Origin of the sequence: Streptomyces sp. NPDC007164 (genome assembly GCF_040634135.1) — a bacterium.
GTDB classification, from domain to species: Bacteria; Actinomycetota; Actinomycetes; order Streptomycetales; family Streptomycetaceae; genus Streptomyces; species Streptomyces sanglieri.
The window spans coordinates 114,160-170,500 of the sequence record NZ_JBEYFB010000013.1; the positions used below are offsets into that span (position 1 = coordinate 114,160).

At 71.5% G+C, this 56,341-nt stretch carries 47 protein-coding genes and 1 tRNA gene (2 of these 48 running past the window's edge); 23 read left to right on the plus strand and 25 right to left on the minus strand.

The genetic code is table 11. The features are described from left to right. On the minus strand, positions 1 to 2,648 hold the 5' portion of the coding sequence (locus tag ABZ622_RS18840) for an ABC transporter ATP-binding protein (RefSeq protein ID WP_360544458.1). 1,108 nt of this gene lie to the left of the window's left edge; 2,648 of the gene's 3,756 nt are visible here — the first part of the coding sequence; the start codon lies at positions 2,646 to 2,648; its stop codon lies beyond the left edge, outside the window. Between the two features lie 193 nt (positions 2,649 to 2,841). After that, positions 2,842 to 3,813: a serine hydrolase gene (locus tag ABZ622_RS18845; RefSeq protein ID WP_360544460.1), complete on the minus strand. Its 972-nt coding sequence runs from the start codon at positions 3,811 to 3,813 to the stop codon at positions 2,842 to 2,844. A gap of 168 nt (positions 3,814 to 3,981) precedes the next feature. Here ABZ622_RS18845 and ABZ622_RS18850 point away from each other — a divergent pair, with 168 nt between their 5' ends. Beyond that, entirely contained in the window at positions 3,982 to 4,356 is a 375-nt protein-coding gene (locus tag ABZ622_RS18850; protein WP_360544462.1) for a hypothetical protein, read from the plus strand. An 82-nt stretch (positions 4,357 to 4,438) separates the two neighbouring features. Here the strand turns inward: ABZ622_RS18850 and ABZ622_RS18855 are convergent, their stop codons facing one another. Continuing rightward, positions 4,439 to 6,124: a thiamine pyrophosphate-binding protein gene (locus ABZ622_RS18855; protein ID WP_360544464.1), complete on the minus strand. Its 1,686-nt coding sequence runs from the start codon at positions 6,122 to 6,124 to the stop codon at positions 4,439 to 4,441. Beyond that, the gene (speB, locus tag ABZ622_RS18860) at positions 6,121 to 7,089 is read right to left on the minus strand and encodes an agmatinase (protein ID WP_360544466.1); all 969 of its coding nucleotides are present in this window, start codon (positions 7,087 to 7,089) and stop codon (positions 6,121 to 6,123) included. The genes ABZ622_RS18855 and speB overlap by 4 nt, the downstream gene beginning before the upstream one ends. A gap of 151 nt (positions 7,090 to 7,240) precedes the next feature. Here speB and ABZ622_RS18865 point away from each other — a divergent pair, with 151 nt between their 5' ends. Beyond that, a complete protein-coding gene (locus tag ABZ622_RS18865) occupies positions 7,241 to 8,734 on the plus strand; it encodes a PucR family transcriptional regulator (RefSeq protein ID WP_360544468.1) in 1,494 nt (497 codons plus the stop codon). A gap of 218 nt (positions 8,735 to 8,952) precedes the next feature. Here the strand turns inward: ABZ622_RS18865 and ABZ622_RS18870 are convergent, their stop codons facing one another. The 4 genes from ABZ622_RS18870 to ABZ622_RS18885 all read right to left on the minus strand — a co-directional run bounded on the left by ABZ622_RS18870 (position 8,953) and on the right by ABZ622_RS18885 (position 14,182). Further along, the gene (locus ABZ622_RS18870; RefSeq protein WP_360544470.1) at positions 8,953 to 10,140 is read right to left on the minus strand and encodes a lanthionine synthetase LanC family protein; all 1,188 of its coding nucleotides are present in this window, start codon (positions 10,138 to 10,140) and stop codon (positions 8,953 to 8,955) included. Between the two features lie 96 nt (positions 10,141 to 10,236). Next, entirely contained in the window at positions 10,237 to 10,380 is a 144-nt protein-coding gene (locus ABZ622_RS18875; protein WP_360544472.1) for a hypothetical protein, read from the minus strand. Positions 10,381 to 10,398: 18 nt separating this feature from the next. After that, a complete protein-coding gene (locus ABZ622_RS18880) occupies positions 10,399 to 13,332 on the minus strand; it encodes a lantibiotic dehydratase (protein ID WP_360544474.1) in 2,934 nt (977 codons plus the stop codon). Position 13,333: 1 nt separating this feature from the next. Further along, the gene (locus tag ABZ622_RS18885) at positions 13,334 to 14,182 is read right to left on the minus strand and encodes a thiopeptide-type bacteriocin biosynthesis protein (protein WP_360544476.1); all 849 of its coding nucleotides are present in this window, start codon (positions 14,180 to 14,182) and stop codon (positions 13,334 to 13,336) included. A gap of 517 nt (positions 14,183 to 14,699) precedes the next feature. Between ABZ622_RS18885 and ABZ622_RS18890 the strand changes: the two genes are divergently transcribed. The 4 genes from ABZ622_RS18890 to ABZ622_RS18905 all read left to right on the plus strand — a co-directional run bounded on the left by ABZ622_RS18890 (position 14,700) and on the right by ABZ622_RS18905 (position 18,458). Beyond that, a complete protein-coding gene (locus ABZ622_RS18890; protein ID WP_360544478.1) occupies positions 14,700 to 15,137 on the plus strand; it encodes a peptidase inhibitor family I36 protein in 438 nt (145 codons plus the stop codon). A gap of 203 nt (positions 15,138 to 15,340) precedes the next feature. Beyond that, a complete protein-coding gene (locus ABZ622_RS18895; RefSeq protein WP_360544480.1) occupies positions 15,341 to 16,498 on the plus strand; it encodes an acyl-CoA dehydrogenase family protein in 1,158 nt (385 codons plus the stop codon). 19 nt (positions 16,499 to 16,517) lie between these two features. Further along, positions 16,518 to 17,393, plus strand: coding sequence for an acyl-CoA thioesterase II (locus tag ABZ622_RS18900; RefSeq protein ID WP_360544482.1), 876 nt, complete (start codon positions 16,518 to 16,520; stop codon positions 17,391 to 17,393). 84 nt (positions 17,394 to 17,477) lie between these two features. Then, positions 17,478 to 18,458 (plus strand): cation diffusion facilitator family transporter, encoded by a 981-nt coding sequence (locus ABZ622_RS18905; protein ID WP_360544484.1) that lies wholly within the window; start codon positions 17,478 to 17,480, stop codon positions 18,456 to 18,458. Positions 18,459 to 18,464: 6 nt separating this feature from the next. Here the strand turns inward: ABZ622_RS18905 and ABZ622_RS18910 are convergent, their stop codons facing one another. The 6 genes from ABZ622_RS18910 to ABZ622_RS18935 form a co-directional block, all read right to left on the minus strand. Beyond that, positions 18,465 to 20,093, minus strand: coding sequence for an NACHT domain-containing protein (locus ABZ622_RS18910; RefSeq protein ID WP_360544486.1), 1,629 nt, complete (start codon positions 20,091 to 20,093; stop codon positions 18,465 to 18,467). A gap of 118 nt (positions 20,094 to 20,211) precedes the next feature. Next, the gene (locus tag ABZ622_RS18915; RefSeq protein ID WP_360544488.1) at positions 20,212 to 20,997 is read right to left on the minus strand and encodes a phosphatase; all 786 of its coding nucleotides are present in this window, start codon (positions 20,995 to 20,997) and stop codon (positions 20,212 to 20,214) included. Positions 20,998 to 21,072: 75 nt separating this feature from the next. Further along, positions 21,073 to 22,575 carry a DUF6056 family protein gene (locus tag ABZ622_RS18920; protein WP_360544490.1) on the minus strand — a complete coding sequence of 501 codons (1,503 nt, stop codon included), beginning with the start codon at positions 22,573 to 22,575 and terminating at the stop codon, positions 21,073 to 21,075. Between the two features lie 74 nt (positions 22,576 to 22,649). Continuing rightward, entirely contained in the window at positions 22,650 to 24,119 is a 1,470-nt protein-coding gene (locus ABZ622_RS18925) for a glycosyltransferase (RefSeq protein ID WP_360544492.1), read from the minus strand. Between the two features lie 196 nt (positions 24,120 to 24,315). Next, complete coding sequence (locus tag ABZ622_RS18930; protein WP_266915701.1) at positions 24,316 to 24,921, minus strand: TetR/AcrR family transcriptional regulator; 606 nt, start codon at positions 24,919 to 24,921, stop codon at positions 24,316 to 24,318. A 33-nt stretch (positions 24,922 to 24,954) separates the two neighbouring features. Further along, positions 24,955 to 26,181 (minus strand): DUF418 domain-containing protein, encoded by a 1,227-nt coding sequence (locus tag ABZ622_RS18935; protein ID WP_360544494.1) that lies wholly within the window; start codon positions 26,179 to 26,181, stop codon positions 24,955 to 24,957. Between the two features lie 436 nt (positions 26,182 to 26,617). Between ABZ622_RS18935 and ABZ622_RS18940 the strand changes: the two genes are divergently transcribed. Genes ABZ622_RS18940 through ABZ622_RS18955 form a run of 4 tightly spaced genes read left to right on the plus strand, consistent with a single transcriptional unit; the run spans position 26,618 to position 32,472 of the window. Continuing rightward, a complete protein-coding gene (locus ABZ622_RS18940) occupies positions 26,618 to 28,225 on the plus strand; it encodes a carboxyl transferase domain-containing protein (protein WP_072489144.1) in 1,608 nt (535 codons plus the stop codon). 13 nt (positions 28,226 to 28,238) lie between these two features. Further along, on the plus strand, positions 28,239 to 30,338 hold the full coding sequence (locus ABZ622_RS18945; RefSeq protein WP_360544496.1) for an acetyl/propionyl/methylcrotonyl-CoA carboxylase subunit alpha: 2,100 nt from the start codon (positions 28,239 to 28,241) through the stop codon (positions 30,336 to 30,338). Continuing rightward, a complete protein-coding gene (locus ABZ622_RS18950) occupies positions 30,335 to 31,276 on the plus strand; it encodes a hydroxymethylglutaryl-CoA lyase (RefSeq protein WP_360544498.1) in 942 nt (313 codons plus the stop codon). Before ABZ622_RS18945 ends, ABZ622_RS18950 begins: the two co-directional genes overlap by 4 nt. 29 nt (positions 31,277 to 31,305) lie before the next feature. Then, positions 31,306 to 32,472: an acyl-CoA dehydrogenase family protein gene (locus tag ABZ622_RS18955; RefSeq protein WP_360544500.1), complete on the plus strand. Its 1,167-nt coding sequence runs from the start codon at positions 31,306 to 31,308 to the stop codon at positions 32,470 to 32,472. Here ABZ622_RS18955 and ABZ622_RS18960 read toward each other — a convergent pair. Continuing rightward, entirely contained in the window at positions 32,354 to 33,226 is an 873-nt protein-coding gene (locus tag ABZ622_RS18960; RefSeq protein WP_360544502.1) for a GntR family transcriptional regulator, read from the minus strand. The two genes, ABZ622_RS18955 and ABZ622_RS18960, sit on opposite strands and share 119 nt — an antisense overlap. 55 nt (positions 33,227 to 33,281) lie before the next feature. Here ABZ622_RS18960 and ABZ622_RS18965 point away from each other — a divergent pair, with 55 nt between their 5' ends. Continuing rightward, on the plus strand, positions 33,282 to 33,695 hold the full coding sequence (locus tag ABZ622_RS18965; protein WP_360544504.1) for an NUDIX domain-containing protein: 414 nt from the start codon (positions 33,282 to 33,284) through the stop codon (positions 33,693 to 33,695). A gap of 100 nt (positions 33,696 to 33,795) precedes the next feature. Next, the gene (locus ABZ622_RS18970) at positions 33,796 to 34,413 is read left to right on the plus strand and encodes a YdcF family protein (RefSeq protein ID WP_360544507.1); all 618 of its coding nucleotides are present in this window, start codon (positions 33,796 to 33,798) and stop codon (positions 34,411 to 34,413) included. On the opposite strand, the gene ABZ622_RS18975 is transcribed toward ABZ622_RS18970, so the two are convergent. Beyond that, complete coding sequence (locus tag ABZ622_RS18975; protein WP_360544509.1) at positions 34,407 to 35,165, minus strand: hypothetical protein; 759 nt, start codon at positions 35,163 to 35,165, stop codon at positions 34,407 to 34,409. The genes ABZ622_RS18970 and ABZ622_RS18975 overlap by 7 nt on opposite strands. 232 nt (positions 35,166 to 35,397) lie before the next feature. After that, positions 35,398 to 36,846 carry an MFS transporter gene (locus tag ABZ622_RS18980; protein ID WP_360544512.1) on the minus strand — a complete coding sequence of 483 codons (1,449 nt, stop codon included), beginning with the start codon at positions 36,844 to 36,846 and terminating at the stop codon, positions 35,398 to 35,400. Positions 36,847 to 37,006: 160 nt separating this feature from the next. Here ABZ622_RS18980 and ABZ622_RS18985 point away from each other — a divergent pair, with 160 nt between their 5' ends. The 3 genes from ABZ622_RS18985 to ABZ622_RS18995 all read left to right on the plus strand — a co-directional run bounded on the left by ABZ622_RS18985 (position 37,007) and on the right by ABZ622_RS18995 (position 38,553). Then, on the plus strand, positions 37,007 to 37,462 hold the full coding sequence (locus ABZ622_RS18985; protein WP_342281500.1) for a MarR family transcriptional regulator: 456 nt from the start codon (positions 37,007 to 37,009) through the stop codon (positions 37,460 to 37,462). 93 nt (positions 37,463 to 37,555) lie between these two features. Further along, the gene (locus ABZ622_RS18990) at positions 37,556 to 38,197 is read left to right on the plus strand and encodes a GNAT family protein (protein ID WP_360544515.1); all 642 of its coding nucleotides are present in this window, start codon (positions 37,556 to 37,558) and stop codon (positions 38,195 to 38,197) included. Beyond that, entirely contained in the window at positions 38,194 to 38,553 is a 360-nt protein-coding gene (locus ABZ622_RS18995) for a hypothetical protein (RefSeq protein WP_360544517.1), read from the plus strand. The genes ABZ622_RS18990 and ABZ622_RS18995 overlap by 4 nt, the downstream gene beginning before the upstream one ends. 103 nt (positions 38,554 to 38,656) lie before the next feature. Here ABZ622_RS18995 and ABZ622_RS19000 read toward each other — a convergent pair whose 3' ends face one another. Beyond that, positions 38,657 to 40,285 (minus strand): beta-N-acetylhexosaminidase, encoded by a 1,629-nt coding sequence (locus ABZ622_RS19000; RefSeq protein WP_360544519.1) that lies wholly within the window; start codon positions 40,283 to 40,285, stop codon positions 38,657 to 38,659. Between the two features lie 137 nt (positions 40,286 to 40,422). Here ABZ622_RS19000 and ABZ622_RS19005 point away from each other — a divergent pair, with 137 nt between their 5' ends. The 3 genes from ABZ622_RS19005 (at position 40,423) to glmS (ending at position 43,678) form a co-directional block, all read left to right on the plus strand. Beyond that, entirely contained in the window at positions 40,423 to 41,382 is a 960-nt protein-coding gene (locus ABZ622_RS19005; RefSeq protein WP_360544521.1) for a DUF4429 domain-containing protein, read from the plus strand. Between the two features lie 147 nt (positions 41,383 to 41,529). Continuing rightward, positions 41,530 to 41,805, plus strand: a complete 276-nt coding sequence (locus tag ABZ622_RS19010; RefSeq protein WP_072489218.1) for a hypothetical protein — start codon at positions 41,530 to 41,532, stop codon at positions 41,803 to 41,805. 43 nt (positions 41,806 to 41,848) lie between these two features. Continuing rightward, positions 41,849 to 43,678: a glutamine--fructose-6-phosphate transaminase (isomerizing) gene (glmS, locus tag ABZ622_RS19015; RefSeq protein WP_360544523.1), complete on the plus strand. Its 1,830-nt coding sequence runs from the start codon at positions 41,849 to 41,851 to the stop codon at positions 43,676 to 43,678. Positions 43,679 to 44,054: 376 nt separating this feature from the next. On the opposite strand, the gene ABZ622_RS19020 is transcribed toward glmS, so the two are convergent. Then, positions 44,055 to 44,576: a universal stress protein gene (locus tag ABZ622_RS19020; RefSeq protein WP_093548508.1), complete on the minus strand. Its 522-nt coding sequence runs from the start codon at positions 44,574 to 44,576 to the stop codon at positions 44,055 to 44,057. Between the two features lie 951 nt (positions 44,577 to 45,527). Here ABZ622_RS19020 and ABZ622_RS19025 point away from each other — a divergent pair. The 5 genes from ABZ622_RS19025 (at position 45,528) to ABZ622_RS19045 (ending at position 49,426) form a co-directional block, all read left to right on the plus strand. Then, positions 45,528 to 46,763, plus strand: a complete 1,236-nt coding sequence (locus ABZ622_RS19025) for a helix-turn-helix domain-containing protein (protein WP_360544525.1) — start codon at positions 45,528 to 45,530, stop codon at positions 46,761 to 46,763. A gap of 9 nt (positions 46,764 to 46,772) precedes the next feature. Beyond that, on the plus strand, positions 46,773 to 47,375 hold the full coding sequence (gene orn / locus ABZ622_RS19030) for an oligoribonuclease (RefSeq protein ID WP_360544527.1): 603 nt from the start codon (positions 46,773 to 46,775) through the stop codon (positions 47,373 to 47,375). A 127-nt stretch (positions 47,376 to 47,502) separates the two neighbouring features. Beyond that, positions 47,503 to 47,575, plus strand: a tRNA-His gene (locus tag ABZ622_RS19035). A gap of 644 nt (positions 47,576 to 48,219) precedes the next feature. Further along, complete coding sequence (locus ABZ622_RS19040; protein ID WP_360544529.1) at positions 48,220 to 48,939, plus strand: hypothetical protein; 720 nt, start codon at positions 48,220 to 48,222, stop codon at positions 48,937 to 48,939. A 112-nt stretch (positions 48,940 to 49,051) separates the two neighbouring features. Beyond that, positions 49,052 to 49,426 (plus strand): hypothetical protein, encoded by a 375-nt coding sequence (locus ABZ622_RS19045; RefSeq protein ID WP_360544531.1) that lies wholly within the window; start codon positions 49,052 to 49,054, stop codon positions 49,424 to 49,426. A gap of 30 nt (positions 49,427 to 49,456) precedes the next feature. Here the strand turns inward: ABZ622_RS19045 and ABZ622_RS19050 are convergent, their stop codons facing one another. From ABZ622_RS19050 to ABZ622_RS19075, 6 genes are all read right to left on the minus strand, one after another. After that, the gene (locus tag ABZ622_RS19050; protein ID WP_360544533.1) at positions 49,457 to 50,488 is read right to left on the minus strand and encodes a LacI family DNA-binding transcriptional regulator; all 1,032 of its coding nucleotides are present in this window, start codon (positions 50,486 to 50,488) and stop codon (positions 49,457 to 49,459) included. Between the two features lie 104 nt (positions 50,489 to 50,592). Further along, positions 50,593 to 52,056, minus strand: a complete 1,464-nt coding sequence (locus ABZ622_RS19055; RefSeq protein ID WP_360544535.1) for a GH1 family beta-glucosidase — start codon at positions 52,054 to 52,056, stop codon at positions 50,593 to 50,595. Positions 52,057 to 52,109: 53 nt separating this feature from the next. Continuing rightward, entirely contained in the window at positions 52,110 to 53,033 is a 924-nt protein-coding gene (locus tag ABZ622_RS19060; RefSeq protein ID WP_360544537.1) for a carbohydrate ABC transporter permease, read from the minus strand. 15 nt (positions 53,034 to 53,048) lie between these two features. Further along, a complete protein-coding gene (locus tag ABZ622_RS19065; protein ID WP_360544539.1) occupies positions 53,049 to 54,047 on the minus strand; it encodes a sugar ABC transporter permease in 999 nt (332 codons plus the stop codon). A 204-nt stretch (positions 54,048 to 54,251) separates the two neighbouring features. Beyond that, the gene (locus tag ABZ622_RS19070) at positions 54,252 to 55,580 is read right to left on the minus strand and encodes an extracellular solute-binding protein (RefSeq protein WP_360544541.1); all 1,329 of its coding nucleotides are present in this window, start codon (positions 55,578 to 55,580) and stop codon (positions 54,252 to 54,254) included. 635 nt (positions 55,581 to 56,215) lie between these two features. After that, positions 56,216 to 56,341 carry the end of an FCD domain-containing protein gene (locus ABZ622_RS19075; protein ID WP_360544543.1) on the minus strand. The gene runs 567 nt beyond the window's last position, so 126 of the gene's 693 nt are visible here — the last part of the coding sequence; its start codon lies beyond the right edge, outside the window; it ends in the stop codon at positions 56,216 to 56,218.

Here is a 56,341-nt window from a genome sequence, read left to right on the forward strand (position 1 = left end):
TCGCGGCGGAACGCCTGCACGATCCGCAGTCCGGAGACGGACTCCTGGAGGTCGGCGTTGACGGCGCTGATGCGCTCGCGGGCCAGCTCGTACGCCTTGACGCTCTTGCGGCGGAAGAAGAACGTACCGACGACCAGCACCGGCAGCGTCGCGAAGACCACGAGGGCCAGCTGCACGTCGAGGACCAGCAGCGCGACCATGATGCCGAAGAAGGTGACGACGGAGACGAAGGCGGTGACCAGACCGGTCTGCAGGAACGTCGACAGCGCGTCCACGTCCGTCGTCATCCGGGTCATGATGCGGCCGGTCAGCTCGCGCTCGTAGTAGTCCAGGCCGAGCCGCTGGAGCTGCGCGAAGATCTTCAGCCGCAGTGAGTACAGCACCCGCTCGCCGGTGCGGCCGGTCATCCGGGTCTCGCCGATCTGGGCGGCCCACTGCACGAGGACCACCACCAGGGCCAGCGCGGACGCCGCCCAGACCGCGCCGAGCGCGAGCTGCGAGACGCCCTGGTCGATGCCGTGCCGGATCAGCACCGGCAGCAGCAGACCGGCGCCCGCGTCGACCGCGACCAGCGCCAGGCTCACCAGCAGCGGCAGCCCGAAGCCGCGCAGCAGCCTGCGCAGCCCGTACGCATCCTCGGCGCGGACGGCCCGCGCCTCGTCGATGTCGGGGGTGTCGGTGGCGGGCGCCAGCGCCTCGACCTGGGCGAGCAGCTCGGGGGTGGCGGGCATGCCGGCCGCGTCGGTGTCGCGCCGCTCCTCCTTGCGTATCCACAGGTGGGGGCTGATGCCGCGCTCGGCGTCGAACTCGGCGTCCAGCTCCTCCTGGAGCGCGCGGTCGTCCTCGGGGGTGGTGTCGGCCGGGGCGGCCGCCGGCCGGTGTCCGGGCGAGGTGCCGCCCAGCTCGTCCGGGTCGGTGAGCAGCCGCCGGTAGAGCGGGGAGCGGCGCTCCAGCTCCTCGTGGGTGCCGATGTCGGCGAGCCGGCCGTGTTCCAGGACGGCGATCCGGTCGGCGAGGCCGAGGGTGGAGCGGCGGTGGGCGATCAGCAGGGTGGTGCGGCCTGCCATCACCTGGCGCAGCGCCTCGTGGATCTCGTGCTCGACCCGGGCGTCGACGGCGGAGGTGGCGTCGTCGAGGAGGAGCAGCCGGGGGTCGGCGAGGATGGCGCGGGCGAGCGCGACGCGCTGGCGCTGGCCGCCGGAGAGGGTGAGCCCGTGCTCGCCGACCTTGGTGTCGTAGCCCTCGGGCAGTTCCGCGATGAACCGGTCGGCCTGGGCGGCGCGGGCCGCCTCCTCGATCTGTTCCCGGGTGGCGTCGGGGAATCCGTAGGCGATGTTGGCGCGGACGGTGTCGGAGAACAGGAAGCTGTCCTCCGGTACGAGGCCGATGGCGGCGCGCAGCGATGCGTGGGTCAGTTCGCGGACGTCGTGGCCGCCGACCAGGACGGCGCCGTGCGTCACGTCGTAGAAGCGGGGCAGCAGCAGCGAGACGGTGGACTTCCCGCTGCCGGACGCGCCGACGACGGCGACGGTCTCGCCGGGCTCGATGGTCAGCGAGAACCCGTCGAGGACGGGGCGGTCCTCGTCGTAGCCGAACCGTACGTCGTCGAACTCGACGCTCGCGGGGGCGTCCGCCGGGAGGTCCTTGGTGCCGTCCTTCATGGTCGGCTCGGTGTCGATCAGCTCCAGTACGCGTTCGACGCCGGCCCGGGCCTGCTGGCCGACGGTGAGGACCATGGCGAGCATCCGGACCGGCCCGACGAGCTGGGCGAGATAGGCGGAGAACGCCACGAACGTACCGAGGGTGATCTCGCCCCGGGTGGCGAGCCAGCCACCGAGCGCCAGCATCGCGACCTGGCCGAGCGCGGGGACGGCCTGGAGGGCGGGGGTGTAGCGGGAGTTCAGCCGGATGGTCCGCAGCCGTCCGGCGAACAGCTTCCGCCCCACCTCGCGCAGCTTGCCGGTCTCCTGCTCCTCCTGCCCGAACCCCTTGACGACCCGGACCCCGGAGACTGCCCCGTCGACCACTCCGGCGACGGCGGCGGCCTGCCCCTGGGCGTACCAGGTGGCGGGGAAGAGCCGGGCGCGGGAGCGGCGGGCGATGAACCAGAGGGCGGGGGCGACGGCGATCGCGACCAGGGTGAGCAGCGGCGAGAGCCACGCCATGATCACCAGGGATATGAGGAAGAGCAGTACGTTCCCGATGGTCATCGGGAGCATGAACAGCAGCCCCTGGATCAGCTGGAGGTCGCTGGTGGCGCGCCCGACGACCTGGCCGGTGGACAGCTCGTCCTGCCGCTTCCCGTCGAGCCGGGTGATCGTCCCGTACATCTCGGTACGGAGGTCGTGCTGCACGTCGAGGGCGAGCCGGCCGCCGTAGTACCGGCGGATGTACGTGGCTATGTACACGAGCCCGGCGGCGGCTATGAGGAGCCCGGTCCAGACGGCGAGGGACCGGGTGTGGCCGACCACGACGTCGTCGATGATCACCTTGGTGATCAGCGGGACGAGCGCCATCACCGCCATACCGGCGAGCGACGAGCCGAGCGCCAGCAGCACATTGCGCCGGTAGCGCCATGCGTACCCGCACAGCCGCCGGGCCCATCCCGGGGCCTGCGCCGCGCCCTGTACGTCCTCTGCGTCCGTCACCGGTGCCTCCCCGTCCGACCTGCTCTACCGGAAGACACCAACGCGGTGGGCAGCGGTTTTCATCCCGCTGTCACAAAGACGGGCCGTTCGCAGTAGCGGGGGTCCGCCGAAGGCCCTACGCCCGCCGACCGCCCCGGCCACCGGACGGGCATGTCCGGTCCGGTGGCAGGGGCGGCTTCGGGCGGGCGGGGCGCTACGGCCGCGGCGTCGCGGTGAGCATCCGTACGGCCGGGGCCTCCGGCACCGCGGGCACCGCCTCCTGCGGGGCGGCGGGCGGCGCGATGGTCGAGGTCGTCTTCGCGGCGACGGCCGGGTTGAGGTCCTTGTGGACGGCGCGGGCGACGGCCTGGATGGTGTTGATGCCGTCGTTCATCGTCTTGTTGTCCTGGGTGAGCACGGTGATCCCGTAGTCGTGCCCCTTGCCGGTGAACGCGCCGATGCTGTGCACCCGCCAGCCGTGGGTGGCGCGCGGCAGCCAGCCGTTCTTGACCTGGACGGTCGTCCCGGACGGCGCCCCGGCGGGGGTGCCCCAGCGCTGCGAGGAGACGACCTTGCGCATCAGGCCCAGCTCGTAGGCGCGCGCGTTGTCGCTCAGTACGGAGTTCTTGGCGGTCAGCAGGGTCAGCAGCCGCAGCTCGTCCTGGGCGGTGATCTGGGTCAGTCCCCAGTAGCCGCCGGAGCCGGGCACGGTGTGCGTCATCCCGGCGGCCTTGAGGAACGCCTTGACCTTGGTCACCCCGAGCTGCTTCCACAGGCTGGTGGTCGCGTTGTTGTCGGACTTGGTGATCATGGCGGTGGCGAGGTTGATCTCGCGCTGGGTGAGGTAGCGGTTGTGCTTCTTGTTGTCCCAGAGCAGCGTCGCCAGCACGGTCGCCTTCACGACGCTGGCGGAGTCGTACTTCGTCGTCGCCCGCAGGGTGCAGTTGGTCTTGGTCCTGCGGTCATAGAGCGCCACGGCCGTCGTGGACTTCCGGCCCTTGAGCGCGGCGGTGATGTCCTTCGTCAGCTTCGCGGCGAGCCCGGCCTTGCCGGACGTGCAGCTCACCGTCGGCGTCGCCGCCGCGGCGGGCGCGGCGCCGAGCGCCACGGGTGCGAGCACGCCCGCGGCGAGCGCGACGGAGAGCGCGGCCTTGGCGCGACGGGATATGCAGGGCTGTTCTTTCATACGGCTGGTCCCCCATGAGTGGATCGGTACGGTGCGCTCCCGGCGCACCCGGGAGTAACGACACACGGATGCGCCGGAAAGTTGCGCTTTGCGGGCTGTGTGATTCGCCGCTCGCCGCGCGGGTATCGGTCACCGGGTGCGACCCGGCACATCGACCGAGGGGGAACCTTGACGAGCGCTCAGCCGGTCCGGCACGCCGAGGCATACCGCTGCGGCCGGCTCTTCGCGGCGGTCGCGGCCCTGCAGAGGCTCGCGCAGAACGAACACCATGGGCTGGGACAGTCGGGAGTCGCGGAGAAGGCCGCCGCACGGCCGGAACCCCATCTGCGGGAGCCCCTGCGGGAGATCGTCCACTACCTGTTGCAGGCCCGGACCCGCGGTCATGGGGTGGCGGCGGACCCGGTCTTCCGGTCGCTGACCGATTTCCTGCCACCGGCGAAGACCGTGCCCACCAGCCTCAGTCCCGACGAGCGGCCGGACTTCCACCGGGGCAGGGAGGAGCAGATGGCGCTCATCGCGAAGGAGTACCCGCCCCTCGGATGAGCCCGCCGAACCCGCCCGCGCGCCCGGAACCGGGTACGCGGGCGGGCGGCGGGCCGACGCCTGCGGGCAAGCGGGCCGACGCCTACAGGTGCGTCGGCTCGAACATCCTCAGCAGGGCCGGGAGCACGACCACCGAGGGGCCGGGCGCCGCGAGGGACGCGGCCAGGTCGGCGGCGAGTGTTTCCGGGGTGGTGCGGGTCGCCGGGACGCCGAAGGACTCGGCGAGGGCCACGAAGTCGGGGCGGGCCAGCTCCGTCGCCGTGGCCTCGCCGAAGGCGCCCGTCATGTATTCGCGCAGGATGCCGTAGCCGCCGTCGTCGACGATCAGCCAGGTGACCGGGAGGCCGTACTGGCGGGCCGTGGCCAGTTCCGCGATCGAGTACATCGCGCCGCCGTCGCCGGAGACCGCGAGGACCGGCCGCGTACGGTCGGCCGCCGCCGCGCCGAGGGCGGCCGGGAAGCCGTAGCCGAGTCCGCCCGCGCCCTGGGCCGAGTGCATCGTGTTGGGGTGGCGGGCGTCGAAGGCGGACCAGGCCCAGTAGGCGAGGATCGTCATGTCCCAGAAGCTGGGGGACGTGTCGGGCAGCGCCTCGCGGACCGAGGCGATCAGCCGCTGTTCCAGGGTGAGTCCCTGGGCGGCGATCCGCTCCCGTACCGCGTCGAGGACCGTACGGACCCGGTCCGGCGCCGACGGGTCCTCGCGGCGGCCGACCGCTTCGAGGAGGTCGGACAGTGCCTCGCGGGCGTCGGCGTGGATGCCGAGCGCGGGGTGGTTGGACTCCAGCTTCCCGGCGTCCGCCTCGATCTGGATCACCCGGCCGCGCGGGGCGAACGTGTGGTAGTTCGAGGAGAGTTCGCCGAGTCCGGAGCCGACGACCAGCAGCACGTCGGCGGACTCCAGGAAGTCCGTGGTGTGTCGGTCCTCCAGCCAGGACTGGAGAGACAGCGGGTGCTCCCACGGGAAGGCGCCCTTGCCGCCGAAGGTGGTGACGACGGGGGCGTCGAGCTTCTCCGCGAGTGCCCGCAGCTTGCCGGACGCGTCGGACCGTACGACTCCGCCGCCCGCGATGATCGCCGGGCGCTCGGCCTTGGACAGCAGGTCGGCCGCCACGGCGGTCAGTTCGGGGCGGGCGTGCAGCTCGCGCGGGGTGGCGTCCATCGCCGTGACGGCCGGGAGCGTGGTCTCGGCCAGGAGCACGTCCTGCGGGATCTCGATCCAGACCGGGCCGTGCGGGGCGGTCAGCGCGGACTCCCAGGCGGCGGCGATCGCCGACGGGATCTGGGAGGCGGTGCGGACGGTGTGGACGGACTTCACGACGTCGCGGAACGACGCCTTCTGGTCGCGCAGTTCGTGCAGGTAGCCGTGGCGTCCGCCGCCCAGGCCCGCCACCGGGATCTGGCTGGAGATGGCCAGCACGGGGGCGGAGGCGGCCGCCGCCTCCTGGAGCGCGGCGAGGGAGGTGAGGGCGCCCGGCCCGGTGGAGAGCAGCAGGGGCGCCACTTCCCCGGTGATCCGGCCGTACGCGTCCGCGGCGAAGCCCGCGTTGTTCTCGACGCGCAGCCCGATGTACGTCAGACAGGAACGGCGCAGCGCGTCGAACATGCCGAGCGCGTGCTGGCCGGGCAGGCCGAAGACGGTGGTCGCGCCGAGGCCCTGGAGGGTCTCGACGACGAGGTCGCCGCCGTTGCGGCCGGCCGGGGGGTTCAGGGCGGCCGCGATCTGCTCGGGGGTGAGCCGCGGCCGCTCGTCGTGGTGGTCGTGGCTCACTTCGTACGGGCCTCTGCGATCTGGCGGGCCATGATCGTGGTCAGCTCGTACGCCGTGTGGGAGGCGGCGACGGAGGTGATCTCGGCGTGGTCGTACGCGGGGGCGACCTCGACCAGGTCGGCGGAGACCAGGTTGCAGGAGGACAGCCCGCGGACGATCTCCAGGAGCTCGCGGGAGGTCAGGCCGCCGGCCTCGGGGGTGCCGGTACCGGGGGCGTGCGCCGGGTCCAGCACGTCGATGTCGATGGAGATGTACAGCGGCCGGTCGCCGATGCGTTGGCGCAGCTGGTCGGCGACCTCGTCGACGCCGCGCCGCATCACGTCGGCGGAGGTGACGATGCCGAAGCCCATCTTCGCGTCGTCGTCCAGGTCCTGCTTGCCGTAGAGCGGGCCGCGGGTGCCGACGTGGGAGAGCGCGGAGGTGTCGAGGATGCCTTCCTCGACGGCGCGGCGGAACGGGGTGCCGTGGGTGTACTCGGCGCCGAAGTAGGTGTCCCAGGTGTCGAGGTGCGCGTCGAAGTGGAGCAGCGCGACCGGACCGTGCTTCTTTGCGACGGAGCGCAGCAGCGGCAGCGCGATGGTGTGGTCGCCGCCGAGCGTCATCAGGCGGGCGCCGGTGCCGAGCAGGTCGTCCGCGGCGGCCTCGATCGTCTCGACGGCCTCGTTGATGTCGAACGGGTTCGCGGCGATGTCACCGGCGTCGGCGACCTGTGCGAGTGCGAACGGCGAGGCGTCCTGCGCCGGGTTGTACGGGCGCAGCAGGCGCGAGGCCTCACGGATCGCGTTGCCGCCGAAACGGGCGCCGGGCCGGTAGGAGACACCGGTGTCGAAGGGCACGCCGACGACGGCGACATCGGCCGTGCCGACCTCGTCGAGGCGGGGCAGCCGGGCGAACGTCGCGGGTCCGGCGTACCGCGGGACGCGGGAGGAGTCGACGGGGCCGCGCGGCGTTTCGTTGCTGCTCATGTGAAGTGCCTTCCTTCGGGTTGCGTGCGTTGTCCAGTGTGCGGGGCGGGGCGGGAGGGACGGGGAGGTGAAGAAGACGGTAGGTGGCCCGCAAGCGGCGCTGAAGAGTACGTTTCATCCATAGTCGATGTCTCTGATGGATGGACCGTCCATGCCGGAAGCCTCGGCCGGGCCGACCCCGACGCCCACTCCCCCGCCCACACCGCCCCCCACGCCTCCGCCCACCCCTCCGATCCCGCTCGCCGAACTGCTCGCCCACGAGGAGCTCGGACTGCGCCGGATCGCGGGGCCGGCGCAGGCGGATCTGCTGTGGGTGCACACCTCGGAGATGGCCGACCCGTACCCGTATCTGCTCGGCGGTGAGCTGCTGCTGAGCGCGGGGGTGCAGCTGAAGGACCCGGACGCGTTCGTGGGCCGGCTGGTCGAGGCGGGGGCGGCGGCGCTCGGTTTCGGGGTGACGCCGGTGTTCGACACCGTGCCGCAGGCGTTGATCGAGGCGTGCGACCGGCACGGTCTGCCACTGCTGGAGGTGCCGCCCGGGACCCCGTTCACGGCGATCGCCCGGACGGTGTGGCGGCTGATGGCCGAGGCCCGCCACCGCGAGCTGCGCCGGGTGACGCGCGCCCAGCAGGCCCTGGCCACGGCGGCGGCCCGGTCGGACCCGGTCCCGGCGGTGCTGCACCAGCTGGCGGCCCAGCTGGAGGGCCGGGCGGCGCTGCTCGCCGCGGACGGCGAGGAACTGCACGCGTCGGGCCGACGCCCGGCCCCCGACATCGGGGCGGCGCTGGCCAGGCTCACCCGGGTGGTCAGCGCCGGGTCACGCCCCGCCCCGGCGTCCGCCACCGACACGCTGCGGAACACCCATCTGTCGGCGTACGCGCTGGGCGGCGGCCAGGGACTGGTCCTGGCGTTGGCGACGGACCGGCGCGAGGCGGGCGACCACACCATCGCCGGGATCGCGGTGGTCCTGCTCTCCCTGCTGGCCGCCCCGCACCAGGGCGCCGACGCCGCGGGCCGTTCGGCCGCACTGGTACGGATGCTGCTGGGCGCGGACCCGCAGGACGTCGCGCCGTTGCTCGGGGGCGCCGAGCAGTGGACGGTGGTGCACGCGCGCCGCAGCGGCGAGGGCCCGGTCGACCCGCTCACCACCGGCGCACTGGGCGCCGCCCTCGGTTCGGCCCTGGTCGACGCGGGCCGGGGCGGCGACGCCGTACGGGTGCTGATCCCCGGCGGCGACCGGATCACCCCGCAGCCCGGCTGGACCCTCGGCGCGTCCGCCCCCGCCGCCATCACCGCCCTCGACCTCGCGGACGACCAGGCCGCCAGGGCCCTGGGCCGCGCCGTCGCCACCCGCACCCCGCTGGCCCACCACCACAACGGCGGGTCCGGCCTGTCCGCCCTGATCCCGCCCGACCGCGCCGAGGCGCACGCCCGCGCCCTCCTCGCCCCGCTCACCGAGCCGCTGACCGAGACCCTGCGCTGCTGGCTGAGCCTCCACGGCAGCTGGGACCGTACGGCCACGGCCCTGCGGATCCACCGCAACACGGTCCGCCAGCGCATCGCCCGCTGCGCGGCCCTGCTGGACGCGGACCTGGACGACATGGACGTACGGACGGAGCTGTGGTTCGCGCTGCGGGTGCGGTGAGCGGGGCGCCGGGCGGTCGGTGCTCCCGTGCCCGGTCCCATCGCGACGACAGCGGCCGATGCCCAGGCATCCACCTCTGTGCAGCGATCCACTCAGTCGAGGGCGGGACCGTCCCCGGCTGAACGTCTCACCAACACCTCGACCGACTGGGACCCGGTCCTCGACCCGGCTGCCGGGCCAGTCGTACACCTTGGCGTACGGCCCGTGAGCGGCGTCCGCTACCGCAGCCCGAGGCAGGGCAGCCAGTCGCGCGAGGTGTCGTCGGTGGCGGTGAGCAGGGCGCTGAGTGCGCCCGGGGCTCCGGTGAGCAGTGAGGTGCGCGGCCGGTCCGGGGCGAGGGCGGCCGGCAGCCGGGTGGTCAGGTGCTCGGCCAGCCGGGCGCCGAGCACGGCGGCGGACGACAGCCGGGCCCAGCGGTGGAAGGCGTCCGCGACGGCCAGCACGCCCGCCGCGCCGTGGCACAGCGCGAGCCGGTCGGTCAGCGGGTCGCCGAAGAGGTGGAAGTCCTCGTCGTACCGCTCCGCGAGGGTGGCGAAGGCGGCCGCCGCCCAGTCGGCCGCCGCCCGGTCGCCCAGCACGTCGGCCGCGTCCCAGAGTGCCCAGGTGATGCCGGGGGTGCCGTAGCACCAGGCCTGCCGGGCCCGTGCCCCGGCGGGCGGCGGGCCGTCGCGTCCGGCGCCGTCCCAGCTCCGGATACCCCGGTCGTCCTCGAAGGACTGCTGCGCCAGCCAGTGGGTGGCGCGGCGCAGGGCGTCCGTCAGCCGAGGGCGTGGTCCGGTGCGGCGGACCGTGGCGGTGAGCCCGGCGACGAGTCCCGCCACACCGTGGCCCATTCCGGTGTTCACCCGGCCCTGGAGCCAGCCCAGCCGGGGATCCCCGGCGTGCCGGCCGATGTGCAGTCGGCGCAGGTCGTCGCTGTCGCACAGTGCCGCCAAGTGGGCGGCGAACGGCAGGAGTCGGCGTACGGACGGCTGTGGTTCCTGGGCGCAGAGCGCGAGCAGGGTGCCGGCCGGTCCGCCGATGAGGTCGTAGTCGGGCAGAGCGACGTCCGTCGTCCGCCAGGGGTGCGACGAGGCGCTGCTCAGCAGGTGGTCGCGCAGCCGGTCGGCGGCGCGGTGCAGCGGGGGGTGGATCCGGGCGGCCCGGCGCAGGCCGACGTAGGTTCCGGCCAGGCCGCCGTCGAGCAGCCCGCCGTGGGACAGTCCGCGGCCTACGGTCCGGGACCAGGCGGCGACCGCGCGCCGGGCGCTCGCAGCCGCGGCGGGGTCGCCCGCCCGGGCGACCAACGAGGCCAGTACCGGGACGCCGGGGTCGGAGGTGGTGTTCTCGAACTCCGGGTATCCGTCCAGGAATTGCCGGGCGAGTTCGAGTGCCGAAGGGTGCGGTCCGGGGCCGTACGGTGGCATCGGGCCTCCTCGTCGGGGAGCCACCCGGACCGGTCCGGGTAGCTCCGTTCAACTCAGTGATGGACGCGTCGCGTCCGGTCGGACATGGTCGGCGCCTCAGCTGCAGATGACCGAGTCGCAGCCGATGATCGTGCACAGGGTGCTGTAGCCGTCCGTCAGCGCGGGCAGCTCGGTGCCGGTGATGCGCTCGTCCAGCTCGTCGATGAGGGTGTCGAGGTCGGTGATCTCCATGGTGGACATGGTGTTTCCTCCTGTTTCCTACTGTTTCCCTGGTGGGTTGCCGCCCCGGCATCCGCCCGCACCGGGTGCGGACGGGCCGGGGACGTTCCGGGTGAGGGCGGCGGCGGCAGGCGCGGCCAGTTCCTCGGCGGTCCGGTCGAAGGGCAGCCTGAGCATCAGCTCGGCGGCGACCGGTGCGCCCTTGTGCAGTGCGTCGGACAGCGTCGGCCCGTGCGGTCCGGCCACCGGGCCGGGCAGCATCTCCTCGATGACCAGCTCGTCGCCGGGCAGCGCGGCGCAGGCTCGCTCGATGGCGTTCAGCGCGGTCAGCGCTTCGAGGTCGACCGGCACCGGCTTGGTCTCGAAGGCCGGCCGTACGAAGACGAACCGCGGCATCGCGGCGGACCGTACGAGCATGGCCAGCGTCCGTACCCGGTCGAGCTCACCGTCGCCCGGCCGCCACAGCCGGGCTCTGGGCACCCGCCAGACGGCCGGGGAGACGACCAGGTCGCCGCCGATCGTCACCCTGGGCGTACGGGTGACGTCCGGGTGCGCGGGGAAGGCCGCGGCGAGACCGTCGAGCCGGAGCACCGTGGCCGCCCAGGGGTGCCCGGCCGACAGCAGCAGCCGGAACAGCACGTCGTACGGGGGCATCGGGCTACGGGTGGCGTGGTGGACGGGCACCACACGCTCCCCGTCCGCCTCGGCGACGATCCGGCCGCCGGAGCGGCGCAGGGTGATGCGGTCGAGGGGAAGGTAGCGCGGGCCGGGGGCGCCGGGGCTGCTGGGGCTGCCCGAGCTGCTGGGGTCATCGGGTTCACCGGGGCCGCCGACGCCACCGGGACCTCCCGGACGCCCAGGGCCTCCGGAGCCTCCGGAGCCGAAGTACGCGGCCGGGTTGGGGTCGCCCGTCCACCAGCCGGTGGTGACGGGCCGTCGGACGGCGTTGGCCGCGCGCTCCGACACCGGCGGTACGAGCAGCTCGACGAACCTCACCCCGGCTCGCCGCTCCACCGCGGCCAGGAAGTCGCGGTAGGCGCCGACGGACCCGTAGCCGCCGTACAGGTCCTGGAGCGCCTCGGCGAACCGGGCGTCGATGATTCCGGCGGGCGAGGCGGTCTCCAGCACCGCGACGGGCCCCGGGCCGGGCAGCGGGCGCACCAGACAGTCCAACGGCCAGGGCGGCACCGCCACTTCGGCCGGCGGCGCTCCGAGCGCGTCCAGGAGGTCGTCGTCGATGTCCACCTGCGCCGCGTCGCGGTGGGCGGCGAGATGGGCGAGGAGCCGGGCGTATCCGGATTCCGGTCCGTGGGCCGGATGCCATCCCCCGTAGCGGCGCGGGTTCGGCCCGGGGGACGGCCGCTCGCCCGACGACAGCAGCGCGGCCAGGATCTCGCCGACCGGACGCGGTCGCTCGTCCAACTGCTCGGTACCCGGCGTGGGGGCCGGTGCGCCGGAGCCCGCGTCCCGGTCGGCCCGGCGCAGGGCGGCCACCCGGTGGGCGGTCCACAGGGCACGCTGGACGCGGGCGGCGGCCCGGTCGGGCACCCGGGCGTCCAGACCCCGGTAGGAGTCGAGGAACCAGCCGTCGTCCGGCCCGGATTCTCCGGATCGGCTGCCCGGCCGGGGCAGCTGCCCGGATCCGGCCACCCGGGCGGCCGGGGACCAGGCGATGCGGCGATGGCGCGGGGCCGCGCAGATCTGGAGCACGCCCAGCCCCGTCAGGTGGGTGAGGAATCCGCGCAGTACCAGGGGGTCGGCGACCGGCAGCGCGCACTCCAGTTCCGCAAGGGTGCGCGGCCCTTCGGCGAACAGGGTGAGCAGCAGGTCCAGCAGCGCGGTACGCCGCACCGCGACCTGCCTCAGCCGCCCCGGATCGCCCGGGTCGATCGCGTAACAGCGCAGCGTTTCCCCCGCCCCGGCCTCGTCGCCGCCGATGTCGGTGAGTGACAGCGGGGCGGGCGCGAGCGCGGTGGCCGGGCCGGCGCCCCGCAGGTCCTGCGCACCGGCGAGGGTGCGTACGAGGTGAACGTTCTCCACGGCGGCGGCGGCCAGCCCGGCCAGCTCGGCACCGGGGGTGAGCAGCCGGAACCCGGAGCCGGTGACCGCATCCGGGAAGCCGGAACCCGATCCGGAGCCGATGACCGCATCCGGGAAGCCGGAACCCGCCCCGGCACCGGCAACCACACCCGGAAAGCCAGAACTCGCCCCGGCACCGGCAACCACACCCGAAAGGCCGGACCCCGCCCCCTCCCCCTCGCCGGCGACCGCTCCCCGCAATCCGCAGCCGCCGACCGGGACCGGAGCGACCTGTCCCACCCACCCCCGTGGCGTGGTCTTCGCCGCCGCCCGGCCCACGGCCCGCCACAGATACGCGGAACGCTTGCGCAGCCGCTTCCCACTCCACGTCTCGCCGTCGGCCAGGCGTGCGGCAACGTCCTGCACCAGCCCGGGGCTCGCTCCGTCGACGAACTCCCGCAGGACCGGGCCGGCGGACACCAGCGACAGGGCCAGCGCTCCCACCCGCTCGCGCTCGTCGCCGAGCGCGCGCTCCAGTTCCGCCCGGGTCGCGAGGGCCGACGCGGCGGCGCGGCAGAGCGCTCCGGCCTCCCGTACGAGCCACTCGGGTACGGCGGTCACCGTCTCCAGGAACCGGCAGTCCGCCGGGCCCGGCGGACTGCCGGCGTGCAGGCGTCGTCGCAGGGCCAGCACGGCACGGCGTTCGGTGTCCGTCAGACGCTGGTCGGGGACGACGCCGCTCAACGCCTCGGCGAGGCGCCGGGCCTGCGCGGTCTGCCGCTCGACGGCGTCGGCGTGCTCGACGACCCGGCCGAACAGCCCGGAACCGCCTGCGGCCGTCCACATCGAGAGGGGGACGCCGGAGGCGCGCACCAGGGCGGTGGCGCCGAGCAGCCGGCCGCCGGTCGTGCCGGGGCGGGCAGGTACCGGCGAGGACACGTGGAGTCCGGTCATGTCAGTCCACCGCCCCGTCGTCCGCCCCGTCGTCGAACAGCGCCTCGGCGATCAGGCTCTGGCGGGCGTGCGAGAGCCGTGCCCGGTTCCAGTGGAAGATCACGGCGTGGGCGGCGGCGCGGCGCGGGCCGCGTTGCGCGTAGCCGGACTCGAAGTAGCCGGTGCGCCAGCGGGCCGCGGCCAGGTGCACCGCCTCGCAGTGCCGCTCCTGGCCCGCGCGCCAGGTCTCGGGCAGACCGGTGAGGAGCTGGGCGCGAGGCTGTTCCCAGTAGGCGCGGATGCCCTGCGCCGCCCGGCGGAGCGCGGCGTCCCGCAGGCCCTCGGGAAGCCTGCGTCCGGTGTCCGTGCGCACCGCGTCCCAGACGCCCCGGTGTTCCCAGCCGACGATGCCCAGGCCGTCGAACATCTCGCGGAGCAGGGCGAGCGAGAGCCGCCAGTCGGCCGCGGCGTGCCCGCCGCCGTCACCGGGCCGCCGGGTGTGGTGGTCGAGCCAGGCCAGGGAGTCCGCGGTGAACACGTCGTGCACCCACGGCATGGAGCCGGGGCCGCCGAAGAGGTAGGACTCCGGCTCGTACACCGCACACACCGGCGGCCCGGCCAGCCCGCCGAACTCCTTGATCCGGCCGAGGAGTTCGGCCTGCAAGAGAACGGTGCCGGCCGGCCTCGACGCCTGGAAGCGCACCCGCAGACCGGGGGCCTTGTGCATGAAGAAGAAGGCGCGCGCGGTGTGTTCGTCGAGAAGGTCGTGCGCGGTACCGGCGAGCCATTCGTACAGGCGCGGCCATGAGCGCGGCTGCGGGGCCAGATTCACCTGAACCCAGCTCGCCTCCGGGTGCTCCACCCCCAGCATGGGACCTCCGTGTGTCGTGTTTTCGGCATGACGGTGCATCTCGGGGATCGCCGGATGTGTCCGCGGAGTGGGCGCCGCGGTCTCGCTCGGGAATCGTGAGAAGCCCTGCTCGGTGCTGTGTGTCGTCTACGGATTCGCGGACGCACGGGACGCTTCGGAACGCCCTGGCCGCTTGCCGGCCGGACCGGATGCGCCCCGGGCCGGCCGGCCGGAACCGGAGGCCCTGCCTGTCTGCGCCGGACCGGTCAGGTCCGTCAACAGGTCAATTCCCTCGTCAACACCGACTGAAAGAAATATGGCAATTAGTCAGATTATGGACGGGTGTGCGCTTGGCGTGACCCGTGAGCCAGGAGCGCAGAAACCCACGCCGTCGCACGATCCACGGCAACGACGGACGCGAACCGTTTCCGGGCTTCGAGCGCCCCCATTTCCGCCTGTCTGCGCAGTTCACGGCCGTGCCACGCTGACGATGACCAGGGGCGGAACCCCGGTCACCGTCTGGAAAGAGGTCTCTGTCATGAACCGCTTCAGCGCACTCGCCCTCACCTCTCTCGCCCTGGCCCTGGGGCTGGCCACCGGGCCCGCCGCGACCGCGGCCACCGGCCCCGCCACCGCGACCGCGACCGCGACCACCGCGACCGCGACCACCGGGAACGCCGCTCCCGGGAGCGCCAGGGCTTCCTTCAGCTGCAGCCCCGGTTACTTCTGTATCTACAGCGATTGGAACGGGGGTGGCACCCGCTGCCAGTGGTCCGACAAGCAGCGGGCGAATACCGCCGACGACTGCTCGTTCATCCAGCGGGGCCAGAACGTCCGCTCGGTGTGGAACGCGACCGGGCACCGCGTGCAGTACTACACCCAGACCAACTACAACTCCCGGGTCGGCTCCACCCCCGCCGGCAACGGCGGCAACCTCCAGGGGAACTACCAGATCCGTTCCTTCAAGCCTCAGTAGGCGGCGGATCGCACACGCGAAGGTCCTCCCCGGCCGATGGCCGGGGAGGACCTTCGCGTGTCCGCGGCCGTGCGCCCGCGTGGGCGTGCTGCGCATCACCCTGGACAGCGCCGGTGACCCCCGGGTAACTTTTGAACATATCTGAGCAAGCGCTTAGCCAGTCCGGCCGAGAACTCGCCCGAAGCTGACCAAGGAGGCACCCCGTGCGCCGTACGGTATTCAACGAGGACCACGAGGCGTTCCGGGAGACCATCCGCGCCTTCATCGAGGCCGAGGTCGCCCCCGTCTACGACGAGTGGTTCGCGGCCGGCCAGGTGCCCCGCGACTTCTACTACAAGCTCGCCGAGCTGGGCATATTCGGCATCGAGGTGCCGGAGGAGTTCGGCGGCGCCGGGGTCGAGTCCTTCAAGTTCGAGGCGATCATCTCCGAGGAGTGCGCCCGCGCGGCCGTCAACTTCGGCGGCTCCGGCGTCCATGTGCTGCTCTGCCTGCCGTACATCAAGGCGTACGCCACCGAGGAGCAGAAGAAGCGCTGGCTGCCGGACTTCGTCACCGGCAAGTCGATGTACGCCATCGCCATGACCGAGCCGGGCACCGGTTCCGACCTGGCCGGCATGAAGACCACCGCCAAGCTCTCCGAGGACGGCACGCACTACGTCCTCAACGGTGCCAAGACCTTCATCACCGGTGGCGTCCACGCCGACCGGGTCATCGTCTGCGCCCGCACCGACGCGCCCCGGGCGGACGACCGCCGGCACGGCATCTCGCTGCTCGTCGTCGACACCAAGGCCGAGGGCTACTCGGTCGGCCGCAAGCTCGACAAGCTGGGCCTGCGCACCTCCGACACCGCCGAGCTGGCCTTCGTCGACGTCAAGGTGCCGGTCGAGGACCTCCTCGGCGAGGAGAACAAGGGCTTCTCCTACCTCGGCCAGAACCTCCCGCAGGAGCGCCTCGGTATCGCCGTCGGCGCGTACGCCCAGGCCAAGGCGGCCGTCCGGTTCGCCCAGCAGTACGTGAGCGAGCGCACCGTCTTCGGCCAGACCGTCGCGTCGTTCCAGAACACCAAGTTCGAGCTGGCCGCCTGCCAGGCCGAGGTGGACGCCGCCGAGGCCGTCTGCGACCGCGCCATCGAGGCCCACGACGCCGGTGAGCTGACCGCCGCCGAGGCCGCCTCCGCGAAGCTGTTCTGCACCGAGGTCGCGCACCGCGTCATCGACCGCTGCCTCCAGCTGCACGGCGGCTACGGCTACATGAACGAGTACCCGATCGCCCGCCTGTACGCGGACAACCGGGTCAACCGCATCTACGGCGGCACCAGCGAGGTCATGAAGTCGATCATCGCCAAGTCCATGGGGCTGTGAGAGCGGCTACGTTCCTCCCATGAGCGCAGCACTCGACTCCCTGCTCGATCTGCTCGACCTGGAGCAGATCGAGCGGGACATCTTCCGGGGTACGAGCCGTTCGGCGGTCGTCCCCCGTGTCTTCGGCGGCCAGGTCGCGGCCCAGGCCCTGGTCGCCGCGGGCCGGACCGTCCCCGCCGACCGGACCGCCCACTCCCTGCACTCCTACTTCCTCCGGATGGGCGACCCGGGCGCGCCGATCGTCTACAGCGTCGACCGCATCCGCGACGGCCGCTCCTTCACCACCCGCCGGGTCGTCGCCGTCCAGCACGGCCAGCCGGTCTTCCACCTCTCGGCCTCGTTCCAGACGTACGAGGAGGGCCTGGAGCACCAGGCGGCCATGCCGTCCGCCCCGGACCCGGAGACGCTGCCCACGGCCGCGCAGATGCTGCCCCGGTACGCGGACCGCTTCAGCGAGCCCGGGGTCGTGGACCGGCTGATCGAGGCACGGGCCGCGGTCGACCTGCGGTACGTGGACGCGCCGCCCTTCGGCACCGTGGGCGAGCCTCGCGAGCCCCGCTCCCAGGTGTGGTTCCGCACCAACGGAAAGCTCGCGGACGATCCGCTGCTCCATGTCTGCATGGCGACGTACGTCTCCGACATGACGCTGCTCGACTCGGTGCTCCTCGCCCACGGGCGCGGCGGCTGGGCGGTCGGCGACGTGGTCGGCGCGAGCCTGGACCACGCGATGTGGTTCCACCGGCCGTTCCGGGCCGACGAGTGGCTGCTGTACGACCAGGAGTCGCCGTCCGCGTCCGGCGGGCGCGGACTCGGCCAGGCCCGGATCTACACCCAGGACGGCCGGCTGGCGATCACCGTCATCCAGGAGGGCGTGGTCCGCGTCCCCCGGACCTGACACGCTCCGGGACTGACCCGCCCCAGGACTGACCCGCCCCGCGTCGGCGGGCCGCGGAGGACCGATTCGGACATACTCCCCACCATGAGCGACGAGACCACGAGTGGCGCGAAGGCCGGTGGCGGGGAGTCCGTCTTCACGGTCGTCGTCGCGGCGTCGGCCAATCTCGGCATCGCCGTGGCGAAGGCGGTCGCGGGGCTGATCAGCGGATCGAGCGCGATGCTCTCCGAGGCGGCGCACTCGGTCGCCGACACGGTCACCGAGCTGATGCTGCTCACCGCGCTGAAGCGCAGCGAGAAGCCCGCGGACGAGGAACACCCGCTGGGCTACGGCCCGGAGCGCTACATCTGGGCGATGCTCGCCTCCGTGGCCACGTTCGTCGGCGGTGCGGTCTTCTCCATCTACGACGGCGTCCACACCCTCGCGGCGGGCGAGCAGCTCGGCAATCCGCTCGTCTCGTACATCGTGCTCGGCGTGGCCTTCCTGCTGGAGGGCTACTCGCTGCGCACCGGGGTCCGGCAGGTCCGCGGCGAGGCCGCGCGGCTGCGGGCGCCCGTCGGGCACTACTTCCGCCACACCCCCGACACCGCGGTCAAGGCCGTGGTGATGGAGGACTCGGCGGCGCTGGTGGGTCTGCTGCTCGCCGCGGGCGGCCTGCTCGGCGGCCAGCTGACCGGTTCCGGGGTCTGGGACGGCATCGCGTCGGTCCTGATCGGTCTGCTGCTGGTGTACGTCGCCTGGGTGCTGGGCCGGTCCAACGCCCAGTTGCTGATCGGCCGCCCGGTCCCGAAGACGATGCGGGCCGGTATCCGCGAGGAACTGCTCTCCGTCCCGCACATCATCGACGTACTGGAACTCACCACGCTCATCCAGGGCCCGACCGAGATCCTGATCGCCGCGAAGGTCGACTTCCGGGACGCCTCGACCGCCGACCAGATCGAGTGGGCGTGCGAGGAGGCGGAGGAACAGCTGCGGGAGCGCTATCCGTCGGTGCGCCGGGTGTACCTGGACCCGACGCCGGGCCTGCGGCAGCGGCGGCGCCGGGCGGGCGGGGCCGGCGCCTGACCGGGCCTACGAGCGGGCCAGGTTCCGCAGTTCCTGGGCGGACATGCTCCCGGCGCGGGCCGCGAGGTGGTCCTGGACGGTCTTGTGCAGGAAGGCGTAGCCGTCCCCCGCGCGGCGCATGATCGCCCGGTCGGTCGCGTAGTGGAGGAACCCCCGCTGGAGGTGGTTCATCACCGGCGACCCCAGGAGCGGGAAGGGCGCCTGGTAGACGAAGACCATGCCCCGGTAGAACCGGTTCGGCCGGCTGGCGGGGTTCCCGGCCTCGTACCCGCTCATCCACCGCATGCCCCGGAACATCCAGTACATCCCCGGCGGCAGGAGCCGCCTGGCCACGTCGTCCGGCGCCTGGAGGGCGATGTGCAAGGGATCGTCCGGGTAGTACACCGTCGCGTGGACCTCGCTCAGGCTCTGGGCGAGCCGCAGCAGATCGGCCTGCACCTGGCCGGCGGGGCGTTCCGGCGTGTTCGGCCGGCCGCGCAGGCTCCGGTCGCGGTGGATCATGCGCTCGATGTAGGCGTCGAAGATGCGCCCCCGGCGCTCCCCCACGTCGCCGGAGGCCGCGACCTCGTTCTCGTCCGTGCCCTCGTAGGCGAGCACGGCGACGCCCAGCATGAGCGGTGTGGTCAGCAGCCGGGACAGCACCGGATCGGCCGCCGCCGCTGCCGCCAGGCCGCGCAGCCGTCCGCCCGCGCTGTTGAGCAGGGCATGCACGGCAGTGACCTCAAGGGGCTGTACGCAGACCGCGCCGTTGACGGTCAGCCGTTCCGCCAGATCGTCGTAGTCGGTCGAACGGCACGAGACGGCGATCGGGCAGTGCGGGTACTGCTCGGCCGAGAGCAGTTCGTTGACCGCCCGGACGCAGTCGGCGCGCAGGTCCGGCGCGACTTCGTCGAGCCCGTCCAGGACCAGGGTGATGCCGTTGTCCCGCAGCAGCGCGAGGCCGGTCGCCCGGGACACCCGGTACCGGCTGTGCAGTTCGTCGAGGATCCATCGCGCGAGCGGTTCGCCGTGCCAGTCCGTCAGCAGCAGGAAGGCCGGTACGGGCGCGGCCCCGTCGCGCTCGGCCGCCTCGATCAGCCTCTCGGTCAGTTCGAGCATCCGCGAGGTCTTGCCCGCGCCGGGGGCGCCCAGCACGAGGAGCTGGCCGCGGTGGCGGTCGAAGACCTCGTCGATCCGGGTCCCCGCGGGCAGCGGCACCCCGCTCTCCCGCCCGCCGGTGACGAGCCGGGGCGCGCCCCAGGGGTCGTGCACGGCCGCCTGCTGCTCGGCGAGGCCCAGCTCGATCCGTACCGACCGCTCCCAGCTCCGGTCCGCACCGTCCGTCCAGCTCCGGCGCACGGCGTGCAGCAGGGCGGCGCGCGCCCTGGCCCGTTCGTCGGCGTCCAGTTCGGGGGCCGCGGCCTCCGGCACCAGGCTGCGCAGATGCACGATGTAGAGGAGCAGGCCCACCAGTACGAAGGCGACGCTCGCGCCCACGACGAGCGTCCGGCGGTCCTCGCCCGCGAAGCCCTTGTAGATGTCGGGCAGCAGCCCGGCGGCGAGCTCCTGGAGGAGGAAGAGGGCGAGCAGGATGAGCAGCCCGGCCAGAACCGACGTCGGCCCGCTCCTGCGGGGCCGCTGCCCCGGTGTAAACATGCGCCCCCCACACAACGCCGGACATTCGTGGCGCAGAGTAGCAACTATGCGGGCAGGCCGTGGAGTTACGCCCCCGGGGCCGGGCGAGCGCGGAGGGAACTCCCGGATCAGCCCCGCGTCAGCCCCTCGTCAGCCCCGCCGCGTCCAGCAGGTACTCCGTCATCGGGTCGTAGAACCGCGGGTCCAGCACGTGGTCGTCCAGCGGAACGGCCACCTGGAGCGTCCCTTCCGCCTCGCCGAGGAAGAGTGCCGGGTCATTGCAGTCCGCGTACCCCACCGCGTCCAGGCCGCGCTGCGCGGCGCACCCGGCCCAGCCGTGGTCGGCGACCACCAGATCCGGCAGCGGGCGGCCCTCGCGCTCCAGGCCGTCCAGGATGGCGGCCATCGGGGCGGGCGAGTGGGTGTGCCAGAGGGTCGCGCCGCGCTCCTGCACCGCGACGTCCGCGAACTGGAACACCATGCCCTCGTCGGCGATCAGCCCCGAGGGGATCGTCACGATCTCGCATCCGGCGGCCCGCAGCGCGTCCGCCGTCTGCCGGTGCACGTCGAGGAGCCCGCCCGGGTGGCCGGTCGCGAACAGCACCCGCTCCGACCCCGCCGCCGCCTTCCGCAGCCGCGCCGCCATCCGCTCCAGGGCGTCGACGGTCAGCTCCGGATCGATGGTGTCCTGCCCGAACCGGTGCTCCGGGTCGTCGCTGACCCCGCAGCGCTCGGCCATCACCGCCAGCACGTCCTGCTCGTCGCGCCACCGGTCACCGAGCTCCAGGCCCAGCCAGTAGTGGCGCTCGCCGTTGGCAAGCTTGCGGTAGTGGGAGAGGTTGTTGTCGCGGGGTGTGGCGACGTCTCCGGCGATACGCGTACGGACGAGATGTTCGACGAGGGCGGCACGGCTGGGTATCGGCATGCACCCATTGTGCCGTCAGGTGTGCGCAGTGTGCCGGGTGTCTTGCACGACGCGCGGATCGAACCCGGCCGCCGCTCAGGGCAGCCGGGTCGAATGCGTGATCTTCTCCAGGTGGTAGTACTGGGCGACGCACTTCGCCGGCCACGCCCGCCGGCCGTGATCGCCGAACGGCTCCAGCATCCCGCTGACCGACACCGGCGTGTACGGGAGCACCCGGGCGCCGCGCGCCGCCGCCTCCCTCAGCGAGCGGTCCTGCCGGTCCCACCGTTGGGCACGCACGTCCATCTGCCGTTCCAGCCGGAGCAGCGGGACGGCGAGGCCGGCGCAGGCCGCGGCGCACACCACTCCGGCAACCACCGCCGTCGCCGCGCGGATTCCCCGCCTGCCGGCCCGCAACGCCCGTCCCAGCAGGGCGCCGGTGCCGACCAGGAACAGCACGAACAACAGGAGGAAGTCGCCCCAGATGCGCGACGCGGTCCCCGCGCTCGCCCCGAAGGCGGGGTAGGCGATGACGACGCAGAGGTAGCCGGAGACCAGGAAGGCGAGGAATCCGACGAGAACCAGGAGGAGGGGCCTTCGCCGCAAGGACCCGTCCGGCCCGTGCGTTCCTCGCTCGCCTCCGCGCACCAGCAGGCCCAGCAGCACGCCGACGGCGACCGCTCCCAGGTACTGCCAGGTCGTGAAGACCGTCACCAGGACGTGGACGAACGCCCGCAGCGCCGCGGTCAGCGCCTCCGGGCCGAACATGGAGGTGCTGTCGGCGCCGAACCGTCCGCGCCGGAAGCGTGCGCCGGGCGACAGGTACAGGATGGCCTCCCCGACAGCGACCCCGGCGAAGGCGACCAGGCACCAGACGCGCGTACGGGTCCGGCCTGCCCCGGGAAGGGCCCACCGGCTCAACAACAGGACGGCGGCGAGCACGACGACCGCGACGATCGCCGTCTCCTCCGACAGGGTGCCGATGAACATCCCCGCCAGGTACGCGACGCAAAGCGCAAAGTCGCGTCCCCGCCGTGTCCGTGCGCGCAGCAACGGGATCACGGCGGCGCAGGCCAGCACCGGCGCGACGGTGTGCGAGACGGAGTTGGCGGGCCAGTAGAACGCCTTGTACGGGTTGGGCGTCGCGAGGAAGAGGAGCGCCGCCGTCGTCGCGCCCACCAGCAGCGCCAGCCCGCGTGGCGCGGTCAGCCCGGCCCTCTTGAGCGCGGAGGCGATCAGCGCCCAGAGGATGCCCAGCATGAGCACCCCGCTGACCAGGGCGAACCATTGGTGGCCCGGGACGCCGAAGGCTCCGTACGCGATGACGAGCAGCGCGTTGGCGATGCGTCCGTTGTCGTGGAGGAAGAACTTCCCGATCATCCCGGAGGCGCCCCCGTCCCGTACGACCGGGAGGAAGCACCAGTCGTCCCCTCCCGGGCGGACCAGCCGGCCGATCCAGAAGGCCGCGCCGAGCAGGGCGAGCGGCAGCAGGGCAAGGCCCGAGGTCCCGATCGCCGCCCACCGCCGCGCGGGGCCCGGACGAGGCTCCGGCCGGGAGGCTTCCTCGCCCTCCGCCTGTGTGCCGGCGGATTTCGACATGTCCGTGGTCATGTGCACTGGTGCCCTTCGTACGTTGCTCGCGTCCTGCACGCCGGGAGGTCGAGGCGGTGGGTTCACGGTGTGGTGTGTCCGGTACTGCTCCCGGCCGGGCCGCCGCCCTGCCTGGCGATGGCGGCACCCGAGTCGATGGCCCAGCGGGCGAGCAGGAATGAGAAGGGGGTGGCGAGGACCCCCGCGGCGACGGCCGCGATGTTCTTGTCCATTCCCAGCCTGCTCACGCCGAGGTAGAGCAGAATTCCGGTGAGTACGAGATTGACGATGCTCGACAGCGGATACCGGACGAAGGCGTGCCAGGTCGGCTTCGTACGGCAGGTGATGCAGGAGTTGAGCAGGAATGATCCCACGACACTGACCGTGTATCCGATGACGTGTGCCGCCAGGTAGGGAATCCAGGCATTCAGCGAGGCGTATACCGCCAGATATACCGCCGTATTGATGATTCCGATCAACCCGAATTCGATGAACTGGCGTACGGTGCGCCTCTTCGATGCCCCGAGCGCAGTCGCCCCGGTGCGTCCCGCCGACGGTCTCCCGCTGCCGGGGGCGGACGGGCCCGAACGCACTCCCGCCGGAATATCGACCGGGAGGACGTGCGGGGATTCGTTGGTCTCCCGCACCAGGTAGTGCGGGCGGCGTTTCGACTCGGAGTAGATGCGTCCCACGTACTCGCCGATGACGCCGAGTGTGGCGAGCTGGATTCCGCCGAGCGCCACGACGGCGGTCAGCAGGGTGGTGTAGCCGGGTACGACGACACCGTGGAGCACGACGCCGACGATGGTCCACACGGCGTATCCCAGTGCCGCCAGCGCGAGCGCGAGGCCGATGTGGATGGCCAGGCGCAGCGGATGGCTGTTGAAGGAGATCAGCCCGTCGATCCCGTAGTTGAGCAGGCGTCTGCTGCCCCACTTCGAACGTCCCGCCGCGCGCTGGATGTTCCGGTAGGTGAAACCGACGGTGTCGAAGCCGATCCAGGAGAAGATCCCTTTGGAGAACCGGTTGGTCTCGGGCAGCGCGAGCACGGCGTCCACGGCGGTGCGCGACAGCAGCCTGAAATCGCCCTCGCCGTCGACGACCTCGACGTCCATGCACCGGCCCATGGCCCGGTAGTAGAAAGCGCTGAGAAACGTACGCAGGGCGCCTTCTCCCGCGCGGTCGCGCCGCGCGACGACCTGGTCGTAGCCGCGCTGCCGCAGCTCCAGCATGCGGGGCAGCAGTTCGGGCGGGTGCTGGAGGTCGGCGTCCATGAGGACGACGGCGTCGCCGCGGGACATGCGCAGTCCCGCGAGCATGGCGGCCTCCTTGCCGAAATTGCGGCTGAAGGAGGTGTAGCGGACCCGTCGGTCCGCAGTGGCGAGCGAACCGATCCGAAGCCTGGTCCGGTCGCTGCTGCCGTCATCGACATAACAGATCTCGAAGGTCCGCCGCGTCGGTTCGAGGGCGGAGATCAACGCACGGTGGAATACCTCGATGACCTCGTCCTCGTTGAAACAGGGGACAATGATCGAAACCTGACATGTTTTCATTCACATTCCCCATCAGGCGTGGGCGGTTCAGCTCGAACCATATTCCTGAGGGCCTCGCGATACTGCGACCGACGGAGCTCGTCGAGTAAAAGGAAAGGGAATTTTGAGGAGACACCTCATCCCTTTCACATCAATTCATATATTCAAGGCCGGGCGGAAATCGCGGACATACCCGCCGGACCCCCGCCGACCCGCCCTACGCGCGGGCCGCCGCCTCGAACGCCCCGCGCGCCAGCCGGTGCAGCAGGGCCGCCGTGTCCGCGCGGTCCGGGAGCGCGCCGGGCCGGCCCAGGTGCGGGGTCGAGTTCAGCAGGCCGAAGACGGCGTGGACGGCGGCGCGGGCCTCGTGCTCGGGCAGGTCCGGGTACATCTCGCGGACCACCTCCACCCACACCTCGACGTACTGCCGCTGGAGCTGGCGGACCCGCTTGCGGTCAGCGTCCCGGAGACGGTCCAGCTCGCGGTCGTGGAGGGTGATCAGGGGGCGGTCGTCGAGGGCGAAGTCGATATGGCCCTCGATGAGCGCGTCGAGCAGGGCCTGCGGCGAGCCGTCCCTGGAGGCCGCGTCCTGCGAAACCCGCAGCTGCCCGCCCGCCAGCAGCCGCTCACTGATGCCGACCAGCAGCTCGGCGAGCATCGCGTCCTTGCCGGGGAAGTGGCGGTAGAGCCCGGGTCCGCTGATGCCGACGGCAGCGCCTATCTCGTCGACACCGACGCCATGGAAGCCGCGCTCGGCGAAGAGGCGGGCGGCCTCCTTGAGGATCTGCTCGCGGCGGGTGGGGGCGTCCGTCCTCGTGGTCATGGATTCGATTCTAGACAGCCGGGTTAGCGAACGTTAACCGACGCCGGGCCGCGCCCACAGCGTCACCGTGCGCAGCAGCCACTCCACCGGCCCGAGCCGGTACCGGCGCATCAGCCATCCGCTCAGCGCGACCTGGCCGGCGTACAGCACGATCCCCCCGCCGACCGCCGCCGCGGCGCCCGTACGGCCGTACAGCCCGAGCCCGTACCCGGAGAAGACGAGGGCCATGACGAGGGACTGGGTCAGGTAGTTGGTCAGCGCCATCCGCCCGGCGGGCGCGAGGACCCGGGCCGTCGCGGCGCCGCTTGGTGTGGCGAACCACAGCAGCAGCCCGGTGGCATACGCGGCCGAGAGCGCCGGGGCTGCGGCCATGCCGACCGCCAGGCCCAGCAGCACCCAGCGCTCCGACAGCGGCCCCACGATCGCCGCGGCGGAGAAGACCGCCCCGGGGATGCCGACGGCGAGCCCGGTCAGGAGGATGCGGCGCAGCCGCGCCCGGTCGGCGAGGGCGGCCGGGCCGAGCCACTGCCGCCGCCCGGCCACGAACCCCATGAGAAAGGCGGCGGCGACGAACCCGCCCATCAGTACGACGGCCGCCGCCGCCTCGGGCAGCGCCCGGAGGTTGGCGCCGACGACCTCGGCGAATCCGCCCCGGTAGGCGGCCGTCAGCTCGGCGTTCGCCGTGGCGTTCGCGCCCGCCTCGGCCGGGTCGAGCAGCGCGACCCCGAGACCGATCAGGAGCAGGAAGCCACCGGCCCCACCGAACACCCAGAGCGCCGCCCGCCGGACCGCGTCGGGCCCGGCGTTCCTGACGGCCAGCAGGAGCAGCCCGAACAGGGCGTAGATCATCAGGATGTCGCCGGCGTACAGCAGCACCGCGTGGGCGAACCCGAGCACGAAGAGGGCGGCCAGCCGCCGTGACATCCGGGGCAAGAAGCGCGCCCCGGCGCGGGCGGCCGAGTCCATCTGGAGGGTGAAGCTGTATCCGAACAGGAAGGAGAAGAGCAGATAGAACTTCGACTGCGCGAGGAGCACGACCAGCCACTGCACCGCTCCGTCCGCCGCGTGCACCTCCGCGAGGAGGTCCCTGGCGCCCGGAGGCCCGGCGGTCGTCATGAGGTTCACGGCCAGGATCCCGGCGAGCGCGAACCCGCGCAGGGCGTCCACTTCGAGGATGCGTACCCTCCCGCCCACTCCCCCGGCCGCCCCCGCGCCCGCATCCGCGCCCACGTCCCGCATCGTCCGCGACTGCTGTGTCATCCGCTCTTTTCCCCCACCCTGAAGGCCATCACCGACCCACGGCCGGCTCCGCCCCGGGTCAGGGAGCGGCAGGGGCCATTATCCCGACCGGCCCGCACGGCCCAACCGGCCCGCACGGCCCAACCGGCCCGCACCGTCCAACCGGTCCGCACAGGCCACGCAGTCCACACAGGCCACACAGGCCACACAGTCGGACCGGTCCGCACAGACCGACCGGTCCGCGCAGCCCACGCAGTCCAACCGGTCCGCACGGTCCGAGCGGGCCGCCGGCCCCGGGTCGCTCATGTCCGATACGGCCCGACGTCCACCGGAATCGGCGCAGACGCGGACCGGGTGCGGACCGAGTGCCCTGGACAAGGCTGTTAGCGCTCGTTAACCTGAAGTCGGACGTTAACGGTCACTAACTACTGCGGTACGGGCAAGGGGGCTCGACACGATGCAGCAGGCACCGGTGCTGGCGAGCGCGGCCGATCCCGCCTCCGAGGCCTGGAAGGCCAACGAGGCGGCGCATCACGCGCTCGCCGACGAGCTGCGTGAGCGGCTCGCCACGGCCAGGCTCGGCGGGGGTGAGAGGGCCCGCGCCCGGCATGTGGCGCGCGGCAAGCTGCTGCCCAGGGACCGGGTGGACACCCTGCTCGACCCGGGTTCCCCGTTCTTGGAGCTGGCCCCGCTGGCGGCCGAGGGGCTGTACGGGGGCGCCGCCCCGGCGGCGGGCGTGATCGCCGGAATCGGCCGGGTCAGTGGCCGGGAGTGCGTGATCGTCGCCAATGACGCGACCGTCAAGGGCGGCACGTACTACCCGATGACGGTGAAGAAGCACCTCCGCGCCCAGGAAGTGGCGCTGGAGAACCGTCTCCCCTGCCTCTATCTCGTCGACTCGGGCGGCGCGTTCCTGCCGATGCAGGACGAGGTCTTCCCGGACCGCGAGCACTTCGGGCGGATCTTCTACAACCAGGCGCGGATGTCGGGGGCGGGCATCCCGCAGATCGCCGCCGTGCTGGGTTCGTGCACGGCGGGCGGGGCGTACGTCCCCGCGATGAGCGACGAGGCCGTGATCGTCCGTAACCAGGGCACGATCTTCCTGGGCGGTCCCCCGCTGGTGAAGGCCGCGACCGGCGAGGTCGTGACGGCCGAGGAGCTGGGCGGCGGCGAAGTGCACTCCCGTACGTCGGGGGTGACCGACCATCTCGCCGAGGACGACGCGCACGCGCTGCGGATCGTGCGGAACATCGTCGCCACGCTGCCGGACCGGGGCGCGCTGCCGTGGTCCGTGCGCCCCGTCGACGAGCCGAAGGTCGATCCGGCGGGTCTCTACGGCGCGGTCCCGGTCGACTCCCGCACCCCGTACGACGTGCGCGAGGTGATCGCCCGGGTCGTCGACGGCTCCCGGTTCGCCGAGTTCAAGGCCGAGTACGGCACGACGCTGATCACCGGCTTCGCGCACATCCACGGCCATCCGGTGGGCATCGTCGCCAACAACGGCATCCTGTTCTCCGAGTCCGCCCAGAAGGGCGCGCACTTCATCGAGCTGTGCGACCAGCGCGGCATCCCGCTGGTCTTCCTGCAGAACATCTCCGGCTTCATGGTCGGCCGCGACTACGAGGCCGGCGGCATCGCCAAGCACGGCGCCAAGATGGTGACGGCGGTCGCCTGCACCCGCGTCCCGAAGCTGACGGTGGTCGTCGGCGGTTCGTACGGCGCGGGCAACTACTCCATGTGCGGCCGGGCCTACTCCCCCCGCTTCCTGTGGATGTGGCCCAACGCGAAGATCTCCGTCATGGGCGGCGAGCAGGCCGCGTCCGTCCTCGCGACGGTCAAGCGCGACCAGCTGGGCGACGACTGGAGCGCGGCCGACGAGGAGGCCTTCAAGGCCCCGATCCGCGAGCAGTACGAGACCCAGGGCAACGCGTACTACGCCACGGCCCGGCTCTGGGACGACGGTGTGATCGACCCGCTGGAGACCCGGCAGGTGCTGGGACTCGCCCTGACCGCGTGCGCCAACGCCCCGCTGGGTGAACCCGGCTTCGGCGTCTTCCGGATGTGAGGAACAGATGACGATGTTCGACACGGTTCTGGTCGCAAACCGCGGCGAGATCGCGGTACGTGTCATCCGCACGCTGCGGGAGCTGGGCGTCCGCTCGGTCGCCGTCTTCAGCGACGCGGACGCGGACGCCCGGCACGTCCGGGAGGCCGACACGGCGGTACGGATCGGGCCCGCCCCCGCCGCCCAGAGCTATCTGAGCGTGCCCGCGCTGCTGGACGCCGCCCGCCGCTCCGGCGCGCAGGCCGTCCACCCGGGATACGGATTCCTCGCCGAGAACGCGGGCTTCGCGCGGGCGTGCGCCGAGGCGGGACTGGTCTTCATCGGCCCGCCCGCCGCCGCGATCACGCTGATGGGCGACAAGATCCGGGCCAAGGAGACGGTCGCGGCGGCCGGGGTCCCCGTGGTGCCCGGCTCGTCCGGGAGCGGGCTCACCGATGCCCAACTGGTCGACGCGGCCCGCGCGATCGGGATGCCGGTGCTGCTGAAGCCCTCGGCGGGCGGCGGCGGCAAGGGCATGCGGCTGGTGCGCGACGAGGCGCTGCTCGGGGACGAGATCGCGGCCGCCCGGCGTGAGGCCCGGTCCTCGTTCGGCGACGACACCCTGCTGGTGGAGCGGTGGATCGACCGGCCCCGGCACATCGAGATCCAGGTGCTGGCCGACGCCCACGGCAACGTGGTCCACCTCGGCGAGCGCGAGTGCTCGCTCCAGCGCCGCCACCAGAAGATCATCGAGGAGGCGCCCTCGGTCCTGCTCGACGAGGAGACCCGCGCCGCGATGGGCGAGGCGGCCGTCCAGGCGGCCCGCTCCTGCGGCTACGTCGGCGCGGGCACGGTGGAGTTCATCGTCCCGGGCAACGACCCCGCCTCGTACTACTTCATGGAGATGAACACCCGCCTCCAGGTCGAGCACCCGGTCACCGAACTGATCACCGGCCTGGACCTGGTGGAGTGGCAGCTGCGGGTCGCGTCGGGCGAACAACTCCCCTACGGGCAACAGGACATCACCCTCACCGGCCACGCGATCGAGGCCCGGATCTGCGCGGAGGACCCGGCCCGCGGCTTCCTGCCCTCCGGCGGCACGGTCCTCGCCCTGCACGAGCCGCAGGGCAACGGCGTACGGACGGACTCCGGGCTCGCCACGGGCGGCGAGGTCGGCAGCCTGTACGACCCGATGCTGTCGAAGGTCATCGCGTACGGCCCCGACCGGGCCACCGCCCTGCGCCGGCTGCGTGCGGCGCTCGCGGACACGGTCATCCTCGGCGTCCCGACCAACGCCGGATTCCTGCGCCGGCTGCTCGCCCACCCGGCGGTGGTGGCGGGCGATCTGGACACGGGCCTGGTGGAGCGCGAGGCGTCCGCCCTGGTCCCGGAGGGCGTCCCCGAAGAGGTGTACGCGGCGGCGGCCCTGCTGCGCCACTCCACGGCCCCCGCCGCCTCCCGGGCCGACGCCGCCGGCTGGGTCGACCCGTTCTCGGTGGCCGACGGCTGGCGGCTGGGCGGCACCCCGGCCCGTACGGTGCTCGACTTCCGGCTACCGGGCCGCGACCCGGTGCAGGTCTCGCTGCGCTCCTGCCCGGCCGGTACGGAGCTGACGTTCGGCCACGTCGGGGAGGGTGCCGAGCCGCCGCAGCCGGTGACGGGGGCCTGCGGCCCGCTGGCTCCGCTGCCCGGCGGCAGGGAGACGGCCAGACCGGTCGAGGTCTCCGGGACCCGCCTCACCCTCGAACTCGCCGGAGCCACCCACACGTTCAGCCATGCCCGCTCACCGGAGGGCGTGTGGCTCGGCCGGGGCGGCGACAGCTGGCACGTACAGGATCACGACCCGGTGGAGGCGTCGCTGGCCGGCGCGGGCCGCGCCGGTGCGGACACCCTCGCCGCGCCGATGCCCGGGACGGTCACCGTGGTGAAGGTGGCGGTCGGGGACGAGGTCGTGGCCGGCCAGAGCCTGCTGGTGGTGGAGGCCATGAAGATGGAGCACGTCATCTCCGCCCCGCACGCCGGGACCGTGACCGAGCTGGACGTCAGCGCCGGCACCACGGTCGCCATGGACCAGATCCTGGCCGTGGTGGCCCCCGTGGAGACTTCCGCAGACGCCCCCGGGGAGCAGGCATGACGACATCCCGCACCCTCCCCATGACCGTACCGGCCCAGGATCTGCCCGCCCGGGTCCGCATCCACGAGGTCGGTGCCCGCGACGGGCTGCAGAACGAGAAGGCCGTCGTACCGACCGAGGTCAAGGCGGAGTTCATCCACCGCCTGGCCGCGTCCGGCCTGACCACCATCGAGGCGACCAGCTTCGTGCACCCCAAGTGGGTGCCCCAACTGGCCGACGCCGAGGACCTGTTCCCACGGCTGGCCGGCATCGAGGGCGTCGCACTGCCGGTCCTGGTCCCGAACGAACGCGGCCTGGACCGGGCCCTGGCGCTCGGCGCCCGCCGGATCGCGGTGTTCGGCTCGGCGACCGAGACGTTCGCCGCCCGCAATCTCAACCGCACCGTCGACGAGTCGCTCGCCATGTTCGAGCCGGTCGTCGCCCGCGCCAAGGCCGACAAGGTGCATGTGCGCGGCTATCTGTCGATGTGCTTCGGCGACCCGTGGGAGGGGCCCGTCCCCGTCCACCAGGTCGTCCGGGTCGCCAAGGCACTGATGGACCTCGGCTGCGACGAGCTCTCCCTCGGCGACACCATCGGCGTCGCCACGCCCGGCCACGTACAGACCCTGCTCGCGGAGCTGAACGAGGAGGGCGTACCCACCGACACCATCGGCGTGCACTTCCACGACACGTACGGCCAGGCCCTCTCCAACACCCTCGCCGCGCTCCAGCACGGGGTGACCACGGTGGACGCCTCCGCGGGCGGCCTCGGCGGCTGCCCGTACGCGAAGAGCGCGACCGGAAACCTCGCCACCGAGGACCTCGTGTGGATGCTCCAGGGCCTCGGTATCGAAACCGGGGTCGATCTCGACGCGCTCGCCGCCACCAGCGTGTGGCTCGCCGAACAACTGGGCCGACCCAGCCCGTCCCGTACCGTCCGCGCGCTCTCGGTGCGATAGCCCCCGTTCCCACAAGGAGTGACCCTGCCATGCCCCTGGACCACCGGCTGACCGCCGAACACGAGGAACTGCGGCGCACCGTCGAGGAGTTCGCGCACGACGTGGTCGCGCCGAAGATCGGCGACCTGTACGAACGGCACGAGTTCCCGTACGAGATCGTGCGCGAGATGGGTCGGATGGGCCTGTTCGGGCTGCCGTTCCCGGAGGAGTACGGCGGCATGGGCGGCGACTACCTCGCCCTCGGAATCGCCCTGGAGGAGCTGGCCCGGGTCGACTCCTCCGTGGCGATCACCCTGGAGGCCGGGGTCTCGCTCGGCGCGATGCCGATCTACCACTTCGGCACCGAGGAGCAGAAGCAGCGGTGGCTGCCGAGGCTCTGCTCGGGCGAGGCGCTCGGCGCGTTCGGCCTGACCGAGCCGGACGGCGGCTCGGACGCGGGCGGCACCCGGACGACGGCGGTGCGCGACGAGGCGACCGGCGAGTGGGTGATCAACGGCTCCAAGTGCTTCATCACCAACTCCGGTACGGACATCACGGAGCTGGTCACGGTGACGGCGGTGACCGGCCGCAAGGAGAACGGCGCCCCGCGCATCTCCTCCATCATCGTGCCGTCCGGCACCCCCGGCTTCACGGTCGCCGCCCCGTACTCCAAGGTCGGCTGGAACTCCTCGGACACCCGCGAACTGTCCTTCACCGACGTCCGCGTCCCGCTGGAGAACCTGCTGGGCGAGGAGGGCCGCGGCTACGCCCAGTTCCTGCGCATCCTGGACGAGGGCCGGATCGCCATCTCCGCCCTGTCCACGGGCCTGGCGCAGGGCTGCGTCGACGAGTCGGTGAAGTACGCCGCCGAGCGCCACGCGTTCGGCAGGCCGATCGGCGCCAACCAGGCCATCCAGTTCAAGATCGCCGACATGGAGATGCGGGCCCACATGGCCCGGATCGGCTGGCGCGACGCCGCCTCGCGCATGGTCGCGGGCGAACCCTTCAAGAAAGAGGCCGCGATCGCGAAGCTGTACTCCTCGACGGTGGCGGTGGACAACGCCCGCGACGCGACCCAGATCCACGGCGGCTACGGCTTCATGAACGAGTACCCGGTGGCCAGGATGTGGCGCGACTCCAAGATCCTGGAGATCGGCGAGGGCACGAGCGAGGTCCAGCGGATGCTGATCGCCCGCGAGTTGGGCCTGCCTGCCTGACATGTACGAAGGGGCGGGCCTCCCCGGAGGCCCGCCCGGCCCGGTCCCGGGCCCGGTCACCCGCCCAGGCCCTTGTGCGGAGATGCAGGATCGGCGAACCCGGGCTGAGGCTCAGCGCCACGGCCTCCTGCTTGGTGGCCAGGCGAGCGCGGACCGTCTCCGTGAACTCCGCGAGCATGTAACCGTGTTCCTCCAGGCGTGCGTAGATCCCGCCACCACCCGGGTTCTCCGCGAACAGCTCCGGGATGTCCTTCGCGACCTCCCACGGCAGATAGGAAGTCGCCTCTTCCGTGGGGGTGCCGTCGCTGAAGTACAGACGACGGCGCGCGAGTACTCGACTGCCCGTGTCCACGCCCAGCCGTTCCGCGATGTCGCCGGGCACCTCGACCGGTCCGACGTAGAGAACTTTGACCGTCGGCGCCTTCCCCGCATGCTCGGCCTCCGCGAGGTACGCGGCCTTCCCCGCTCTGCGGTGCGAACGACGGAACCGGTCCGAGGACTTGCGAAGTACCGGCGGCCTGCCCTTCACGAAGGAGCCCTTGCCGTGGTGCGTGTCGATCAGACCCATCGGCCTCAGCTCCGCAACCGCCCTGCGGGCTGTTCCCTGCGAGACCGCGTAGCGGGTCATCAGCACCGACTCACTCGGCACCTTCTCTCCCGGCGCCAGCACACCGGCCCTGATCTGTTGCGCCAGGTCCTCGGCGATCTGTAGATACCGAGGCTTGCCGGAGTCCCTGGGAACCGTGGTCGCCACGTCGTTCTGCCCCTCCTATGCTCCTGTACATAAGCGTCCCCAGGAAGGTATACGCATGTCCCTCCACTCGGTCTCCGTGGCCGGCGTCGTCCGCGAAGACGGCCGGATCCTGGTCATCCGCAGGGCGGACAACGGGGCCTGGGAAGCGCCGGGCGGGGTGCTGGAGCTCGACGAACGGCCGGAGGACGGCGTCTGCCGCGAGGTGCTGGAGGAGACCGGCGTCAAAGTCCATCCCGTGCGACTGAGCGGTGTCTACAAGAACATGGGGCGCGGCATCATCGCCCTGGTGTTCCTGTGCCGTCCGGTCGGAGGCGAGGAGCAGACCTCACCCGAGTCGGCCGAAGTCCGCTGGCTCACCCGCGAAGAGGTCCGGGACCGGATGACGGAGGCGTACTCGGTACGTGTTCTCGACGCACTCGACCACCACGCCGCCCCCGTACGCGCGCACGACGGACGCCGACTGGTGTAGGCCATCGAAGAACGGACGCGAGCCGACATTGAAGCGACAGCATCCCGCTGCAAGCGCACAGGTATGGGCCGACGCTCGGCTCCTGTGGGACCACCACCTGATGCACCACACCCCCCGCCCCTGCTCGGTCGCGATCGGGCTCGGGAGCCATGACCTCGGCGTGGCCGACACGGCCGTGGATCTCCACCGGCGCGGCATGGCGCCGCTCCTCGTCTTCACCGGTGCGACCAGCCCCACCACACGCGACCGAATGCCTCGCGGTGAGGCCGTGCACTACCGGGAGCGGGCGCTCGAACTCGGCGTTCCCGACAGTGCCGTGCTGGTCGAACCGCGCGCCCGAAACACCGGTGAGAACATCCGCTTTTCGCGCGAACTGCTCGAAGAAACCGGCGTCGGCGTCTCGTCCGTGCTCCTGATCAGCAAGCCCTACGAGGAGCGCCGTGCCAATGCCACGGCCCGCAAGCTCTGGCCCGGCGTCGAGTTCGTCAGCGCGTCGAGCCCGATGACCTTCGAGGAGTACGTGGCCTCCATCCGGGACGAGCGCCTGGTGATCGGCATGCTCGTCGGTGCGCTGCAACGCCTGATGATCTATCCGGGCCAGGGCTTCATGGTCGCCGACCCCGTCCCCGGCGAGGTGGCGGCGGCGTACGAGCGGTTGTGCCGGGCGGGGTTCACGAGCCGGCTCGTGACCGACGGGCGCGGCGCGGTGGGTCAGTAGCGGTAGCCGGGCCAGTGGGGGTCGTCCCAGCGGGCATCGCCGGTGAGGCCCAGGAGCCGTATCCGGTCGAGGAGTTCGTCGGGTGCTCCGTGGGCGACGAGGCGGGGGCGGGCGTGGCCGACGAGCCAGGCCGTCAGTTCGGCGCACTTCTCCTGCCTGTTGTCCCAGGCATCCCAGGGGAGGGCGTCGCCGAGCAACTCGTACTCCCAGTGGTCGGCGGCTGCGGCGAGGTGCCGGTCGGCCGTGGCTCCGGACTGCGACTCCCAGTGGGCGAGCCATGGGGTGAGCGTGCCGGAGGCCTCGGCGATCAGCGCGAGGAGATCGTGGGCGGGGAGGACGGGCGCCGGGTCGGTGAGCGTGTCGGCCCACCAGGCTTCGAGGAACTCCCGTACCGCTGCGGCCTGTTCGGCGGGCCACCGCTGCCAGCGGCCACGGCTGAACGAGCGGCCGATGTCGTCCAGGTCGCGGTACGGGTCGGTGTGGCCCGCCACGAGGGACCGGGCGAACTGAGGGAGTATCCGGCGCAGCACGGCGGGGTGGTCGCTCCAGTCGGGAGCCGTCCAGGTGCGTCGCAGGAGGTCGGGGTCCAGCTCCTTGTCCGGCACCTTGAGCTGGGCGAGTTCCCGTGCGCTGCCCCAGTGGCACTCGCAGTTGTGCTCGTCGGGATGGGCGGTCATTCCGCGGAAGGTGACCGCGAGGCCGTCCAGTGCGGCATCGAGGCGGCGGGTGCGGCGCGGCTCGGAGTGTGTCATGGGCGTTCGCCTTCAGGGCTCCGGAGGCTGACGCCGGCCGAAGATTGCCACCTTACCCGGAGGGGAAGGGGCGGGGTACTGCCGACCGGATCCCGGCGTGACGAACCGGATCGGCCCCGCCAACCAGCGGCCGTGCGTGGCTGGTTGACGGAGGCGGCGAGCCGATGCGTTGCCGTCGGTTCGTGGCTCGCTTGTTGTCCGGGCGCCCGGGGCGGGGCCCGTTCCCGGCAGGTCAGGCCTTGGACGTGACCTGTTCCGCGGCGGCGTCGGCGCCGGTACCGGACTCGGCGCGGCGCGCGGCCGGGATGGCGGCGGCGATCACCGCCGCGACCAGGGCGACGCCGCAGCCGACCATGAGGCCGGTACGGAAGCCGTTCTCGGAGGTGAGGTCGTAGCCGCCCATGGAGACGGTCATCTGGGAGAGGACCACGCCGACCACCGCGGCGCCGATCGACGTACCGAGCGAGCGCATGAGCGTGTTGAAGCCGTTGGCGGCGGCAGTCTCGGACAGCGGGACCGAGCCCATGATCAGCGCCGGCATCGCACCGTACGCCAGGCCGACACCGCTGCTGGTCACCATGCCCACCACCATCAGGCCCCACGCGGAGCCCATGAGCACCAGCGCCAGGCCGTAGCCGACCGCGATGACCAGGACGCCGCACACCAGGGTGAACTTCGGGCCCCGGGCGTCGATGAGCTTTCCGCCGAGCGGGGAGATGAGCATCATCATGATCCCGCCGGGCGCCAGCCACAGGCCCGCCGCGAGCATCGACTGGCCCAGGCCGTAGCCGGTGGCGGAGGGGAACTGAAGCAGCTGCGGCGCGATCAGCATGCTGGCGTACATGCCGAAGCCCACGAAGACCGAGGCGAGGTTGGTCATCAGCACCCGGGGACGTGCGGTGGTGCGCAGGTCGACCAGCGGGTCGCGGGTACGCAGCTCCCACAGGCCCCAGGCGAGCAGCACCACGACGGCGGCGGCGAACAGGCCGAGCGTGGTGGCCGAGCCCCAGCCCCAGTCGGCGCCCTTGGAGACCGCGAGCAGCAGGCAGACCAGACCCGCCCCGAGACCGAGCGCACCGAGCACGTCGAACCGCTGGCCCTTGGCGCCGGCCGACACATCGGGGATCAGGAACCAGATCAGCGCCGCGACCACGGCGGCCAGGCCGGCCGAGCCCCAGAACAGCACCCGCCAGTTCGTGTACTGGGCGACCGCCGCGGCGATCGGCAGGCCGAGTGCGCCGCCGATGCCCATGGAGGCGCTGACCAGCGCGATGGAGGAGCTGAGCTTCTCCGCCGGGACCACGTCACGCAGCAGGGCGATGCCGAGCGGCAGCACACCCATGCCCATGCCCTGCAGGCCACGGCCGACGATCATGGGGACGACGGACGAGGAGAGCGCGCACACCACCGAGCCGGCGATCAGCGGCACGGAGCACACGAGCAGCATCCGGCGCTTGCCGACCATGTCTCCCAGGCGTCCGGAGACGGGCACGCAGACGGCGGACACCAACAGGGTGACGGTGATCACCCACGCCGCGTTCGAGGGGGTGGTGCTCAGGATCTGCGGCAGCTCCGCGATGAGTGGGGTGACCAGGGTCTGCATGATCGCCGCCGTGGTGCCGGCGATGGCCAGCGTGGCGACTACGCCGCCGGTGCGGGTTGATGGCTGGGGCGCGCCCATCCGGGACTCCTCGGGTTATGCACGGGAAGAAGACTATGCATCGTACACACTCTATGCATCGAGCACGTTATATGTATGTTGCATAGACCTGTGGGAGAATGAGGGCCGGGATCCGGAAGCACGCCGGGACGCCCGGACGACAACAGGAGGCGGCAGGCGCATGACCAGGCCCACACACGAGGTCGAGTACGAGCAGATGCTCCTCAGCCGCCACGGCCTCCTGCAGAACAAGGGCGGGCGGCGCAAGGACGGCCTGATGGACCGCAGCGCCTACATCCTGCTCAGCCGCGTCCGCGTCCAGGGTCCGATGTCGATCGGTGAGCTCAGCGACGCCTTCGGGCTCGACGCCTCCACCCTCAACCGGCAGACCGCGGCGGCCATGCGCGCCGGACTCGTGGAACGCATCCCGGACCCCGAGGGTGGCATGGCCCGCAAGTTCCGGATCACCGACGAGGGCGCCCGCATGCTCGACGCGGAACGCGAGGGCCTCGTCGAATCCCTGGAGCGGGTCATGACCAACTGGTCGGACGAGGACATCTCCGGCTTCGCCGCCTACCTGCGGCGCTTCAACACCGACATCGAACGCCTGGGCGGCCGCCCCTGGCCGCGCCCCTGACCGTTCGCGGGCCGCCCGGGGGCCGGACGGGATGCGACGGGATGCGCCGGAATGCGTTCGACAGCGCGCCGCACCGCGCGGCATAGTCCGTCCATGAAGCCACGGCACTGGCCCCTGTACGGGCTCCGCCTCCGTACGCCCCGCCTGGAACTGCGCCTCCCGGACCTGGAGTTGCTGGACGACCTCTCCTCGGTCGCCGCCGACGGGGTGCACGCGCCGGGCGAGATGCCGTTCACGGTCCCGTGGACCGACGCACCACCCGAGGAGCGCGGCAGGGCGGTGTTCCAGCACGTGCTGTCCACCGTCGCCCGCTGGTCGGTACGGGACTGGGCGCTGAGCCTCGCCGTGCTGCACGAGGGCCGGGTGGTCGGGCGGCAGGACCTGACGGCGAAGGAGTTCGCCGTGACCGGTCAGGTCAGCACCGGCTCGTGGCTGGGCCTGGCCCACCAGAGCCGGGGCATCGGCACCGAGATGCGGGCCGCCGCCCTGCACCTCGCCTTCGCCGGCCTCGGGGCCCGGACCGCCGTGTCGGACGCGCTGACCGACAACCCGCGCTCGCTGGGCGTCTCGCACCGGCTCGGCTATCTGCCGGACGGCATCACCGTCGCCGCCGTACGGGGAGCGCCGGTCACCCTTCAGCGGCTGCGGATGGACCGGGCACGCTGGGAGGAGTGCCGGAGCATCGAGGTCACCGTCGAGGGACTCGACGGCTGCCGGGCGGAGTTCGGGGCATGACCCTGCTGGTGCACACCTTCGTCCACGACGAACAGGGGAAGTGGCAGCTTCTCGACGACCCCGACGACGGCAGCGACATGGCCGGCTTCGAGAGCAGCCGGACCAAGCTCTGGGGTTCGGAGCACGCGCGGGCGGTCGGTGCCCGGTTCTTCCCCGAGCTGGCCGCCGACGACCTGCACGTACAGCCGGAGGACGTCAAGGACTTCCTCGCCGAGTGCGAGCTGATGCGCCGGCACACGGCGGAGCTCGGTGCGCACAGTGGTTACGGGGAGGAGTACGTGGCCGCCCGGCTCGCCAACATCACCCGGGCCGCGCTGCGGGCCCGGTCGGTGGGTGGTGGGGTGCTGGTCTGGTGAGGGGTGCCCGCACGCGGCGGGGACCGGGGGCGGGTGGAGCGCGGGTGCCGGGGCCGTCCGGCGACCGGGAGGGTGCGCGGTCGCCGGAACGGTCCCGGTCACCTCATTCCGCCGCCCAGGGGACCTCCGGCGCGCGGTAGTAGTTGATGCCCAGCGCCGAGAGCCTCGGCCCCTGCGCGCCCAGCCGCACCTTGTACGTGTCCCAGTCGTGCGTGGCCGCGGGCGACCAGCCGAGTTCCGCGACCCCGGGCAGCCGGGGGAACGCCATCTGCTCGATCTCCTCGCTGTTGGTCAGGGTCTCCGACCAGAGCGGCGCCTCGACACCCAGGACCGAAGCCGCCGGGGCGCCGGCCAGGTACGTCGCCGGGTTCCAGTCGTAGGAGCGCCGCACCGAGACGTAACCGGCCCAGGCCAGGCCCAGCTTTGTGTCCTTGTCGTACTTCATGTCGAGGTAGCTGCGGTCGGCCGGGGACAGCACCAGCTTCGTCCCGTTCACGGCGGCGTCCGCGACCTGCTTGCGCTCGGCCTCGCCCGTACGGTCGTAGCCCCAGTACTGGGCGACCGCGCCCTTCACCGGCGTGCCTCCGGTCAGCTGGTGCCAGCCGATCACGGTCTTGCCGTACTTGCCGACGACGGCCTGCGCCCTGTCCATGAAGGCCACATAGTCCTCATGGCTCGTGGAGTGCGCCTCGTCGCCGCCGATGTGGAGGTACTTGCCGGGGGTGAGCTCGGCGAGCTCACGGACCACGTCGTCCACGAAGTCGTACGTGACGGCCTTCGGCACACAGAGCGAGCTGAAGCCGACCTCGGTGCCGGTGTACAGCGGCGGCGCGACCCCGTCGCAGTTCAGCTCCGCGTACGAGGCGAGTGCCGCGTTGGTGTGGCCGGGCAGGTCGATTTCCGGGACGACCTCCAGATAGCGGGAGGCCGCGTACCGCACGATCTCCTTGTAGTCGTCCTTCGTGTAGTGGCCGCCGGGGCCGCCGCCGACCTCCGTCCGGCCGCCGTACGTGGCGAGCCGCGGCCAGGAGTCGATGGCGATCCGCCAGCCCTGGTCGTCGGAGAGATGCAGATGGAGCTTGTTCATCTTGTAGAGGGCGAGCTGGTCGATGTAGCGCTTGACCTCGCCGACGGAGAAGAAGTGCCGGGAGACATCGAGCATCGCGCTCCGGTACGCGTAGCGCGGGGCGTCCGTGACCGTGCCGCCCGCGATCGTCCACGGGCCCTTCCGGGGGCTCTTCCTCTCCACGTCGGCCGGGAGCAGCTGGCGGAGTGTCTGGACGCCGTGGAAGAGCCCTGCGGGGCCGCGCGCGGTGATGGTGACCGAGCCCCGGGAGGACTTCAGGCTGTAGCCCTCGGCGCCCAGTTCGCCGTTGCCGGGGGCCACGCGCAGCCGGATGCCGTTGGCGCCGTCGCCGGTGACCGGCAGCGGGTACCCGGTGGACGGGCGCAGCACGCCCGCCAGGTAGTCGCCGACCTTCCGGGCCTCGCCGGAGCCGTCGACGCGGATCCGGGTGTCCGCGGTGATGGTGTACGGGGAGCCGCCGGGCTTCGCCTCGGCGGGGGCGGGCACGATCTGGCCGAGCGGACGGGGCGAGGCGGCGGCCGGGGCGCTGTTCACCGGCGGTCTCTCCGAGGCCGCGCCGACACTGGAGATCCCGGCCGCCGTGACGAGCAGCAGCGAGCCGAGAAGGCGGGGGAGGGCGGTGCGCTGTGTCCTGTGCAGTCTCACGAGCCGGGTCCCTTTCGACGGGTTCACACCTGTGGGTCTCCTGAGCAACCGAACCATCACCATGCGTATCGCCTGCCTCACGCATGGTCAAGGTGTAGACCACTCCCCCGTTCATGGGGGCTGGCAGAATCTGCCGTATGGCGGAAATAATCCAGCGCGACGGAACCTGGACCTTCGACGGCGAATCGGTGCGGATCGTGCCGGGCAGGGGCAAGGGCATCCACCCGCTCCGGGAGGGGCTGGGTGAACGCGTCGTCCCGCTGCGGGCGTTGGCGGGCATCTCCTTCGAGCCGGAACGCAAGGGCGGCCGGCTGCGACTGCGGCTGCGCGACGGCGCGTGCCCGGTCCTGCGCGCGGGCGGCGGCAGGCTCAAGGACACCGCGGACCCCTACCAGTTGGCCGTGGAGAAGGACCGGAGCGGGGTGGCGGAGTACTTCGCCGACGAGGTGCGCAACGCCCTGCTGATCGAGCAGGTGCCGGCCGACGCGGTGGACGGATTCCTGCTGCCGGGGCCCGCGGTGCCGGTCGCCGGTGGCGGCGGGGACGGCACGGCCTCGTTCGACGGGGAGACCGTCCGCCTGACCTGGAACTGGAAGGCCAAGGAGGTCAAGACCTCCGGTGGCCCGGTCTCGTTCCCGGTGTCGGAGGTGACCGGCGTGCACTGGGTGCCCGCCATCGGCCTGGAGAACGGGCACCTGCGCTTCGTACGGGGCGACGGGGCGGCTCCGGTCCAGGCGGCCGAGTACGACCTGTACTCGCTGGACCTGTGGGGGCTGTCCAAGAAGGAGTACACGGCGGTACTGGTCGCGGCGGCGGTGCTGGTGCGGCTGCCCGGAGCGGCGGGGAGGACGGCGGGGACCGGCGGGCCCGGCGGCGCCCCCGAAGGAGCCGCGCCCGCGGAGATCGCGGCCCCGGAGGCCGAGGCCCCGACCTCTACCCCGGCCGCACCCGCACCCGCACCCGCACCCGCGTCTCCCGGCGACGATCACGACGTCCTGCTGCGCCGGCTGCGCGAGCTCGGCGAGCTGCACCGGTCCGGAGTCCTCACCGACGACGAGTTCACCGCCGCCAAGCAGGCCGTCCTCAAGCACCTCTGAGCAAGCGCCTCTGAGCAGGCCCCTTGAGTAGGCCCCTCACCCCGGCCCGCCCCGTTCCGGGCTCTCCGAGACGGCAATCACACGCATCCCTGCCCGATATCGGGCAGAATTGTTGCGTAAGTGCCCCGTCCGCCGCAATATCAACGAGTGCTCGAACGCCGCCCGTCGCATGACGACCTCATCGATCACCTGGTGCGCAGCACCGCGCTCCAGCGCGGTGAAGCCGCCCGGGTGATCCTCGACGTGCTGGCGTACTTCGACGAGACGACCGACGACTTCGTCCGCCGCCGCCACCGCGAACTGCAGTCCGGCGGCCTGGTCAACGCGGAGATCTTCGAACGGATCGCGGCCGAGCTGCCGCACCGGGCGGTCGCGCCGCCGGAGCTCTCGCTCCGCCAGCTGCGCCGCATCGTCTACGGCTGAGCGACGGGCACCACAGGTACGTCGATGGAGGGGCAGAGAATCCATGTGCGGAATCGTCGGATATATCGGAAAGCGTGATGTGGCTCCGCTGCTGCTGGAAGGGCTGCAGCGGCTGGAGTACCGGGGTTACGACTCCGCGGGCATCGTCATCACCGGCAAGGCGTCGGCCGGCAGGCCCGCCGCCCTGCGGATGGTCAAGGCGAAGGGCCGGGTCCGCGAGCTGGAGGCCCGTGTCCCCAAGCGTTTCACCGGCACCACCGGTATCGCCCACACCCGCTGGGCCACCCACGGCGCCCCGAGCGACGAGAACGCGCACCCGCACCTGGACGCGGACAACAAGGTCGCCGTCGTCCACAACGGCATCATCGACAACGCCTCCGAGCTCCGTGCGAAGCTCGTCGCCGACGGTGTCGTCTTCCTCTCCGAGACCGACACCGAGGTGCTGGTCCATCTGATCGCCCGCGCCCAGGCGGACACCCTGGAGGAGAAGGTCCGCGAGGCGCTGCGCTCGGTCGAGGGCACGTACGGCATCGCCGTCATGCACGCCGACTTCAACGACCGCATCGTGGTCGCCCGCAACGGTTCCCCGGTGGTGCTCGGCATCGGTGAGAAGGAGATGTTCGTCGCCTCCGACGTCGCCGCGCTGGTCGCCCACACCCGCCAGGTCGTCACCCTGGACGACGGCGAGATGGCCACCCTCAAGGCCGACGACTTCCGTACGTACACCACCGAGGGCTCGTCCACGACGGCCACGCCGACCACCGTGGAGTGGGAGGCCGAGTCGTACGACATGGGCGGCCACGACACGTACATGCACAAGGAGATCTCCGAGCAGGCCGACGCCGTCGACCGGGTGCTGCGCGGCCGGATCGACGACCGCTTCGCCACCGTGCACCTGGGCGGCCTCAACCTGGACGCCCGCGAGGCGCGCGGGGTCCGCCGGATCAAGATCCTCGGCTGCGGCACCTCGTACCACGCGGGCCAGATCGGCGCCCAGCTGATCGAGGAGCTGGCCCGCATCCCCGCGGACGCCGAGCCCGCCTCCGAGTTCCGCTACCGCAACCCGGTCGTCGACCCGGACACGCTGTACGTCGCGGTCTCGCAGTCCGGTGAGACGTACGACGTGCTGGCCGCCGTCCAGGAGCTCAAGCGCAAGGGCGCCCGGGTGCTCGGGGTCGTCAACGTGGTGGGCTCCGCGATCGCCCGGGAGGCCGACGGTGGCACGTACGTGCACGCCGGCCCCGAGGTCTGTGTCGTCTCCACCAAGTGCTTCACCAACACGGTCGTCGCGTTCGCGCTGCTCGCCCTGCACCTGGGCCGGATCCGGGACCTGTCGGTCGCCGACGGCAAGCGGATCATCGACGGGCTGCGCAGGCTGCCCGCCCAGATCAGCGAGATCCTGGCGAACGAGGACGAGATCAAGAAGATGGCGGCCGAGTACGCGGACGCCAAGTCGATGATGTTCATCGGCCGGGTGCGCGGCTTCCCCGTCGCCCGTGAGGCCGCGCTGAAGCTCAAGGAGGTCTCGTACATCCACGCCGAGGCCTACCCGGCCTCCGAGCTGAAGCACGGGCCGCTGGCGCTGATCGAGCCCGCGATGCCGACGGTCGCGATCGTGCCGGACGACGATCTGCTGGAGAAGAACCGCGCCGCGCTGGAGGAGATCAAGGCCCGCAGCGGCCGCATCCTCGCCGTCGCCCACCAGGCGCAGGAGAAGGCCGACCACACCATCGTCGTGCCGAAGAACGAGAACGAGCTGGACCCGATCCTGATGGGCATCCCGCTCCAGCTCTTCGCGTACCACACGGCGCTGGCCATGGGCCGTGACATCGACAAGCCGCGCAACCTGGCGAAGTCCGTCACCGTCGAGTAGCCCCCGCGCACGCCTGCCGGGCACGGGTCCGCGTACGCCCCTGCCGGGCGCGGACCCGTATCCGCAGAACGGCCCCGTACCCGCCGCCACCGCGGGTACGGGGCCGCCCCGTTGCCGGCCGGCGGCTGCCCCGGCGCACCGGCCCGGCCGCTGCCCCGGCCCCGGCCGTCACGCCCCGGCCCGGCAGCCCGTACACCCCCGGTGCGATCGGTGCAGAACGCCCTCCGAGTGACTGTCATATACCCTTCACAAGCGCATAATTCACTCCTGTCGGACATCAAATGCCGGTTTACGCAGGCGATTTGACGCCACATCGCGCGAGGGCGCCACAACGGGCCACCGGAGTGACGAAAGAGACTTCCGGGGCGCCCGGCACTCAGGGGATGACGACGACCGGGCGCTGCGCGCGCCGTGCGAGGCGCCCCGCCACCGAGCCGAAGATCCGGCCGACGATGCCGTGCGTGGAGCCGACGACGATGGCGTCGGCCGAGTACTCCCGGCCGACCTCCTCCAGCTCGTGACAGATGTCCCCGCCGCGCTCGACGAGGACCCAGGGGACCTCGGAGAGGTAGTCCGCGCAGGCGAGCTCCAGGCCGAGCACCTCGGTGCGGTGATCGGGCACATCCACGAAGACGGGCGGCTCGCAGCCTGCCCAGACCGTGGTCGGCAGCCGATTGGCGACATGGACGATGATCAGGCCTGAGCCGGATCTTCGGGCCATCCCGATGGCATAGGCGAGGGCGCGCTCACTGGAGGTCGAGCCGTCGAAGCCGACGACGACCCCATGGCGGAACGCGGGGTCGCAGGAATGACGTGTTTCTTCGACCGTCTGCGGGTCCGACACGGGGTCGGCCACCTGCTTGCGGTCGGCGGGTTCGGGGATTTCGTGACCGGCCATCGGTGTCTCGGCGAAGAGAGTCCTCGTGAGGAGAGCGACTTGGGGAAGGTGCGTCAGCGGGCGGTGTTGCGGTGTCCGGGAATCATCTTCCCAACCCCTTACCCCCAAGGGTACGGCGCCACTCCTCCACTGCCCAGACCCGCGCAAAGCGCGCGCGACGTTTCACGGAGCATGCCCGAGGCGGACCCGGATGGCAATGCCGCTTGTGCCGTACACCGACGCCGCCGGGCCCGCACGACCGCCCTCGGTGACCGGACGGGGCCGTATCCGTCACCCGTACGGGACACCGGAGGATCTCCGTTCCCCCGCGCGGCGGCCGGAGCGATCATCACCCGGGGGCCGACCCCGGGGCCGGCGACCCGACCCCGTGCGTCGCACCGCACCCGTTCCGGACCGCCCGCCCCGTTACCGGCGAGCCGCCCGGCGGGCGACGGACACCGGCCCGCCCGGCGGAATCCGATCGCATTCGGTTGCCACCGGTCCGTTCCGTACGATCAGCCGTCCGACCTGCCCAGGGGGCGCAAAGAAGCGGTTGATCACCCGGGTTGTGCGCCGGTTCAATGACTGAATCACACATGCACAACCATCTATTTTCAGCCAACTTCATACCCCTACCGACACCTTGCTGATTTGGCCGATCAACCCCCTTGTCACCAGGCAGGAAGAGACCGCGCGGTACGCTTCCACCCAACGGGGACGGGCCATGAACGCCAGACGCACTTCCCTGGGCGTCCATCGGATGAAACGCTTCGTGATCGAATGCATCCCGCCAAGTTGCCTTGTCGACATAACGCCGGCTGGTGAACTTGTCACGCCGGCACCACGGGACGCAGTAGATTCGATCTTGGGTATCGAAGTCTGGGGAACTCGTGCAGGACCGAGGGGAAAAGTGCAGGAGCGACAGGCCCGTAAGGACCAGGGAGACGCGAAAACCGAGGGGGGCTTAGCGTCATGAGCCAGGACTCCGCCGCCGCAACGGAGGCTGTACGGAAGCTCAGTGGCCGTCGACGACGAGAAGTCGTCGCCGTGCTGCTGTTCAGCGGCGGCCCCATCTTCGAGAGTTCGATCCCGCTCTCCGTGTTCGGAATCGACCGCCAGGACGCGGGAGTTCCGCGCTACCGACTCCTCGTCTGTGGCGGGGAAGAAGGGCCGCTGCGGACCACCGGGGGACTCGAACTCACCGCGCCCTACGGGCTGGAGGCGATCAGCAGGGCAGGCACCGTCGTGGTGCCCGCCTGGCGTTCGATCACCTCGCCGCCGCCCGCCGAGGCGCTGGAGGCGCTACGCCGCGCCCACGAGGAGGGCGCCCGCATCGTCGGGCTGTGCACGGGTGCGTTCGTGCTCGCCGCCGCCGGTCTGCTGGACGGCCGTCCGGCGACCACACACTGGATGTACGCACCGACGCTGGCCAAGCGCTATCCGTCGGTCCACGTGGATCCGCGTGAGCTCTTCGTCGACGACGGCGACGTGCTCACCTCCGCCGGCACGGCCGCCGGCATCGATCTCTGTCTGCACATAGTCCGCACGGACCACGGCACGGAGGCCGCCGGGGCACTGGCCCGCCGGCTCGTCGTGCCGCCGCGGCGCAGTGGCGGTCAGGAGCGCTATCTCGACAGGTCTTTACCTGAGGAGATCGGCTCCGACCCGCTCGCAGAGGTCGTGGCCTGGGCACTGGAGCATCTGCACGAGCAGTTCGACGTGGAGACGCTGGCCGCGCGCGCCTACATGAGCAGGCGGACCTTCGACCGCAGGTTCCGTTCGCTCACCGGCAGCGCACCGCTCCAGTGGCTGATCACCCAGCGGGTGCTGCAGGCGCAGCGGCTGCTGGAGACGTCCGAGTACTCGGTCGACGAGGTCGCGGGCCGTTGCGGCTTCCGCTCGCCGGTCGCGCTGCGCGGGCACTTCCGGCGTCAGCTGGGCTCCTCCCCCGCCGCGTACCGGGCCGCCTACCGGGCCCGCCGTCCGCAGGGCGGTGGCGCGGAGCCGGTGGCCCCGGTGATCGAGCCGATCGTGCCCGCCCAGGGCAGTCCGTCGATCCGGCGTGCCACGGCCACGGCGGCCCCGCCGGGCCAGCATGTCATCACGTCGCCGACGGCCGGCCCGGTCCAGTCGGAGCAGGGGAAACCCGGCCCCGACGCGTACACGACCGGACGCCCGACCCTCCCGGGGCAACGGAGTGCCCCGTAGGGTGGGGCCATGAACGACCGCATGGTGTGGATCGACTGCGAGATGACCGGGCTCTCGTTGACGGAAGACGCACTCATCGAGGTGGCCGCACTGGTCACCGACTCGGAGCTGAACGTGCTCGGTGAAGGGGTGGACATCGTGATCCGCCCGCCGGACGCGGCCCTGGAGACCATGCCCGAGGTGGTGCGGCAGATGCACACCGCCTCGGGCCTCCTCGACGAGCTGGCCGGGGGCACCACCCTGGCCGACGCCGAGGCCCAGGTGCTGAACTACGTCCGCGAGCATGTGAAGGAGCCCGGCAAGGCCCCGCTCTGCGGGAACTCGGTCTCCACCGACCGCGGGTTCCTGGCGCGGGACATGGCGGCCCTGGAGGGCTACCTGCACTACCGGATCGTCGACGTCTCCTCGATCAAGGAGCTGGCGCGCCGCTGGTACCCGAGGGCGTACTTCAACAGCCCGGCCAAGAACGGCAACCACCGGGCGCTGGCGGACATCCGTGACTCCATCACGGAGCTGCGCTACTACCGCGAGGCGGTCTTCGTGCCGCAGCCCGGCCCGGACTCGGAGCGGGCGAAGGCCGTCGCGGCCCGGGTCGCACCGCCCGCACCGTAGGACCTTGCGAAGCCGCTGGTCATAGCCCCTTTCGGGGGTTGGGACCGGCGGCTGAACAACAGGGGCGCGAGCACCCTCTCGGACCCTGTACACTTTTTCTCGGCCGGTCAGAAAAAGACCGGACATGGTGGGTATAGCTCAGATGGTAGAGCACCTGGTTGTGGTCCAGGATGTCGCGGGTTCGAGTCCCGTTACTCACCCTGAATGATCAAGGCCTGACCTGTGAAAACGGGTCAGGCCTTCTTCATGTCCAGGACCTTGGGGCCCTGCCCCGGGACCTCGGCGCCGGCCCGCGCCGGCCCTCCTCCGCGCCGACCGGACCGAGCCCCAGTTCTGTCCGACTCGGGTGAGAGCTCGTCAGGCCACCGGGCGGGGCCGTGCTCTCCCTCACAGCGTCAGCGGCTCCGGCGCGCGAGGAATCACTGCCGGGGAAACGCAACGGGCCCGTGCGCCTGTACGTGACTCGGGCGCCGCCGGTTCATCTCCGTCGTTCTCGTTTGGCAGCGTGTCATCGAGCGCAAAAGGAGGAAGAGGACCTTCCTCTTCCGACCAGCGGTAAACCTGAGCATCAGCGGATGTCTCCCAGAAGACACTGATCTCACGAAACGGTCCATTCTCCCGCTCGCAGCGAAATGCGGGAGTCACCGCATCCTCACACCATCGGGCAGCATTCCTGCGGAAACTGCCTGAGCCGGGCTTTCAGCCAGCCATCTCCCATGAATCGCATTCCGGCGATCCGGCATGCCCACTCCCCCGGCCCAGGGGACAGATCTCGGGGACCGGCACCAAAGAACCCCGTCCAGGAATGGTTCCGGGGCGGCGCACGGCAGAGAAAGGACAGCCCATGCCCATCGGCACCTCGTTCGAGATCACCATCACCATGAGTGATGACACCACCAACAGGCTGGTCGATGAGGGTTTCTACCTCTACGGATTCAAGGCGGTGAATTCCTCGATCGGGGGTGGTATGCCACTGGTCTGGTTCGTCACCGACGACTACGCGACGTCGACGGACATCACCTGGCAGGAGGAGTACCAGGCCTACACCTCACGCAGAGAGATCATCCCCGGAGGCACGATCAGCGGCATCAACAGCTACGACATCGCCCTCGGCCAGACCCTGACGGTCGACAACATCTCCGGCACCGGCACGGTGGGGGGCAGTCCGGGCTCTTCGCGCCGCATCACGGTCGACAACGAGACGACCAGGCCCTTTACGTCCGGCATCGCCCAGCTGAACCATGTGACGGCCGGACAGGCGGCAAAGGCGACGCCACTGGCCGCATTTCCGCTGCACGGCAGGAACCTGGACTTCTTCACCCCGGTGGAGAAGGTCCTCCTGATGTTCGCCACGGCGGTCATCGAGACGTCGACCGTCGTCGAGCAGGCCTTCGGCCCCGGCCTCCTGGTCGATCTGACAGGCGTGGCACAGCGGGAGGTCACCTACGACGTCGACTACGGCTGGGGCCCGACCAAGCCCAACTGGACCACCCCCGTCGATTCCCTGACCCTGCTCACGCCCCTGCTGATCCAGCAGGACAGGTCGCTGCCGGTCTCCGCGTGATCCGGTACATCACGGCCGGTACCCGGGCCGCGCCCCTCCGAACGAAGGGCGCGGCCCGGCGGCGGGCTCGGGCAGCGGTCCGCGCCCGACAGCAAAGGAAAGGAATGATTTCATGCCCATGATCATCCTCAGGGCGAATGGTAACGGCCGGACCGGAGTCATGGATCAGCCCAGAGCGCAGAGCTACCTGACCAACGTCCTCGCCCAGCGTGGAATGCTCAACAGGCTCGCCCAGATGACGCAGGCCCTCAATCAGGCGTTCAACGGAGGCGGACTGCAAACCCATCCGTATGTCTTCAATGGATTTCCGGTCCTGCACGCCAGTGCCGGAAATTTCCAGACGAGCGTCACCCTCTTCTTTTATTTGGAAAACAATAACCTGATGTTGTTCGCCATGGGCGAGCACATCCCGGGACCCCAGAATCGATACCGGATCACCATCTATGGACAGGCAGGGACCAATTTCGCCATGAACCACATCATCTGATCGCCGCCCCCGGCGGCCGGGTGCCGGACGTCACGAGGAGTCGCGGACGACCAGTTCGGTGGGGAGCACGATCTGGGGGCGTTCCTGGGTCTCGCTCGCGATCTCCTTGAGCAGCACTCGGGCCATCGTGCGGCCCATCTCCTCGATCGGCTGGCGGACGCTGGTGAGGGCCGGGTCCATGTGGCGGGCCACCGCCGAGTCGTCGAAGCCGATGAGGGCCACGTCGTCCGGGATGCGGCGGCCGGCCTCGCGCAGCACCTGGCGGGCGCCCGCGGCCATCACGTCGGAGGCCGCGAAGACCGCGTCGATGTCGGGGCGGCGGGCCAGCAGCTCGCGCATGGCGCGGGCGCCGCCCTCCTCGGAGAAGTCGGCGGGGCCGATCAGCCACTCGTCCGGTTCGAGACCGGCCTCGTGGACCGCGGCGCGGTAGCCGTCCAGGCGGCGCTGCGCACCGTGGACGTCCCCGGGCCCGGTGATCGTGGCGATGGCGCGGCGCCCCCGGGTCACCAGGTGGCCGACCGCTGCGCGGGCGCCCCCGAAGTTGTCGGAGTCGACCGCGGCGAGCGTCTCGGAGGCCGATCTGCGGCCGCCCATCACGGCCGGCATGCCGAGCTGTTCCAGCAGGTCCGGCAGCGGGTCGTCGGCGTGGACGGAGACCATCAGCACCCCGTCGACGCGGTGCGCGGTCAGGTACTGGGCCAGCCGGCGGCGCTCGCGGTCGTTGCCGACGAGAGTGAGCAGCAGCTGCATCTCGGTGTCGGCGAGCGCCGCTCCGACGCCGCGGACGATGTCGGAGAAGTACGGCTCGGCGAAGAAGCGGGTCTCCGATTCGGGCACCACCAGGGCGATGGCGTCCGTGCGGTTCCCGGCGAGGGCGCGGGCCGCGCGATTGGGTACGTAGCCCAGCTCGGCGACGGCCGCCTCCACCGCCTCGCGGGTCTGTGCGCTGACCCGCGGTGAGCCGTTGATGACCCGCGAGGCCGTGCCGCGCCCCACCCCTGCCCGTGCCGCGACTTCTTCGAGCGTGGGCCGGCCACCACTCCGTACTCGCGCTGCCGTCATGGCTGCCTCCCGTTCGCGGTCAATTTCTCACAGCCGGGTGGCCGGGCCAAGTCCTGTGACCGGCGCCTCCAGCGGCCCGTCCGGGGACGGGCCGCCGCTCCGCATCACCCCTCTGGGAGCGCTCCCATCCTACGCTGGCGGCGGATGACGTCGGCGTACCAGTGGGCGCTCGCCTTGGGGATGCGGCGCTGGGTGGCGTAGTCGACGTAGACGGCGCCGAAGCGCTTGGAGTACCCGTAGCCCCACTCGAAGTTGTCCATCAGGGACCAGAGGAAGTAGCCGCGTACGTCCGCCCCGGCGGACACGGCCCGCCGCACCGCGTCGAGGTGGCCGCGCAGGTACTCGATCCGCTCGGGGTCCTCCACCCGGCCGTCGGGCGAGACGTGGTCGTCGAAGGCGGCGCCGTTCTCGGTGACCATCAGGGGGAGGCCGGGGTTGTCCCGGGCCACGTCCATGAGGAGCTCGTACAGCCCGTCGGGGTCGATGGCCCAGTTCATGGCGGTGCGCTCACGGCCCTCGGCGAGGTGGAAGGCCACGTGTTCGGAGCCGGGCCACGGGGAGTGGTCGCTGTTGCCGTGGCCGTCGTCGCGCGCGTCGCCGGCGCCGTCGGCGGGCGTGGAGACCAGCGTCGGTGTGTAGTAGTTGACGCCCAGGACGTCGACCGGCCGGGAGATGACCGCCGGGTCGCCGTCGTGGACCAGCTCCGCCCAGTCGACCAGGCGCTCGGTGTCGGCGATCAGGTCCTCGGGGTACGCGCCGTGCAGCATCGGGCCGGTGAAGATCCGGTTGCCCACCGCGTCGATCCGGCGGGCGGCGTCCGCGTCGGCGGCGCTGCCGGTCAGCGGGCGGACGTGGTGGAGGTTGAGGGTGACCGAGACCTGCGCGGTGGCGGGGAGGCGGTCGCGCAGGACCTCGGTCGCCCGGCCGTGGGCGAGGTTGAGGTGGTGGGCGGCGCGCAGCGCGGCGGCGGGCTCGGTGCGGCCGGGGGCGTGCACGCCGGAGCCGTAGCCGAGGAAGGCCGAGCACCACGGTTCGTTGAGGGTGGTCCAGGTGGTGACCCGGTCGCCGAGGGCCCCGGCCATGATGTCGGCGTAGTCGGCGAAGCGTTCGGCGGTCACCCGCTGGGGCCAGCCGCCCGCGTCCTCCAGGTCCTGGGGCAGGTCCCAGTGGTAGAGGGTGGCGACGGGTGCGATGCCCGCTTCGAGGAGTTCGTCGACGAGCCTGCGGTAGAAGTCCAGGCCGCGTTCGACGGCGGGGCCGCGGCCGGTGGGCTGTACCCGGGGCCAGGAGACGGAGAAGCGGTAGGCGGTCAGGCCGAGCCGTTTCATCAGTGCCACGTCGTCGCGGTAGCGGTGGTAGTGGTCGGCGGCGACGTCTCCGGTGTCGCCGCCGAGGACCTTGCCCGGGGTGTGGCTGAAGGTGTCCCAGATGGAGGGGGTCCGGCCGTCCTCGGCGGCGGCGCCCTCGACCTGGTAGGCGGCGGTGGCCGCCCCCCAGACGAAGCCGGTCGGGAATTCCGCCGCCTCGGGTGCGGCCTTCGGGGCGGTGTCGGGTCGTACGACAGTCATGCGGGAGCGCTCCCAGGGTGGATGGGCGGGGGATGGAAGTGGGTGGTTCGGTATCAGCCCTTGACGGCGCCGGACATGATCCCGCCGACGATCCGTTTGCCGAAGACCACGAAGACCATGAGCAGCGGCAGTGTGCTGATCAGCGCGCCCGCCATCACGATGCTCTGGTCGGGGACGTAGGAGGCGCTCAGCTGGCCGAGGGCCACCTGGAGCGTGGGGTTCTCCTGGTTGAGGGCGAGGTACGGCCAGAAGAAATCGTTCCAGGCCTGTACGAAGGTGAGCATGCCGAGCACCATCATGGCCGGGCGGGCCACGGGGAGCACGATGCTCCACACGACGCGGAGGTTGTTCGCGCCGTCCACCCTGCCCGCCTCGATGAGTTCGTAGGGCAGCGCCTCGCTGAGGTACTGCCGCATGAAGAACACTCCGAACGCGCTCACCAGCGTCGGGAAGATCACCGACTCCAGCTGACCGCCCCATCCGATGTCGGACATCATCATGAACAGCGGTACGACGCTGAGTTGGGGCGGGATCGTGAGCGTGGCGACGACCGCGGTCATCAGTGCGCCGCGGCCCCTGAAGCGCATCTTGGCGAAGGCGTAGCCGGCCAGGGTGCAGAAGAAGAGCGTCGCCGCGGTGATGCTCGCGGACACGACGAGCGTGTTCCAGATGGCCTTGCCGAGATGAGCCTGTTCCCAGGCCGCTTCGAGGTTGTTGAACAGGTTGCCGCCGGGGACGAACGGCGGGGTGGTGTCCAGTATCTCGTCCTGGGTGCGGGACGCGGCGACGAGTGTCCAGTACAGCGGGAAGAGGGAGCCGATGCCGACGACGGCGAGGGCGAAGTAGGCGAAGGGGCCTGCGTGGTGCTGGCGGCCCGCACCCTGCTTGAACCTGCTGCGCCGCGAAGGAGTGCCGGGGACTGCGGCCCCGGACACTCGACGGTGGTCCGGGGCGGTGACGGGGCTGGTCGTGGTCATGGGTATCGCTCCCGGTCAGGCCGAGGTCTTGCGCACGGAGCGCCCGACGAGCCAGTTGATCGCGGCAATGAGCAGCAGCAGGGCGAGCATGGCCCAGGCGACCGCGGCGGCCGGACCGAGGTGTCCGAGCTTCCAGCCGTAGTTGTAGAGGTAGACGCTGAGCGTCTCGTACTGGTGCTCGTTGCCCCCTTGCGCTCCGATGGTGCCGCCCTCCAGGAGCAGCGGCTCGCCGAACAGCTGCATCGACCCGATGGTCGAGATGACGATCGTGAAGAGGATCGTGGGCCGCAGCGCCGGGATCGTCACGTTGCGGAACTGCTGCCAGCGCGAGGCGCCGTCGAGCGAGGCGGCCTCGTAGAGGTCGGACGGGACGGCCTGCATCGCGGCCAGGTAGATCAGGGCGTTGTAGCCGGTCCAGCGCCAGATCACGATGACCGAGATGGCGATCTTGGACGACCAGTGGCCATTGGCCCAGTTGGTGTCGCCGAGACCGATGAAGTCCAGGGCCCAGTTCAGCAGGCCGCCGTCGGCGCGGAAGACGAGGGCGAAGACCAGTGCGGCGGAGGCCACGGAGGTGGCGTACGGAGTGAGGATCACCGTCCGCCAGAAGGTGCTGGCGCGCAGCTTGTAGTTCAGCAGGTGGGCCAGGCCCAGCGCCACCAGCAGCTGCGGGACGGTGGAGATCACACCGATGACGAAGGTGTTGCCGACGGCCGTCCAGAACTCCGGGTCCTGGAGGACCCTGCTGAAATTCTCCCAGCCGACCCACTCCATCCGGTCGAGGCTGATCATCTCCACCCGGTGCAGGGCGATCCAGCCGGTGTAGAGGAGGGGGTAGAGCCCGAAGGCGCCGAAGACGAGGAAGAAGGGCGCGATGTAGGCGTAGGGGGACGCCTTGTCGTCGAATCGCCACAGCCGGCTGCGCCATGCCTGGCGGCCGGGGGACATGGCCTTCGGGACGCGGCGGCCCGGCTGCGGACCGGGTGCGCCCCGGGCGGGGATCGAGGTTGCCACGGGTGGGAGTCCTTCCCTGGGGTGGGCCGACACCGCAGGGGCAGGCCGGAGTTCCGGTCGGGTGCGGCGGTGGTGTCGGAATCCGTGCGCGGGGCCGGCGACCGGAGTCTGTCCGGCGGATCAGGGTCGGTCGAGACCCCGGGGGCGGCCCCGGTGCGGGTGGACCGGGACACGGATGCGGGGTCCCGGCCGCCCGACAGCCTCTCAGCCGATCACCTTGTCGATGGCCTCCGTGGCGGCCTTCCAGGCGTCGTCGGGCTCGGTGCCCCGCTGCTCCATGTTGTTGATCTGGGTGGAGATGCTGTCCTTGATGATGCCGTCCTTCGGGCCCAGCACGGCTGCGGGGATGACCTGGGCCTCCTCGGCGTAGATCTCACCGATGGGGGCGTCGTTGAAGTACGCGAGCTTGGCGCTCTTCACCTCGGGGAGCTCGTAGGCGCCCTTGTTCGACGGGAAGACGCCGACGGCCTTGAACACGGCGGCCTGCTGCTCGGGGGCGGTCAGCCACTTGACGAGCTTCTGCGCCTCCTTGACGTTCTTTCCGTCGGCGGGCACGGCGAGGAAGGATCCGCCCCAGTTGGCCGCGGTCTCGCCCGGGGTGCGGGCGATGTCCCACTTGCCCTTGAACTCGTCACCGGCGTACGTGGCGATCTGCGCGGCCATCCATGCGGGGCAGGCGACCGTGGCGACCGTGCCCTTGCGCAGTGCGGCCTTCCACGGGTCCTGGAACTGGGCCAGACCGGCGGTCAGATCCTTCTCGGCGGCCTCGGCGGCGAGGTTCCAGCCCGCCTTGACGCCGGCGCTGTCCTTGTAGATCGCCTTGCCGTCCTTGGCGTAGTACTGCTCCTCGTTGGAGGAGACCACGCTGTTGTACATGGCGCTGGCCGAGTCCATGTAGAAGGTGCCCTTGGGGGCCTTCTTCTTGTACTCCTCGCCGAGCTTGAGGTAGTCCTCCCATCCTCCGGCGACCTTGGCGGCGACCTCCTCGCGGTCGGCCGGCAGACCGGCCTGCTCGAACAGATCGCGGCGGTAGCAGAGCGACATCGGGCCGATGTCGGTGCCCGCGCCGATGACCTTGCCGTCGTTGGTGGTGGCCTGAAGCGCCTTCCAGCCGACCCACTGGTCGGCGTCGATGACCCCGGCCAGGTCGGCGAAGGCGTCCGCCTTGGTGTCGACGAGCTCCTTCACCCGGCCGACCTCGATGCCCTGGATGTCGGCCAGCCCGCTGCCCGTGTTGAGCTGCTGGAGGAACTTCGGGTAGTAGACCTGCTCGTCGGCGGTGACGTTCTCCTTGACCGTGATGTTCGGGTGCAGTTCGTGGTACTTGGCGAAGAGCCCGGCCTCCTTGTAGCCGAACTGCCCGAAGTCGGCGACGGTCAGCGTGACGTTCCCGTTCGCGTCGGGGCCGGTGCTGCCCGACGGGTCCGAGTCGCTGCTGCAGCCGGTCAGCAACAGGGCCGAGACCGTCAGGCCCGTGGTGGCCAGGACCGCGGCTCTGCGGCTCCGGCCGGTGACAGTGCGGGTGATGCGCATTCCACTACTCCTTGTTCCGGGGTGACGTTCCGGGGTGACGTACTGGGTGACGTACTGGGGTGACGTACTGGGGTGACGTACTGGGGTGACGTTCCGGGCGAGCTGTTCCGGGGTGGGGCGTTCCGGGGGGTGTTCCGGGTGTGTTCCGAGTGAAGGGGAGGCACGCGCGGTGCCGTTCGGGCGGGAGTGCCGTCCGGTGTGGGAGCGCTCCCATGCGTCGATGTCGGAAGGTTCCTGCCTCGGAGGGGTGGGTGTCAAGAGTTGAAGGCGCTTCCGTTGCCCGAGCGTGTCCGGCAAGTCACGGGACCGTGTCCTGCCGAGGTCTTGCCACAACCCGCACGCGCTGCCCGGGATTTCACGCCGTCGGAGGAATGCGCAGGTCAAAGGCGGGGCGGGCAGGACACACCGCGCACCGGTCGCGCCGGGCCTCGCAGCCGTGCCCGCCGCCGGCAGCGGTTCCCGTCATCCGTGGTTCACACCGGCCCGCCCGCCGGAAGGTGAACGGGGCACCGCACGGCGGGGCGACCGCGGGCACATCCACCTTCTCCCTCCGAAGCCGTTCTCCCGCGCCCTTCGGAATCGGCCCGCGCCACGCGCGGCCCGGAGCCCCGCGCCACGCGGCCCACAGCCCCGTTCTACGCCGCCCGCAACCGGGCCAGTGTGGCTTCGAGTTCCGTCTGCGCGGCCCGGCCCGCCGATTCCGCGTCCCCGGCCACCACGGCACGCACCAGCGCGTCATGGGTGGCGTCGCCGTGGTCCGG

What these genes read in the sequence shown, in the direction of transcription:
- ABZ622_RS18930 (WP_266915701.1), bottom strand. Translation starts at nt 24,921, where the DNA reads ATGACCACGAGGACGGACGCCCCCACCCGCCGCGAGCAGATCCTCAAG.
- glmS (WP_360544523.1), top strand. Translation starts at nt 41,849, where the DNA reads ATGTGCGGAATCGTCGGATATATCGGAAAGCGTGATGTGGCTCCGCTG.
- ABZ622_RS18980 (WP_360544512.1), bottom strand. Translation starts at nt 36,846, where the DNA reads ATGGGCGCGCCCCAGCCATCAACCCGCACCGGCGGCGTAGTCGCCACG.
- ABZ622_RS18995 (WP_360544517.1), top strand. Translation starts at nt 38,194, where the DNA reads ATGACCCTGCTGGTGCACACCTTCGTCCACGACGAACAGGGGAAGTGG.
- ABZ622_RS18920 (WP_360544490.1), bottom strand. Translation starts at nt 22,575, where the DNA reads ATGTCGAAATCCGCCGGCACACAGGCGGAGGGCGAGGAAGCCTCCCGG.
- ABZ622_RS19025 (WP_360544525.1), top strand. Translation starts at nt 45,528, where the DNA reads ATGAGCCAGGACTCCGCCGCCGCAACGGAGGCTGTACGGAAGCTCAGT.
- orn (WP_360544527.1), top strand. Translation starts at nt 46,773, where the DNA reads ATGAACGACCGCATGGTGTGGATCGACTGCGAGATGACCGGGCTCTCG.
- ABZ622_RS18950 (WP_360544498.1), top strand. Translation starts at nt 30,335, where the DNA reads ATGACGACATCCCGCACCCTCCCCATGACCGTACCGGCCCAGGATCTG.
- ABZ622_RS18885 (WP_360544476.1), bottom strand. Translation starts at nt 14,182, where the DNA reads ATGCTGGGGGTGGAGCACCCGGAGGCGAGCTGGGTTCAGGTGAATCTG.
- ABZ622_RS18975 (WP_360544509.1), bottom strand. Translation starts at nt 35,165, where the DNA reads ATGACACACTCCGAGCCGCGCCGCACCCGCCGCCTCGATGCCGCACTG.
- ABZ622_RS19040 (WP_360544529.1), top strand. Translation starts at nt 48,220, where the DNA reads ATGCCCATCGGCACCTCGTTCGAGATCACCATCACCATGAGTGATGAC.
- ABZ622_RS18900 (WP_360544482.1), top strand. Translation starts at nt 16,518, where the DNA reads ATGAGCGCAGCACTCGACTCCCTGCTCGATCTGCTCGACCTGGAGCAG.
- ABZ622_RS18870 (WP_360544470.1), bottom strand. Translation starts at nt 10,140, where the DNA reads ATGCCACCGTACGGCCCCGGACCGCACCCTTCGGCACTCGAACTCGCC.
- ABZ622_RS18965 (WP_360544504.1), top strand. Translation starts at nt 33,282, where the DNA reads ATGTCCCTCCACTCGGTCTCCGTGGCCGGCGTCGTCCGCGAAGACGGC.
- ABZ622_RS18915 (WP_360544488.1), bottom strand. Translation starts at nt 20,997, where the DNA reads ATGCCGATACCCAGCCGTGCCGCCCTCGTCGAACATCTCGTCCGTACG.
- ABZ622_RS19070 (WP_360544541.1), bottom strand. Translation starts at nt 55,580, where the DNA reads ATGCGCATCACCCGCACTGTCACCGGCCGGAGCCGCAGAGCCGCGGTC.
- ABZ622_RS18945 (WP_360544496.1), top strand. Translation starts at nt 28,239, where the DNA reads ATGTTCGACACGGTTCTGGTCGCAAACCGCGGCGAGATCGCGGTACGT.
- ABZ622_RS18875 (WP_360544472.1), bottom strand. Translation starts at nt 10,380, where the DNA reads ATGTCCACCATGGAGATCACCGACCTCGACACCCTCATCGACGAGCTG.
- ABZ622_RS18865 (WP_360544468.1), top strand. Translation starts at nt 7,241, where the DNA reads ATGCCGGAAGCCTCGGCCGGGCCGACCCCGACGCCCACTCCCCCGCCC.
- speB (WP_360544466.1), bottom strand. Translation starts at nt 7,089, where the DNA reads ATGAGCAGCAACGAAACGCCGCGCGGCCCCGTCGACTCCTCCCGCGTC.
- ABZ622_RS18970 (WP_360544507.1), top strand. Translation starts at nt 33,796, where the DNA reads ATGCACCACACCCCCCGCCCCTGCTCGGTCGCGATCGGGCTCGGGAGC.
- ABZ622_RS19045 (WP_360544531.1), top strand. Translation starts at nt 49,052, where the DNA reads ATGCCCATGATCATCCTCAGGGCGAATGGTAACGGCCGGACCGGAGTC.
- ABZ622_RS18880 (WP_360544474.1), bottom strand. Translation starts at nt 13,332, where the DNA reads ATGACCGGACTCCACGTGTCCTCGCCGGTACCTGCCCGCCCCGGCACG.
- ABZ622_RS18955 (WP_360544500.1), top strand. Translation starts at nt 31,306, where the DNA reads ATGCCCCTGGACCACCGGCTGACCGCCGAACACGAGGAACTGCGGCGC.
- ABZ622_RS18890 (WP_360544478.1), top strand. Translation starts at nt 14,700, where the DNA reads ATGAACCGCTTCAGCGCACTCGCCCTCACCTCTCTCGCCCTGGCCCTG.
- ABZ622_RS18990 (WP_360544515.1), top strand. Translation starts at nt 37,556, where the DNA reads ATGAAGCCACGGCACTGGCCCCTGTACGGGCTCCGCCTCCGTACGCCC.
- ABZ622_RS18910 (WP_360544486.1), bottom strand. Translation starts at nt 20,093, where the DNA reads ATGTTTACACCGGGGCAGCGGCCCCGCAGGAGCGGGCCGACGTCGGTT.
- ABZ622_RS19060 (WP_360544537.1), bottom strand. Translation starts at nt 53,033, where the DNA reads ATGACCACGACCAGCCCCGTCACCGCCCCGGACCACCGTCGAGTGTCC.
- ABZ622_RS18905 (WP_360544484.1), top strand. Translation starts at nt 17,478, where the DNA reads ATGAGCGACGAGACCACGAGTGGCGCGAAGGCCGGTGGCGGGGAGTCC.
- ABZ622_RS18935 (WP_360544494.1), bottom strand. Translation starts at nt 26,181, where the DNA reads ATGACACAGCAGTCGCGGACGATGCGGGACGTGGGCGCGGATGCGGGC.
- ABZ622_RS18940 (WP_072489144.1), top strand. Translation starts at nt 26,618, where the DNA reads ATGCAGCAGGCACCGGTGCTGGCGAGCGCGGCCGATCCCGCCTCCGAG.
- ABZ622_RS19020 (WP_093548508.1), bottom strand. Translation starts at nt 44,576, where the DNA reads ATGGCCGGTCACGAAATCCCCGAACCCGCCGACCGCAAGCAGGTGGCC.
- ABZ622_RS18845 (WP_360544460.1), bottom strand. Translation starts at nt 3,813, where the DNA reads ATGAAAGAACAGCCCTGCATATCCCGTCGCGCCAAGGCCGCGCTCTCC.
- ABZ622_RS19005 (WP_360544521.1), top strand. Translation starts at nt 40,423, where the DNA reads ATGGCGGAAATAATCCAGCGCGACGGAACCTGGACCTTCGACGGCGAA.
- ABZ622_RS19055 (WP_360544535.1), bottom strand. Translation starts at nt 52,056, where the DNA reads ATGACTGTCGTACGACCCGACACCGCCCCGAAGGCCGCACCCGAGGCG.
- ABZ622_RS18985 (WP_342281500.1), top strand. Translation starts at nt 37,007, where the DNA reads ATGACCAGGCCCACACACGAGGTCGAGTACGAGCAGATGCTCCTCAGC.
- ABZ622_RS19050 (WP_360544533.1), bottom strand. Translation starts at nt 50,488, where the DNA reads ATGACGGCAGCGCGAGTACGGAGTGGTGGCCGGCCCACGCTCGAAGAA.
- ABZ622_RS18925 (WP_360544492.1), bottom strand. Translation starts at nt 24,119, where the DNA reads ATGAAAACATGTCAGGTTTCGATCATTGTCCCCTGTTTCAACGAGGAC.